The 54,265-nt window shown below is 63.4% G+C and carries 59 protein-coding genes and 1 pseudogene (1 of these 60 cut by a window edge); 36 read left to right on the forward strand and 24 right to left on the reverse strand.

Annotation, left to right across the window (positions count from 1 at the left end):
• Positions 1 to 385, reverse strand: a 385-nt coding sequence (locus tag H8A95_RS01060) for a flagellar biosynthetic protein FliO (protein ID WP_229181404.1), incomplete at its 3' end; no start/stop codon positions are given.
• Positions 386 to 756: 371 nt separating this feature from the next.
• On the opposite strand from H8A95_RS01060, the gene flgB reads away from it, so the two are divergent.
• From flgB to H8A95_RS01105, 9 genes are all read left to right on the forward strand, one after another.
• Positions 757 to 1,164: a flagellar basal body rod protein FlgB gene (flgB, locus tag H8A95_RS01065; protein ID WP_229181405.1), complete on the forward strand. Its 408-nt coding sequence runs from the start codon at positions 757 to 759 to the stop codon at positions 1,162 to 1,164.
• Between the two features lie 27 nt (positions 1,165 to 1,191).
• Positions 1,192 to 1,617, forward strand: coding sequence for a flagellar basal body rod protein FlgC (gene flgC, locus H8A95_RS01070; protein ID WP_021077939.1), 426 nt, complete (start codon positions 1,192 to 1,194; stop codon positions 1,615 to 1,617).
• 26 nt (positions 1,618 to 1,643) lie between these two features.
• Positions 1,644 to 1,955, forward strand: a complete 312-nt coding sequence (fliE, locus tag H8A95_RS01075) for a flagellar hook-basal body complex protein FliE (protein ID WP_163162533.1) — start codon at positions 1,644 to 1,646, stop codon at positions 1,953 to 1,955.
• Between the two features lie 130 nt (positions 1,956 to 2,085).
• Positions 2,086 to 2,349, forward strand: a complete 264-nt coding sequence (fliQ, locus tag H8A95_RS01080) for a flagellar biosynthesis protein FliQ (protein ID WP_050401183.1) — start codon at positions 2,086 to 2,088, stop codon at positions 2,347 to 2,349.
• 18 nt (positions 2,350 to 2,367) lie between these two features.
• The gene (gene fliR, locus H8A95_RS01085; protein ID WP_229181406.1) at positions 2,368 to 3,138 is read left to right on the forward strand and encodes a flagellar biosynthetic protein FliR; all 771 of its coding nucleotides are present in this window, start codon (positions 2,368 to 2,370) and stop codon (positions 3,136 to 3,138) included.
• Between the two features lie 107 nt (positions 3,139 to 3,245).
• The gene (gene flhB / locus H8A95_RS01090; protein WP_229181407.1) at positions 3,246 to 4,319 is read left to right on the forward strand and encodes a flagellar biosynthesis protein FlhB; all 1,074 of its coding nucleotides are present in this window, start codon (positions 3,246 to 3,248) and stop codon (positions 4,317 to 4,319) included.
• Between the two features lie 141 nt (positions 4,320 to 4,460).
• The gene (gene cckA / locus H8A95_RS01095) at positions 4,461 to 7,040 is read left to right on the forward strand and encodes a cell cycle histidine kinase CckA (protein ID WP_229181520.1); all 2,580 of its coding nucleotides are present in this window, start codon (positions 4,461 to 4,463) and stop codon (positions 7,038 to 7,040) included.
• 244 nt (positions 7,041 to 7,284) lie between these two features.
• On the forward strand, positions 7,285 to 8,244 hold the full coding sequence (locus H8A95_RS01100; RefSeq protein ID WP_229181408.1) for a Tim44 domain-containing protein: 960 nt from the start codon (positions 7,285 to 7,287) through the stop codon (positions 8,242 to 8,244).
• Positions 8,245 to 8,447: 203 nt separating this feature from the next.
• The gene (locus H8A95_RS01105; RefSeq protein WP_229181521.1) at positions 8,448 to 9,074 is read left to right on the forward strand and encodes a lectin; all 627 of its coding nucleotides are present in this window, start codon (positions 8,448 to 8,450) and stop codon (positions 9,072 to 9,074) included.
• A 184-nt stretch (positions 9,075 to 9,258) separates the two neighbouring features.
• On the opposite strand, the gene H8A95_RS01110 is transcribed toward H8A95_RS01105, so the two are convergent.
• Entirely contained in the window at positions 9,259 to 9,678 is a 420-nt protein-coding gene (locus H8A95_RS01110) for a DUF3606 domain-containing protein (RefSeq protein WP_229181522.1), read from the reverse strand.
• Positions 9,679 to 9,831: 153 nt separating this feature from the next.
• Between H8A95_RS01110 and H8A95_RS01115 the strand changes: the two genes are divergently transcribed.
• Entirely contained in the window at positions 9,832 to 10,539 is a 708-nt protein-coding gene (locus H8A95_RS01115; protein WP_229181409.1) for a glutathione S-transferase, read from the forward strand.
• A gap of 106 nt (positions 10,540 to 10,645) precedes the next feature.
• Here the strand turns inward: H8A95_RS01115 and H8A95_RS01120 are convergent, their stop codons facing one another.
• Together H8A95_RS01120 and H8A95_RS01125 are read right to left on the reverse strand one after the other, a co-directional pair.
• On the reverse strand, positions 10,646 to 11,005 hold the full coding sequence (locus H8A95_RS01120; protein ID WP_229181410.1) for a GFA family protein: 360 nt from the start codon (positions 11,003 to 11,005) through the stop codon (positions 10,646 to 10,648).
• 9 nt (positions 11,006 to 11,014) lie between these two features.
• Positions 11,015 to 11,689, reverse strand: coding sequence for a methyltransferase family protein (locus H8A95_RS01125; RefSeq protein WP_229181411.1), 675 nt, complete (start codon positions 11,687 to 11,689; stop codon positions 11,015 to 11,017).
• Positions 11,690 to 11,844: 155 nt separating this feature from the next.
• On the opposite strand from H8A95_RS01125, the gene H8A95_RS01130 reads away from it, so the two are divergent.
• The gene (locus H8A95_RS01130) at positions 11,845 to 12,171 is read left to right on the forward strand and encodes an ArsR/SmtB family transcription factor (RefSeq protein ID WP_229181412.1); all 327 of its coding nucleotides are present in this window, start codon (positions 11,845 to 11,847) and stop codon (positions 12,169 to 12,171) included.
• On the forward strand, positions 12,171 to 12,611 hold the full coding sequence (locus H8A95_RS01135; RefSeq protein WP_229181413.1) for an SRPBCC family protein: 441 nt from the start codon (positions 12,171 to 12,173) through the stop codon (positions 12,609 to 12,611). Before H8A95_RS01130 ends, H8A95_RS01135 begins: the two co-directional genes overlap by 1 nt.
• Before the next feature lie 4 nt (positions 12,612 to 12,615).
• Here the strand turns inward: H8A95_RS01135 and H8A95_RS01140 are convergent, their stop codons facing one another.
• Positions 12,616 to 13,071 (reverse strand): hypothetical protein, encoded by a 456-nt coding sequence (locus H8A95_RS01140; RefSeq protein WP_229181523.1) that lies wholly within the window; start codon positions 13,069 to 13,071, stop codon positions 12,616 to 12,618.
• 108 nt (positions 13,072 to 13,179) lie between these two features.
• Positions 13,180 to 13,497, reverse strand: coding sequence for a Kazal-type serine protease inhibitor family protein (locus tag H8A95_RS01145; protein WP_229181414.1), 318 nt, complete (start codon positions 13,495 to 13,497; stop codon positions 13,180 to 13,182).
• Between the two features lie 233 nt (positions 13,498 to 13,730).
• On the opposite strand from H8A95_RS01145, the gene H8A95_RS01150 reads away from it, so the two are divergent.
• Positions 13,731 to 15,386 (forward strand): fumarate hydratase, encoded by a 1,656-nt coding sequence (locus tag H8A95_RS01150; RefSeq protein WP_229181415.1) that lies wholly within the window; start codon positions 13,731 to 13,733, stop codon positions 15,384 to 15,386.
• Positions 15,383 to 16,081: a DUF429 domain-containing protein gene (locus tag H8A95_RS01155; RefSeq protein ID WP_229181416.1), complete on the forward strand. Its 699-nt coding sequence runs from the start codon at positions 15,383 to 15,385 to the stop codon at positions 16,079 to 16,081. Before H8A95_RS01150 ends, H8A95_RS01155 begins: the two co-directional genes overlap by 4 nt.
• A 40-nt stretch (positions 16,082 to 16,121) precedes the next feature.
• Here H8A95_RS01155 and H8A95_RS01160 read toward each other — a convergent pair whose 3' ends face one another.
• From H8A95_RS01160 to H8A95_RS01175, 4 genes are all read right to left on the reverse strand, one after another.
• The gene (locus H8A95_RS01160) at positions 16,122 to 16,421 is read right to left on the reverse strand and encodes a hypothetical protein (protein WP_229181417.1); all 300 of its coding nucleotides are present in this window, start codon (positions 16,419 to 16,421) and stop codon (positions 16,122 to 16,124) included.
• A 76-nt stretch (positions 16,422 to 16,497) separates the two neighbouring features.
• Positions 16,498 to 17,052, reverse strand: a complete 555-nt coding sequence (locus H8A95_RS01165; RefSeq protein ID WP_229181418.1) for an inner membrane-spanning protein YciB — start codon at positions 17,050 to 17,052, stop codon at positions 16,498 to 16,500.
• A gap of 58 nt (positions 17,053 to 17,110) precedes the next feature.
• A complete protein-coding gene (locus H8A95_RS01170; protein WP_229181419.1) occupies positions 17,111 to 17,686 on the reverse strand; it encodes a hypothetical protein in 576 nt (191 codons plus the stop codon).
• 296 nt (positions 17,687 to 17,982) lie between these two features.
• Complete coding sequence (locus tag H8A95_RS01175) at positions 17,983 to 19,386, reverse strand: carotenoid oxygenase family protein (RefSeq protein ID WP_229181420.1); 1,404 nt, start codon at positions 19,384 to 19,386, stop codon at positions 17,983 to 17,985.
• A gap of 113 nt (positions 19,387 to 19,499) precedes the next feature.
• Between H8A95_RS01175 and H8A95_RS01180 the strand changes: the two genes are divergently transcribed.
• The gene (locus tag H8A95_RS01180) at positions 19,500 to 20,225 is read left to right on the forward strand and encodes a TetR/AcrR family transcriptional regulator (protein ID WP_229181524.1); all 726 of its coding nucleotides are present in this window, start codon (positions 19,500 to 19,502) and stop codon (positions 20,223 to 20,225) included.
• 17 nt (positions 20,226 to 20,242) lie between these two features.
• Here H8A95_RS01180 and H8A95_RS01185 read toward each other — a convergent pair whose 3' ends face one another.
• A complete protein-coding gene (locus H8A95_RS01185) occupies positions 20,243 to 20,845 on the reverse strand; it encodes a hypothetical protein (protein ID WP_229181421.1) in 603 nt (200 codons plus the stop codon).
• A 165-nt stretch (positions 20,846 to 21,010) separates the two neighbouring features.
• On the opposite strand from H8A95_RS01185, the gene H8A95_RS01190 reads away from it, so the two are divergent.
• Positions 21,011 to 21,703, forward strand: a complete 693-nt coding sequence (locus tag H8A95_RS01190; protein WP_163160431.1) for an SET domain-containing protein — start codon at positions 21,011 to 21,013, stop codon at positions 21,701 to 21,703.
• A 29-nt stretch (positions 21,704 to 21,732) separates the two neighbouring features.
• On the opposite strand, the gene H8A95_RS01195 is transcribed toward H8A95_RS01190, so the two are convergent.
• Positions 21,733 to 22,167: an RrF2 family transcriptional regulator gene (locus H8A95_RS01195; RefSeq protein WP_229181422.1), complete on the reverse strand. Its 435-nt coding sequence runs from the start codon at positions 22,165 to 22,167 to the stop codon at positions 21,733 to 21,735.
• Positions 22,168 to 22,251: 84 nt separating this feature from the next.
• Here H8A95_RS01195 and H8A95_RS01200 point away from each other — a divergent pair, with 84 nt between their 5' ends.
• Positions 22,252 to 22,713 carry a group III truncated hemoglobin gene (locus tag H8A95_RS01200; protein ID WP_229181423.1) on the forward strand — a complete coding sequence of 154 codons (462 nt, stop codon included), beginning with the start codon at positions 22,252 to 22,254 and terminating at the stop codon, positions 22,711 to 22,713.
• A 109-nt stretch (positions 22,714 to 22,822) separates the two neighbouring features.
• On the opposite strand, the gene H8A95_RS01205 is transcribed toward H8A95_RS01200, so the two are convergent.
• Both H8A95_RS01205 and H8A95_RS01210 read right to left on the reverse strand, forming a co-directional pair.
• Positions 22,823 to 23,221, reverse strand: coding sequence for a hypothetical protein (locus H8A95_RS01205; protein ID WP_229181424.1), 399 nt, complete (start codon positions 23,219 to 23,221; stop codon positions 22,823 to 22,825).
• Positions 23,222 to 23,257: 36 nt separating this feature from the next.
• Positions 23,258 to 23,482, reverse strand: coding sequence for a hypothetical protein (locus H8A95_RS01210; RefSeq protein WP_229181425.1), 225 nt, complete (start codon positions 23,480 to 23,482; stop codon positions 23,258 to 23,260).
• 94 nt (positions 23,483 to 23,576) lie between these two features.
• Here H8A95_RS01210 and H8A95_RS01215 point away from each other — a divergent pair, with 94 nt between their 5' ends.
• From H8A95_RS01215 to H8A95_RS01225, 3 genes are all read left to right on the forward strand, one after another.
• The gene (locus H8A95_RS01215; protein WP_229181426.1) at positions 23,577 to 24,401 is read left to right on the forward strand and encodes a helix-turn-helix domain-containing protein; all 825 of its coding nucleotides are present in this window, start codon (positions 23,577 to 23,579) and stop codon (positions 24,399 to 24,401) included.
• Between the two features lie 63 nt (positions 24,402 to 24,464).
• Positions 24,465 to 25,130, forward strand: coding sequence for a DsbA family oxidoreductase (locus tag H8A95_RS01220; protein ID WP_229181427.1), 666 nt, complete (start codon positions 24,465 to 24,467; stop codon positions 25,128 to 25,130).
• A gap of 86 nt (positions 25,131 to 25,216) precedes the next feature.
• Positions 25,217 to 25,855 carry an NIPSNAP family protein gene (locus H8A95_RS01225; protein ID WP_229181428.1) on the forward strand — a complete coding sequence of 213 codons (639 nt, stop codon included), beginning with the start codon at positions 25,217 to 25,219 and terminating at the stop codon, positions 25,853 to 25,855.
• Between the two features lie 351 nt (positions 25,856 to 26,206).
• Here H8A95_RS01225 and H8A95_RS01230 read toward each other — a convergent pair whose 3' ends face one another.
• From H8A95_RS01230 to H8A95_RS01240, 3 genes are all read right to left on the reverse strand, one after another.
• Positions 26,207 to 26,581, reverse strand: a complete 375-nt coding sequence (locus tag H8A95_RS01230) for a hypothetical protein (RefSeq protein ID WP_229181429.1) — start codon at positions 26,579 to 26,581, stop codon at positions 26,207 to 26,209.
• Between the two features lie 539 nt (positions 26,582 to 27,120).
• Complete coding sequence (locus H8A95_RS01235) at positions 27,121 to 28,305, reverse strand: GNAT family N-acetyltransferase (RefSeq protein ID WP_229181430.1); 1,185 nt, start codon at positions 28,303 to 28,305, stop codon at positions 27,121 to 27,123.
• A 157-nt stretch (positions 28,306 to 28,462) separates the two neighbouring features.
• Positions 28,463 to 29,095 carry a TetR/AcrR family transcriptional regulator gene (locus tag H8A95_RS01240; protein WP_229181431.1) on the reverse strand — a complete coding sequence of 211 codons (633 nt, stop codon included), beginning with the start codon at positions 29,093 to 29,095 and terminating at the stop codon, positions 28,463 to 28,465.
• A gap of 277 nt (positions 29,096 to 29,372) precedes the next feature.
• Between H8A95_RS01240 and H8A95_RS01245 the strand changes: the two genes are divergently transcribed.
• The 5 genes and pseudogenes from H8A95_RS01245 to H8A95_RS01265 all read left to right on the forward strand — a co-directional run bounded on the left by H8A95_RS01245 (position 29,373) and on the right by H8A95_RS01265 (position 34,971).
• The gene (locus H8A95_RS01245; protein ID WP_229181432.1) at positions 29,373 to 29,990 is read left to right on the forward strand and encodes a hypothetical protein; all 618 of its coding nucleotides are present in this window, start codon (positions 29,373 to 29,375) and stop codon (positions 29,988 to 29,990) included.
• Positions 29,991 to 30,202: 212 nt separating this feature from the next.
• Positions 30,203 to 31,471 carry an MFS transporter gene (locus tag H8A95_RS01250; protein WP_229181433.1) on the forward strand — a complete coding sequence of 423 codons (1,269 nt, stop codon included), beginning with the start codon at positions 30,203 to 30,205 and terminating at the stop codon, positions 31,469 to 31,471.
• 160 nt (positions 31,472 to 31,631) lie between these two features.
• A pseudogene (locus H8A95_RS01255) lies at positions 31,632 to 32,372 on the forward strand (DUF1254 domain-containing protein).
• Between the two features lie 36 nt (positions 32,373 to 32,408).
• Positions 32,409 to 32,789 carry a DUF1214 domain-containing protein gene (locus H8A95_RS01260; protein ID WP_229181434.1) on the forward strand — a complete coding sequence of 127 codons (381 nt, stop codon included), beginning with the start codon at positions 32,409 to 32,411 and terminating at the stop codon, positions 32,787 to 32,789.
• Positions 32,790 to 32,847: 58 nt separating this feature from the next.
• Positions 32,848 to 34,971: a hypothetical protein gene (locus H8A95_RS01265; RefSeq protein ID WP_229181435.1), complete on the forward strand. Its 2,124-nt coding sequence runs from the start codon at positions 32,848 to 32,850 to the stop codon at positions 34,969 to 34,971.
• Positions 34,972 to 34,992: 21 nt separating this feature from the next.
• Here H8A95_RS01265 and H8A95_RS01270 read toward each other — a convergent pair whose 3' ends face one another.
• Both H8A95_RS01270 and H8A95_RS01275 read right to left on the reverse strand, forming a co-directional pair.
• A complete protein-coding gene (locus H8A95_RS01270) occupies positions 34,993 to 36,576 on the reverse strand; it encodes an alpha-L-arabinofuranosidase B (protein ID WP_229181436.1) in 1,584 nt (527 codons plus the stop codon).
• 114 nt (positions 36,577 to 36,690) lie between these two features.
• On the reverse strand, positions 36,691 to 37,122 hold the full coding sequence (locus H8A95_RS01275) for a hypothetical protein (RefSeq protein ID WP_229181437.1): 432 nt from the start codon (positions 37,120 to 37,122) through the stop codon (positions 36,691 to 36,693).
• Between the two features lie 181 nt (positions 37,123 to 37,303).
• On the opposite strand from H8A95_RS01275, the gene H8A95_RS01280 reads away from it, so the two are divergent.
• The 5 genes from H8A95_RS01280 to urtA all read left to right on the forward strand — a co-directional run bounded on the left by H8A95_RS01280 (position 37,304) and on the right by urtA (position 45,527).
• A complete protein-coding gene (locus H8A95_RS01280; RefSeq protein ID WP_229181438.1) occupies positions 37,304 to 37,531 on the forward strand; it encodes a hypothetical protein in 228 nt (75 codons plus the stop codon).
• 141 nt (positions 37,532 to 37,672) lie between these two features.
• Entirely contained in the window at positions 37,673 to 39,103 is a 1,431-nt protein-coding gene (locus tag H8A95_RS01285) for a caspase family protein (protein ID WP_229181439.1), read from the forward strand.
• A gap of 72 nt (positions 39,104 to 39,175) precedes the next feature.
• On the forward strand, positions 39,176 to 41,200 hold the full coding sequence (locus tag H8A95_RS01290) for a pyrroloquinoline quinone-dependent dehydrogenase (protein ID WP_229181440.1): 2,025 nt from the start codon (positions 39,176 to 39,178) through the stop codon (positions 41,198 to 41,200).
• A gap of 1,133 nt (positions 41,201 to 42,333) precedes the next feature.
• Complete coding sequence (locus tag H8A95_RS01295) at positions 42,334 to 44,229, forward strand: adenylate/guanylate cyclase domain-containing protein (protein ID WP_229181441.1); 1,896 nt, start codon at positions 42,334 to 42,336, stop codon at positions 44,227 to 44,229.
• A complete protein-coding gene (urtA, locus tag H8A95_RS01300) occupies positions 44,226 to 45,527 on the forward strand; it encodes an urea ABC transporter substrate-binding protein (protein ID WP_229181442.1) in 1,302 nt (433 codons plus the stop codon). Before H8A95_RS01295 ends, urtA begins: the two co-directional genes overlap by 4 nt.
• Positions 45,528 to 45,720: 193 nt before the next feature.
• Here urtA and H8A95_RS01305 read toward each other — a convergent pair whose 3' ends face one another.
• The gene (locus tag H8A95_RS01305; protein WP_229181443.1) at positions 45,721 to 46,155 is read right to left on the reverse strand and encodes a nuclear transport factor 2 family protein; all 435 of its coding nucleotides are present in this window, start codon (positions 46,153 to 46,155) and stop codon (positions 45,721 to 45,723) included.
• A 360-nt stretch (positions 46,156 to 46,515) separates the two neighbouring features.
• On the opposite strand from H8A95_RS01305, the gene H8A95_RS01310 reads away from it, so the two are divergent.
• The 3 genes from H8A95_RS01310 to H8A95_RS01320 all read left to right on the forward strand — a co-directional run bounded on the left by H8A95_RS01310 (position 46,516) and on the right by H8A95_RS01320 (position 48,261).
• Positions 46,516 to 46,992: a lipocalin-like domain-containing protein gene (locus H8A95_RS01310; RefSeq protein WP_229181444.1), complete on the forward strand. Its 477-nt coding sequence runs from the start codon at positions 46,516 to 46,518 to the stop codon at positions 46,990 to 46,992.
• A gap of 202 nt (positions 46,993 to 47,194) precedes the next feature.
• Positions 47,195 to 47,626 carry a hypothetical protein gene (locus H8A95_RS01315; RefSeq protein WP_229181445.1) on the forward strand — a complete coding sequence of 144 codons (432 nt, stop codon included), beginning with the start codon at positions 47,195 to 47,197 and terminating at the stop codon, positions 47,624 to 47,626.
• Between the two features lie 341 nt (positions 47,627 to 47,967).
• Complete coding sequence (locus tag H8A95_RS01320) at positions 47,968 to 48,261, forward strand: HdeA/HdeB family chaperone (RefSeq protein WP_229181446.1); 294 nt, start codon at positions 47,968 to 47,970, stop codon at positions 48,259 to 48,261.
• A gap of 406 nt (positions 48,262 to 48,667) precedes the next feature.
• On the opposite strand, the gene H8A95_RS01325 is transcribed toward H8A95_RS01320, so the two are convergent.
• Genes H8A95_RS01325 through H8A95_RS01335 form a run of 3 tightly spaced genes read right to left on the reverse strand, consistent with a single transcriptional unit; the run spans position 48,668 to position 50,944 of the window.
• On the reverse strand, positions 48,668 to 49,129 hold the full coding sequence (locus H8A95_RS01325) for a PaaI family thioesterase (protein WP_229181447.1): 462 nt from the start codon (positions 49,127 to 49,129) through the stop codon (positions 48,668 to 48,670).
• A 47-nt stretch (positions 49,130 to 49,176) separates the two neighbouring features.
• Positions 49,177 to 50,652, reverse strand: a complete 1,476-nt coding sequence (locus H8A95_RS01330) for an amidase (protein ID WP_229181448.1) — start codon at positions 50,650 to 50,652, stop codon at positions 49,177 to 49,179.
• On the reverse strand, positions 50,612 to 50,944 hold the full coding sequence (locus H8A95_RS01335; RefSeq protein WP_229181449.1) for a hypothetical protein: 333 nt from the start codon (positions 50,942 to 50,944) through the stop codon (positions 50,612 to 50,614). The genes H8A95_RS01330 and H8A95_RS01335 overlap by 41 nt, the downstream gene beginning before the upstream one ends.
• A gap of 118 nt (positions 50,945 to 51,062) precedes the next feature.
• Here H8A95_RS01335 and H8A95_RS01340 point away from each other — a divergent pair, with 118 nt between their 5' ends.
• Positions 51,063 to 51,365: a hypothetical protein gene (locus H8A95_RS01340; protein WP_229181450.1), complete on the forward strand. Its 303-nt coding sequence runs from the start codon at positions 51,063 to 51,065 to the stop codon at positions 51,363 to 51,365.
• Positions 51,366 to 51,453: 88 nt separating this feature from the next.
• Entirely contained in the window at positions 51,454 to 51,684 is a 231-nt protein-coding gene (locus H8A95_RS01345) for a hypothetical protein (protein ID WP_076858713.1), read from the forward strand.
• A gap of 126 nt (positions 51,685 to 51,810) precedes the next feature.
• On the opposite strand, the gene H8A95_RS01350 is transcribed toward H8A95_RS01345, so the two are convergent.
• Entirely contained in the window at positions 51,811 to 52,017 is a 207-nt protein-coding gene (locus H8A95_RS01350; RefSeq protein ID WP_229181451.1) for a hypothetical protein, read from the reverse strand.
• 1,531 nt (positions 52,018 to 53,548) lie between these two features.
• Here H8A95_RS01350 and recA point away from each other — a divergent pair.
• Positions 53,549 to 54,265, forward strand: partial view of a recombinase RecA gene (gene recA / locus H8A95_RS01355; protein WP_229181452.1) — the 5' portion only. 372 nt of this gene lie beyond the right edge of the window; only the first 717 of its 1,089 coding nucleotides appear in the window; the start codon lies at positions 53,549 to 53,551; the stop codon falls past the right edge of the window.

Consider the following 54,265-nt stretch of genomic DNA (forward strand, 5'->3'; position numbering starts at 1 on the left):
CGAAACTGTCGGAGCGGGCGGCTTCGCTCTCGTTCCAGGCGGCATCCGGAAGCGGTGCCACGCGCGGCGGCGCGGCGTCGGTCGCGACCGCGGGACGGGCCGACATCTGATCGCGTCCGGGCATCGCCCGCACGATGTTCGGCTCGACGACGATGTCGGTCGGGCCACCGATCATCAGGAGATGCTCGACGTTGTCGCGGCGGACCAGCACCAGGCGGCGGCGGCCGTCGACGGCAGCTGCGTCGATCACCGCCAGTCGCGGCATGCGTCCGCGGTTGGCGTTGGCCCCGAGGCGGTTCCCAGCGAAGCGGCGGACGAGCCATGCGGTGACGCCGATCAGCGCCAGCACGACGGCGAACGCCAAGACGAATGTAACGACCTGCATATTGGAATCCCCGGCCATCGTGGCCTTCCTCAGCTTCCGCCATCAACGAGCGCGGATTGATAAGTGTGGTTTGCTTTAGCGAATCGCGCCCGAGATTCGCCTTATTTCTTAATTCCCAGCGGCTTGCAGCCGACTGTTCTATTAATAAACCAAGAATCGCTTGTCCCAAAACGACTTCTCAGCGCCCCACGCTGTCTTGGTCTGTGCTGGTTAACGCAGCATTCGTGGCGAAAATGCGCTCGCCGGCCGCAGTTGCGGCGTTCTCCACGGCTCCGTCGGATATTTTAACCACCCGTTAACCATACACCGGGCAAATTCTGCCTACCTCGGAAGGCCCAAGGGGCGTCCAAGAGGTTAACGGAGCCGCGGCGATGTCCATGAACGATCTCCCGATCCTGTCGGCGTTGCGCAGCAAGATGCAATGGCACCAGGAGCGCCAGCGGGTGCTCGCCGAGAACATTTCCAATTCCGACACGCCGAACTTCCGGCCGCGCGACCTGGTCGAGCCGAAGTTCGACCGGGGCGGCGCCACGGTCGGCGGCATCGGGACGCTGCCGATGATGCAGACCAGCGCCACCCACATGGCGGCGTCCGGCGCGCCCGACAACTTTGACAACGATCGTGGCAAGAGCGGGTTCCAGACCCGTCCGGCCGGCAATGCGGTCAATCTCGAGGACCAGATGCTGAAAGTGTCGGCCAACCAGATGGACTTCGCGGCCGTCACCTCGCTCTACAGCAAAAGCCTGCATCTCCTGAAAACCGCGATCGGCAAGGGCTAGGCCGCCTGACGGCGGCAGGAGGATCCCATGGCAGATGGAACAAGCGATTTCGCCCGCTCGATGAGCATCGCGACCTCGGGCCTGCGCGCGCAGGCGGGGCGGATGCGGGTGATCTCGGAGAATATCGCCAACGCCGATTCGACGGCGCAGACCGCCGGCGGCGATCCCTACCGCCGCAAGGTGCCGACGTTTTCCTCGGCGCTCGATCGCTCGCTCGACGCCCAGGTCGTCACGCTCGGCCGGATACGCCCCGATCAGTCGTCGTTCCGCATCAAGCACGAGCCGGGCAATCCGGCGGCCGACGCCTCCGGCAACGTCAAATATCCGAACGTCAATTCGATGGTCGAAATGACCGACATGCGCGACGCCCAGCGCTCCTACGAGGCGAACCTCAACATCATCAGCGCGACGCGGCGGATGATCCAGCGCACGCTCGACATCCTCAAGTCCTGACGCAACAAGTACAGGGAATGTAACTCATGGCTACACCGACAGTCGCAGCCAACGCCTACGCCAATCTTGCCAAGATGATGGAGCGCGGCGGCGCCGAAAAGGCCGGGCAGGCAGTCGCCGGTCCGTCCTTCAGCGCGCTGTTGAAGGACTCCGTCGGCAGCGTGCTGGAGGCGGGCAAGAAATCCGACATGCAGACCATGGCGATGGCCTCGGGCAAGGCGAACGTGATGGACGTGGTGACGGCGGTCGCCGACACCGACGTTGCGGTGTCGACACTGGTCTCGGTCCGCGACCGCGTGATCCAGGCCTATGAAGACATCATGAAGATGCCGATCTGATTGTCATTCCGGGATGCGCCGAAGGCGCAGGCCCGGAATCCATAACCACGATCGGGAGTATGGATTCCGGGCTCTCGCTTCGCGAGCCCCGGAATGACTAGAGCAAACAACCAGCAAGCGAGAATCCAAAATGACCGGTCCTGAAACTCTCGACGTGGCGCGCGATGCGATCTGGACCATTGTGTTGGTGTCGTCGCCCCTGATGGTGGTCGGCCTCGTGGTCGGCGTTGTGGTGTCGCTGTTCCAGGCGCTCACCCAGATCCAGGAACAGACGCTGGTCTTCGTGCCGAAGATTCTCGCGATCTTCGTCACATTGCTGCTGGCGCTGCCGTTCATGGCCGACGCGCTTTCCAGCCACATGATGCGGATTTCGTCGCGAATCATCGGCGGTTGATGCACTAATGCCGCGGTCATGCGCATCGACGTTTCCCTGCTGCCGGCGCTGGCCGCAATCTTCGTGCTGGTCTTTGCGCGCGTGGGCGCGATGGTGATGCTGCTGCCCGGTTTCGGAGAGAGCAACATCCCGGCACGGGTCAAGCTGTCGATCGCGCTGCTGCTGACGCTGATCATCCTCCCCCTGCATCGCAACGCCTATCACGTCGACCTGACGTCGATCTCCGCGCTCGGCGTGCTCATGGTGCATGAGCTCATCATCGGCATCGTGCTCGGTGCGACCGCGCGGGTGACGCTGTCGGCGCTCAATGTCGCGGGCTCGGTGATCGCGCAGCAGCTCGGCCTCGGCTTCGTCACCGCGGTTGATCCGACCCAGGGCCAGCAGGGCCAGATCGTCGGCAACTTCCTCACCATCCTCGGCCTGACGCTGCTGTTTGCGACCGACAGCCACTATCTCGTCATCGCGGCGCTGAGCGAAAGCTACCGGATCTTCTCGCCGGGCGAGATCATGCCGACCGGCGACGTCGCCGCACTGGCGACCTCCGCGTTCTCCGCGGCCTTCAAGATCGGCCTGCAACTGTCCGCACCGTTCCTGGTGTTCGGCCTCGTCTTCAACATCGGGCTCGGCGTGCTGGCGCGGCTGATGCCGCAGATGCAGGTCTACTTCGTCGGCGTGCCGCTCTCGATCATGGTCGGCTTCCTGATCTTCGGCATCGTGCTCGCCGCGATGATGAACACCTATCTCGACTACTTCCTCGGCGTCATGCGCCAACTCGCCCCAATGAACTAGAGCGTTTTCGAGCGAAGTGGGAACCGGTTCGCGTGAAGAAAACGCGTCAAAAATAGGATCTCAGAACATGATGCGATCAAGTCGCATCAAGTTCCAGGGGAGCAGAGATGGCCGACGATACCGAAGACAAAACAGAAGATCCTACGCAAAAACGTCTCGACGATGCCCTTGAGAAAGGCGACGTCGTCAAAAGCCAGGAGGTCAACACCTGGTTCATCATCGCCGGCGCCACGCTGGTGCTGTCGACCTTCTCCGGCTCGATCGGCGGCGGCATCTTGATGCCGTTGCGCAACCTGATCGCCAATTCATGGATGATCCGCACCGACGGCGCCGGCCTGCTGGCGCTGACGCAATCGCTCGGCTACGCCGTGGTTGCCGCGATCGGCGTGCCGTTCCTGATGCTGGCGCTGGCCGCGGTCGCGGGCAACATGATCCAGCATCAGCTGGTGTGGTCGGGCGAGCAGCTCAAGCCGAAATTCTCCAAGATATCGCCGGCTGCCGGCTTCAAGCGGCTGTTCGGCAAGCAGGCGGTGGCGAACTTCCTGAAGGGCCTGTTCAAGCTGATCGCGCTCGGCGCCGTGATGGTGGCGGTGCTGTGGCCCGACCGGATGCGCATGGAATCGTTCCTGCGGGTCGATCCGGCCGAGCTTCTGCCCGCCGTCACCGGCATGACGGTGCATCTGTTGGCGGCGGTGGTTGCCATCCTCGCCGTGGTTGCGATCGCCGACTACTTCTTCCAGTACCGGACCTGGTACGAGCGTCACAAGATGTCGCTGCAAGAGATGAAAGAGGAGTTCAAGCAGTCGGAAGGCGACCCGCACGTCAAGGGCAGGATCAAGCAGTTGCGGGTCCAGCGCGCCAAGAAGCGCATGATGGCCCAGGTTCCGAAGGCCTCGGTGATCATCACCAACCCGACCCACTATTCGGTGGCGCTGGCCTACGACCGCAGCATGTCGGCGCCGGTCTGCGTCGCCAAGGGCGTCGACAACCTCGCCTTCAAGATCAGGGAGGTCGCCAAGGAGCACGACATTCCGATCGTGGAGAACGTGCCGCTGGCCCGGGCGCTCTATGCGACCGTCGAAATCGACAAGGAAATCCCGGTCGAGCACTATCATGCGGTTGCCGAAATCATCGGCTACGTGATGCGGCTGAGGCGCGGCCTGTCCGGCCTGCGCCAGTAAGGGGCGGAAAACCGCTTGAAATGCGTGTAACTTGCGAAATCGCCGCCTGATGGACTTGCGTTTTCGGGTCCGATTCAGGCACTCAGGGGCAAGGTGGCCGGCCGGTCGCCTTCGTGATGCAGACGAGCCATGTCTCTCCAGATGACCGCCGATAGCAACGATCCTCCCGCGACTGAGCCGTTCGTGGCCCGCGGGCCAGCGCGGCGCAGCGGCAGCATCCTGCTGGTGGTCCTGATCGCCATCGGCATCGTCGCTCTGGCAGTCTGGCTGATGGCCATCGGTCGTACCCAGGCGCAGCCCTATATCCTCGGCGTGCTGGCGCTGCTCGCCACCGCCGGCCTGTTCAACCTGTTTGCGCTGGCCGCCGGCATCATCCGCTTCTCCGACCGCACCACCGACGACCCGGTGATGGCACGGATTGCCGACCACGCCCAGGAAGGGCTCGTCGTCACCGACTCCCGCAGCCACGTGGTCTATTCCAACGCCGCCTATCTCGCGCTGACCGGCGCGGCCGGGCCGCAGGACGTCCGGCCGGTCGAACGCGTCTTCATCGGTAACCCCGACGTCTCCGAGGCGGTGTTCCGCCTCCTGAAGGCGGCGCGCGAGGGCAAGCGGCAGCAGGAGGAGGTCCGTGTCGCCGGCCATGAGGCCGGGCCAGGCGGTGCACAAGGCCGTTGGCTGCGCCTGCGGGTCCGCCCGCTCGGCGAGGGCAAGCGCGACGCGAAATACGCGGTGTGGTCGATCGCCGACATCACCCGCGACCGCGAGCGCCAGGAAGACGTGTTCCAGGAGCTGCGGCATGCGATCGAGTATCTCGACCACGCGCCATGCGGCTTCTTCTCGGTCAATCCGGCCGGCGAGATCGCCTATGTCAACGCGACGCTCGCCAACTGGCTGGATTACGATCTGGCCGAGATCGGTTCGGGCGGCCTGAAGCTGACCGACATCGTCTCGGGTGACGGCGCGGCGCTGCTGACCTCGATTGCGGCGGTGCCGGGCGAGGTCAAGACCGAGGTGTTCGATATCGACCTGCGCATGCGCGGCGGCAAGACCGTGCCGGTGCGGCTCTATCACAAGCTTGCCTTCGGCGCCGACGGCGCGGCAGGCGCCTCGCGCACGCTGGTGATCAGCCGTGCCCGCGACGAGCGTTCCGATCCGGAGCGCGCCGCCGAAGTGCGCTTCATGCGCTTCTTCGACCATACGCCGATGGCGATCGCGACCGTCGATCGCGGCGGCAATGTGGTCGGCGCCAATGCGCGCTACGCCAAGCTGGCGCAGGGGCTGAACGGCGACGGCGGCGCCGCCAAGTCGATCTTCCGCGCGGTCAATCCGCGCGACCGCGGCCTCCTGATCGCTGCGATCAACCAGGCTGCGGAAGGACAGGGCGATATCGCGCCGGTCGAGGTGATGCTCGACGGGCCCAAGGAGCGCTTCGCCCAGTTCTTCGTCACGACCGTCGAGAAGGACGAGCGCGACGCCGAGACCGCGATCGTCTACATCCTCGAGATCACCGAGCGGCGCGCGCTGGAAAACCAGATCAACCAGTCGCAGAAGATGGAGATGGTCGGCCAGCTCGCCGGCGGCATCGCGCACGACTTCAACAACGTGCTGTCGGCCATCATGATGGCGAACGACTTCCTGTTGAACGCGCACAAGCCGACCGACCCGTCATTCCAGGACATCATGCAGATCAAGCAGAACGCCACCCGCGCCGCGACGCTGGTGCGGCAGCTGCTTGCGTTCTCGCGCCGCCAGACGCTGCGGCCGCAGGTGCTCGATCTCGGCGATGCGTTGAGCGACCTCACCATGCTGCTGCGCCGGCTGATCGGCGAGAAGGTCAAGCTCGACCTCGTGCATGGCCGCGATCTGTGGCCGGTGAAGGTCGACGTCTCGCAGTTCGAGCAGGTGGTGGTCAATCTCGCGGTCAACGCGCGCGACGCGATGCCCGACGGCGGCAAGCTGATCATCCGCACCGCCAATGTGTCGACCGAGGAAGCCGCCCAGCTCGCCAACAAGGGCATGCCGGCGGCCGACTATGTGAAGATCGAGATTTCGGACACCGGCACCGGCATTCCGCACGAGATCATCGACAAGATCTTCGAGCCGTTCTTCTCGACCAAGGAAGTCGGCAAGGGCACCGGTCTCGGCCTGTCCACGGTCTACGGCATCGTCAAGCAGACCGGCGGCTTCGTCTATGTCGATTCCGTGCCGGGCGGGGGAACCACGTTCCGGATCTATCTGCCGCGGCATCGCCAGGAGCAGGAGGTCGCGCCGGAGGCGCATGCCGGCAACGGCGCGGCAAAGGAGACTGCTACCGCTGAAGCCGCCAAGCCGAAACCGGATCTCACCGGGCAGGGCACCATCCTGCTGGTCGAGGACGAGGATGGCCTGCGCTCACTCAATGCACGCGGTCTGCGTTCGCGCGGTTACAGCGTGATCGAGGCGGCCAACGGCGTCGAGGCGCTGGAGGCGTTCGAGGAGAACAACGGCAAGGTCGATCTCGTCGTGTCCGACGTCGTGATGCCGGAGATGGACGGGCCGACGCTGCTGAAGGAAATGCGCAGCCGCAATGCCGAGCTGAAGATCATCTTCGTCTCCGGCTATGCCGAGGACGCATTCGAGAAGAGCCTGCCGGAGAACCAGCAATTCGCTTTCCTGCCGAAACCGTTCACCTTGACGCAGCTGGTCGCCGCGGTGAAGGAAACCATGACGGCGAACTAGCCCTGCGACGCTGCGATGCGCTCTTGATTTCTCGCAGGTGCGAGGTGAAATTCCGGTGCGGCTGCGGTTGAAACCCGGCCTCATCTCGCGCTAGGACGCAGTGTCGCGCCCACAAGCACCATAGTGTCACATCTCCGCGACCGAGGGCCGCAGCCGCGGTTCCCGTTTCCGGCTTCACTTTTATCAGGCCCTGCCCATGTTAGGGGCGTTTCCCCATGCCGGGGAATCCTTTGAGGAAACCAACATGAATTTCTCGCAACGCACGCGTGGAATTGTTCGGGCGATCGCCGTCACAATGGCGCTGGCGCTGCCCGTCATGATGACCGTTTCGGCAGCCGACGCCCGCGTCGGCGGCGGCGGCTCGCGCGGCTCGCGGACATTCTCCGCGCCGCCCAGCACCAACACTGCGCCGGGCTCGGTTGCGCCGATGAACCGTACCTTCAGCCAGCCCGGCAGCCCGGGCATGAGCTCGCCGGCGGCGGCGAATTCCGGCGGTCTGTTCGGCCGCGGCGGAATGGGTCGAGGCCTGCTCGGCGGCCTCGCCGCGGGGTTCCTTGGCGCCGGCCTGTTCGGCATGCTGTTCGGCGGTGGCCTGTTCTCGGGTCTCGGCGGCCTGTCGTCGATGCTCGGCCTGCTGCTGCAGATCGGTCTGATCGTACTCGTGGTCCGGCTCGCGATGTCGTGGTGGCAGCGCCGCAATGCGCCGGCCGCCGCTTACGCCGGTGGGCCCGACGTCGGTCCTGGCCCGCAGGCGAACGCCCGTTCGGGCTTCGGCTTCGGCATCGGTGGCGGATCGAACGCGCCGGTCGAGATCGCGCCTCGCGACTACGAGACGTTCGAGCGTCTGCTCGGCGACATCCAGACCGCGTGGTCGAACGAGGACATCGCGAAGCTGCACACGCTCGCGACGCCCGAAATGGTGTCGTACTTCTCGAAGGATCTCGAGGAGAACAAGGCACGCAACGTCACCAACAAGGTGACCAATGTGAAGCTGCTGCAGGGCGATCTCGCGGAAGCCTGGCGCGAAGGCGACAGCGAATATGCGACCGTCGCAATGCGCTACTCGCTGGTCGACACTGTGCTCGAGCGCGGCAACGGCCGTCAGGTCAGCGGCGGGCAGCCGGAGGAGGTCACCGAGGTCTGGACCTTCGTCCGCCAGCGCGGCGGCAATTGGGAGCTTTCGGCGATCCAGCAGACCAACTGATCGCTTGCCCGAGACGACAGATAGAAGGCGCCGCGGCTTGGTCCGCGGCGCTTTTGTTTGTGGGCTTCATTCGCGTGTCGCGGTGCCGGAATATCCGGACAGGCCGCGGGTTCATGTCAGCGGACCATAACAACCATCGGGAGGATCATAGGATGAAGATCGTTGCGCAGATCGCGGTTCCGGCCTGTCTTGCGTTCGTCGTCATGTCTGCGCCGCCGGCAGCGGCGCAGACCGCCGACACCAGCTTCTTCGTGACCAGCAACGGCATCGGCAATGGCGGCAATCTCGGCGGCCTCGCGGGCGCCGACAATCACTGCCAGACCCTGGCGCAGGCCGCGGGCTTCGGTGCGCCGAAGACCTGGCGCGCCTATCTTTCGACCCAGGCGGCCGATGGCAAGCCCGCGGTGAATGCGCGCGACCGCATCGGCAAGGGGCCGTGGAAGAATGTGAAGGGCGTCGTGGTCGCCAAGGATGTCGCCGACCTGCACAGCGCCGGCAACAATCTCACCAAGCAGAGCGCCCTGTCCGAGAAGGGGGAAGTCGTCAACGGTGCCGGCGACACGCCGAACCGCCACGACGTGCTGACGGGATCGCAGGCGGACGGCACGGCGTTTGCGGCCGGTGAGGACCGCACCTGCAAGAACTGGACAAGCAGCACGCAAGGCGCTGCCATGGTCGGGCATTTCGACCGCAAGGGCCTGCGCGACGACGAGCCGTCAAAATCCTGGAACATGTCGCATCCCTCGCGCGGTCCGGACGGCGGCTGCTCGCAGGCCGATCTGAAGAGCACTGGCGGCGACGGCCTGCTGTACTGCTTCGCGGCGAATTGAGGGAACGGCGCATGAAAGTTCGTCGTCATTGCGAGGAACTCGCGACAAAATTGCAAGGCAATTTTGCGCTGAAGCGACGAAGCAATCCATCTGTCCGCATATGCGGCGCGATGGATTGCTTCGCTTCGCTCGCAATGACGGTGATAGCACGGCAGGATACTAACAACCGCCGCCGCCCACGCGCTTAGCTCTTCTTGCGCTTGGTGGTCTTCTTTGCGGCTTTCCTGACGGTCTTCTTGGCAGCTTTCTTTTTCTTCGCGGCTTTCTTCTTGGTCGCGAAATAGGCCTCGACCTTCTTCGAGGAATGTCCGACCTCGGCCACCGCGGCCTTGAGCCGGGCAGGGGTCACCTTGAATTTCTTCGACCAGTAGCGGACCTCGTAGGGCTCGCTGATCGCGATCCGTGCGCGGTCCGCGGCCATGTGGCGCTGTTCTTTGAAAAAGGCCTCCACCTTCTTGGCAGAGTGCCCGACCTTCTTGACGGCGGCCTTGAGCTTCGCCGGCGTGACCTTGAACTTCTTGGACCAGTACGCAACTTCGTACGACTCGCTCAGCGCAATCAGCGCGCGATCCTGTGCGCCCCGCTTCTTCTTGTTGTCCGCCATCAGATGATCCTTCATCGAAGATTCCACGTTGGAACCTTAGCAGTCCCCGCGCGGTTCGCACAGGCAGCCTGTGCGCGATGGACGATCTGACCGTATCGCGGCTACGATCTAGACGACGGGCAGCGATGCGGCGAAGTTTTTGGAGATAAGTCCATGCACTATCAGCTCTACTACTGGCCGATGATCCAGGGGCGCGGCGAATATGTCCGCCTCGCGCTCGAGGATGCGGGCGCAGATTATACCGATGTCGCACGCGGCAAGGGCGGCACAGGCGCCATGATGAAGATGATGGACGCGCACAAGGGCACGCCGCCCTTTGCGCCGCCGTTCCTCAAGGCCGGCAGTCTCGTGATCGGGCAGACCGCCAACATTCTGCTCTATCTCGGCGCGCGCCACGGCCTGGCACCGAAGGCGGAGGCGGGAAAGCTCTGGGTGCACCAATTGCAGCTGACCATCGCGGACTTCGTGCTGGAGATCCACGACACCCATCATCCGCTCGGTCCGTCGCTGTACTACGAAGACCAGAAGGCGCCGGCGAAGAAGCGCACGGAAGAGTTCTGGAAATCGCGGGTGCCGAAATATCTCGGCTACTTCGAGGACCTGGTCGCGGCGAACGGCGGTTCGTTCGTCACCGGGCGTCGGCTGACCTACGTCGACCTGTCGCTGTTCCAGATCGTGGAAGGCCTGCGCTACGCATTTCCGAAGCGGATGGCGAGGTACGAGAAGAAGGTGCCGCGGCTGCTCGCGCTGCGCGATCGTGTTGCCGAGCGGCCGAACATCAAGGCGTATCTGGCGAGCGAACGGCGGATTCCGTTCAACGAGGAGGGGATCTTCCGGCGCTACAAGGCGCTGGATTTGTAGGTCTCGTCATTCCGGGGCGGTCCGCAGGACCGAACCCGGAATCTCGAGGTTACGGCGCGAGATTCCGGGTTCACGCTTCGCGTGCCCCGGAATGACTGCTCTGCAGTCACCGGCTCCGTCCATCCACCGGCGTCATCGCGATCTTCGACAGATCGATGCCGTCGATGCAACTGACATTGAGCGCCACGATGTCGGCGCCATCGGGCTTGTTGCCGAGCGCGAACACGTCGACGCCGCAATCGACGCAGAGCTGGTGACGGATCGCATGGCGGTTGAAGAGATATTCCTTCAGGTTCTCGGCGCCGGCGCGGAGCTGGAAGCTCGACGGCGGCATGAACACGAAGTGCAGGCCCTTCTTGGTGCAGATCGAGCAGTTGCAGGCGGTCACCATCGCCATGTCGGTGGTGCATTCGAAGCGCACCTGGCCGCAATGGCAGCCGCCCGTGTAGGTCTTGTTCTCTGCCATGATGGTTCCTCACCACAGTCCGGGCACGAGGCGATAGCGCACCCGTGCCGCATAGTCGGCATAGCCTGACAACCCCGCCACCAGCGTTCGCTCCTCGATCCGGGTGCGGAACGCGAACATCGCGAAGAACACCGGCGCGAAGGCCAGGCCCCACCAGGAGCCGAGCGTCAGCGGCACGCCGATGAAGAACAGCATCACGCTCGCATACATTGGGTGGCGGACCAGCGCGTAGGGCCCGGTTGAGATCACGTGATGGTCGCGCTCGGTCTGCACCTTCACGACCGGCGCGGCGAACGAATTGGTGCGGAACACCCACAGGATCAGCGCGGTCGAGGCCAGATATAGCACCAGGCCGAGCACGATCAGCAGCACGCCGGCATTGGCGCCGCCAAACCGGCGATCGAGCCCCATCGCGACGAACCACAGCACCGCGATGACGAGGAACACCAGCATGAAGCGCTTGTCTTCGGTCGGCTGGCCCTCACGCGCGGTGAGACGCATGCGCTCGGCCAAGAGGCCAGGATCGACCTTGGCAAGCCACAGCCCGCAGGCCGGGCCGATCAGCGCCGAGGCGATCAGATAAGCCCAAGCGCCAGGCCAGTGCAGCGTGCCGGCGAAGGCAAACAGCAGCGCGGCCATGGCGATGACGAAGAAGGCGTTCTGCAGGAGGAGCTTTGCGATCATGGGAGGCTCCGCGATTCCGACAGCGATTATCGCACTGTTTTCCCGGCGAGCATGCGGCCGCGATCATCAACTTTCGGAGCGGGCGAGGTGTTCCTGCGTCGCTGTTGCATTGCCTCGGTATTGACAGTCATATAAGCAATTGCTTATATATCGGCATGACCGCCACCGTGCAGCTGACCAACGTGCTCAAGACCCTCGCGGACCCGACGCGGCGGGCGGTGTTCGAGCGGATCATCCGGGAAGGCGAGATCGCCGCGACCGGGTTGGTGCAGGGCTCAAAGGTGTCGCAGCCGGCGGTGTCGCAACATCTGCGCGCGCTGCGCGACGCCGGGCTCGTCGCCGAGCGGCGTGAGGGCCGGCATATCCATTATCGCGTCGCGCCGAAGGGGCTCGGCCCACTGATCGACTGGCTTGGCCATTACGAGACGTTCTGGGCCGAGCGCTTCGCAAATCTGGAACGGCTGTTGAAGGAGAGTGAGTGATGGGTGAGACGCACGCGATCACGGTGGAGAAGGTGCTGCCTTATGCTGCCGACAGGATCTGGCGGACGCTGACCACGAGCGACTTGCTGATGAAATGGCTGATGCCGAACGATTTTCAGCCGCGCGTCGGTCGCCGCTTCAATTTCCGCACCAAGCCGATCGGCGATTGGGACGGCGTCGTGCATTGCGAAGTGCTGGATTGCGATCCGCCGCGGCTGCTGCGCTATTCCTGGAAGGGCGGCGCCGACACCAATCCGCAATTCGGCTCGAAGCTCGACTCCGTCGTCACCTGGACGCTAACGGCGGTCGAGGGCGGCACGCATGTCCGCATGGTGCATGACGGCTTCGTGTTCCCCGGCAACCGCTACGCGTTCGACATGATGAGCCCGGGCTGGGGCAAGATCGTCGATGCGATCGGGCGGGTCGCCGCGGAAGCCTAATGGATCACTCGTTGTTGCCGCGGCGAACCGTGATCGAGGCGTCGGTCCTGTTGCGCGTGCATTCGAGATTCAGGCGGCGATAGCGCATCGTGATGGTGTTGCCGCGCAGGATGCCCATTCGCTTCAAGCAGCGCGAGGTGCCGGTGGTGGCGTCGTCCTTCGGCACGGTGAAGATCAGCGCGGTGGCCGAGCCGACCAGGTTGAAGAACTCCGGCTTCATCCTGCGATCGGTCTTGGCATAGAGCTCGATCGAATAGTCCTTGCCGCGGCAGCCGAGCGACAATTCCTTGGCAGCCGGGTGTGTGAGGTATGTGATGTTGGCGGCGCTGAAATTGACCTTCAGCCCGTCGATCTGGCCGGCGAGCTGCTTGGCGATGTCCACGCAGGGATCGGCATGCGCGGGCGAGGCGGCGAAGGCGCTCGCCAGCGCGATCAGTGCGGCAGGCAGGGTGGAGCGGATGCTGAAAGAGCGTCGGCGCAACGGTGCTGTCACGAAATACCCCCGCGGTATGGAAATACGCGAAGCTACATGCAGGCTCCCGCGAAGCGCGTCAATATCGCCGCTCCGTCAGGACGGGCACTTTCCGTCCTGCGCCTTGGAGGCCCCGGCGGCCCGACGCTCGCAATCATTGCCATAGGTCTTGCCGTCACAGCCGCACACCGGCTTGAAGATCTTGTTGCAGATCGTCGGCCGGAACGCGCAGGTGCCGGACTGGTCGGCACGGCCGCAGCTACCGGATTTGAACTGGCAGAATTGGCCGCGACTGCTGCATTGGAGGCCGGCGAGGCCGCCGCACGGCCTGCCGAGGCGGGCCGCATCGACGCCGCTCGGGAGCGCGATCAACAAGGCCAGCGCCGCAAACCGGATGAAAAGCGCTGTCTTCATGAAGGCCTCCTGATGGCTTCCCCGGCCGGTTGGCGGTGTGCTGCGCGTTGTGGCAACCCGAGATTACCGCGGCATGAAACCTAGCACGTGGATTGCCGGTCCCGCGCATGGCTGGAAGGCAGCCGGCTTCCCTTTCCTTTGCCCGAAAAAGGCTTAGAACGGCTCTACATTGCCGACGGCCCTGCGGCCGGACCGGCCTTTCGAACCCGACCTGCAAGCCCAAAGAGCAGCTCATGAACGCCCCCTCCGCCTTCCCCGACCAGCAGAAGCCCGTTCCGCCCTACAAGCATACGCCCTTGTTCCCGCTTGGTGCCGACACCACGCCCTACAAGAAGGTGACGAGCGAGGGCGTCCGGGTCGAGAAGGTCTTGGGCAAGGACATGCTGGTGGTGTCGCGGGAGGCGCTGCGGGCGCTCTCCGAGGCCGCCTTCGGCGACATCAACCACTACCTGCGGCCGGGCCATCTGAAGCAGCTGCGCTCGATCCTTGAGGACAAGGAAGCCAGCGACAACGACAAGTTCGTCGCCTTCGACTTCCTGAAGAACGCCAACATTGCGGCCGGCGGCGTGCTGCCGATGTGCCAGGACACCGGCACCGCGATCATCATGGGGAAGAAGGGCTGCAACGTCATCACCGATGGCGAGGACGAGGCCGCGCTGTCCGAAGGCGCGCGCGACGCCTATCTGCGCCGCAACCTGCGCTACTCGCAGGTCGCTCCGCTGTCGATGTACGAGGAGAAGAACACCGCCAACAACATGCCGGCGCAGTGCGAGATCTACGCCGAGGGCGACGACGCCTACAAGTTCATGTTCATGGCCAAAGGCGGCGGAAGCGCCAACAAGAGCTTCCTGTTCCAGGCAACGCCCTCGGTGCTGACCAGGGACCGGCTGCTGGCGTTCCTGAAGGAGAAGGTGCTGACGCTCGGCACCGCGGCGTGCCCGCCGTATCACCTTGCGATCGTGATCGGCGGCACCTCCGCCGAGCTCTGCATGAAGACCGTGAAACTTGCCTCGGCGCGCTATCTCGATGCGCTGCCGACCCACGGTTCGCCTGACGGCAATGCGTTCCGCGATCTCGAGATGGAGCAGGAAATCCTCAAGATGACGCAGTCGCTCGGCGTCGGCGCGCAGTTCGGCGGCAAGTATTTCTGCCACGACGTGCGCGTGATCCGCATGCCGCGCCATGGCGCCTCGCTGCCGATCGGGCTCGGCGTCTCCTGCTCGGCTGACCGCCAGGTACTCGGCAAGATCACCAAGGACGGCGTCTATCTCGAGGAGCTCGAGCACAATCCGGCGCAGTATCTGCCCGCGGTCGAACAGTCGCTCGGCGGCGAGGTCGTCAAGATCGACCTCAACAAGCCGATGAAGGAAATCTTGGCGACGCTGTCGCAATATCCGATCAAGACCCGCGTCTCGATGACCGGCACCATGATCGTGGCGCGCGATTCCGCGCATGCCAAGCTGCGCGAGCGGCTGGAGAAGGGCGAACCGCTGCCGGATTATTTCAAGAACCACCCGGTCTACTACGCCGGTCCCGCCAAGACGCCCGACGGCTACGCCTCCGGCGCATTCGGCCCGACCACCGCGGGACGCATGGATTCCTTCGTCGACCAGTTCCAGGCCGCCGGCGGCTCGATGGTGATGGTCGCCAAGGGCAATCGCGCGGTCGCGGTGCGCGAAGCCTGCAAGAAGCACGGCGGCTTCTATCTCGGCTCGATCGGCGGCGCGGCGGCGAACCTCGCCGAGCACTGCATCAAGAAGGTCGAGGTGGTCGAGTATCCCGAGCTCGGCATGGAAGCGATCTGGCGCATCGAAGTGGTGGACTTTCCGGCCTTCATCATCATCGATGACAAGGGCAACGACTTCTTCAAGGAATTGAATCTGGGTTGAGGGCGACTGGCCTCGACGGATTCTCCAAAGGCTGGGTCGCCGTCACCATCGACGGCGACCAGCGTACGATCTCCTTTCACAGCGATATTGCGGATGCGCTGGCGGGTCCGTTCGACCGCGCCGGGATCGATATCCCGATCGGCATGACCGATGACGGCGAGCGCGGCTGTGACCGTCTCGCCCGTGAGCGCCTGCGCCCGCACACCTCGCGCGTCTTCACCGGCGCGCGGCGCTGGCTGTGGCAGGAGTTTGACGATCCCGATCGGGCGAATGAAGAAGCGCTGCGCCGCGGCCAGACCCGCGTCTCGCGCCAGCTCTGGCATCTCGGGCGGAAGATCATGGAGGTCGACGCGTTCGTGCGTGCGAACACCGCACGCGACATCCGCGAGGTGCATCCCGAACTGGTGTTCCTGCGGCTGAACGGCGCCACGCCATTGCCGCCAAAGAAGTCGGAGGAGGGCGATGCGCTCCGTCGCGGGTTGCTGAAGCGATCAGGCTTTCGCGAGATTGATCGTTGGCTCACCGAGGTGCGGATCGGCACCGGCGCGAAACGCGATGACGTGCTGGACGCCTGCGCGGTGGCACTCGCGGCCCATGAACCAAGCGGCTGCGTTCCCGGAGGACCGCGGCCGCTGGATGCGCATGATCTGCCGATGCAGATCTGGTTCTCGAGCGTTTTCAAGCGAAGCGGATAGCGGTTCGCGCGAAGAAAACGCGTCAAGAGAAGTGGAGGGGTTACGCGCGCGTGCCGGTGAAGGGGAAGCTGCCCATCGGGCCGATGCCCATCTCGCCGGAGATGCTGCCGTCGCCTGCGACCTTGCCGCTGAATTCGAGCGTCAGCGGCATCGGGTTGGTGATGGAAACCTTCCAGGCGACGTCGTCGCCGTTCACGGTGCCGTCGAAGATTTCGGTGGAGTTGCCGTCGGCGCCCTGCGTGCCGGTGAGCGTGCCGCCCGAGCTCGAAAGCGACAGCGTCGCCTGGCGATCGCCCATCGGCGTCGTCATCGTGAGATTCCAGTTTCCGTCCACCGCCATTGATGTCTCCCCTGAAATAAAGCGTGCGCGGGTATAGCCCATCTTGCCGCGCGCGCCTAGTTCGCGGCTGCGGCGATCAGGCGCGGGCGGCGGCGCGCAGCCGGTTTCCGACCAGGAAGCGGAAGGCGGCATACTGGATCGCAAAGGCGGCGATCTTGGCACCGAGCAGAACCACCGACACGTAGAACGCCCACAGCTTCATGTCGCCGGTCGCTGCGACCGCGATGGTGCCGGCGGCGAGGATGAACATCAGCCCGGCCCAGGCATAGCCGGCGAGGGTGGCGTATTCCGGAATGGTCTCGGTCACGATCGGCGGCAGATAGCGCAGCATCCAGCCGCGCTTCAGCATGATGGCGCCGATCGCGATGTGGCCGATCGCGGGCTTCGCCAGCACGAAACGCGGATCGTTGGTGACGAGCGTCGCGCCGCCCAGCACGATCACCAGCCCAAGGCTCGCCCAGGTCATGTAGCCGAGCGCCTGTCCCTTGACGCGGGCATAGGCCACTTGGGCAATGGCGCCCGCGATCGCAACGCCGGTGGCGATCAGCACGTTGTCGGTGGCGAGATAGACCACCAGGAACACGATGGTGGAGAGGAAGTCGCTCGCGAGCCTGGCAAATACACTCTTCATCGTCGTGGTTTCCGTTGCCTCGGGTGCGGTGATCGTTCTTGTATTGTGTCGGCAGCGTTCAGTGCGTGGGCAGCGCGCTCGCCGGCGGCACGCTGTCCTTGGCCATGCGATATTGCGGATACCAGCGGGTGAAGCCCACCGCGGCGTTGCGCGCGGCGAAAGCGATCAGGAGGCCCGTCCACAGCGGCAGGGCCGGCACGTAGAGCACCGCGAGGTTGCCGATCAACATCAATAGCGTCGCGGCGGTCCACGCGCCGGTGATCAAATAGTTGGCGGTGATGAAGCCGGGCAGCTTCGCGGTCTCGGCATCGACCTGTTCGAGCGCATATTGCCGCGCGAACGGTTGGCCGATCAGGATCGAGGTGAGCGATACAAGGAGGATGCCGGCATCGACCGCGATCTTCACCGCGATGCCGCTCGCCGTCGCATCGACGAAGGTGAGATAGAAACCGACCGCGGTAAACACGATCACCGAGCCGACGCCGAGGATCTTGATGCTGCGGCCGCGCGCGATATCGAATGCAATGACGGCGAGGCAGATCAACGTGGCGCAGAGCAGGCTTACGGTAGCCGAGGTCACCAGCATCAGCGTAGCGAAGACACCGTAGGGAGCGAGGATCAGGAAGATCGTCATTGGGAGTCTCATCGGCTGATCTTTACATCGTAAAGATAGCCTAGGGGTGGGCAAGGAAAGCGTCAAGCGAAATCTTTACAGTGTCAAAATCGTGATGTGGTGGAGAAAAATAGAGATGAGGCAATGACATAGAGCGTTAGCGGTACTCGGTATTCACCGTCCCGGACCGTCATGGCCGGGCTTGTCCGACCATCCACGTCTTTCCCGCAAGTGGTGACAAAGACGTGGATGCCCGGGACAAGCCCGGGCATGACGCGTGGAGTGGTTGGTGCCCTGACGCCTCGGACGATCGGCAGCTACTCCGCCCCGACCCAATTGCCGTGGAAGCCATCCGGCACGCGGTGGCCGAGATGGACCAGTGCGGTCGGACCAGCCTCGACATCTTGCGCGTTGAAGACCGCGAGGTCGCTGCGGTTTTCGCGGGCGCGCCAGACCACCGCGACCAGCCAGCCGTCGCCCTCCGCCGCGTCAGCACCGCGTTCGACGAACACGGGCTCGGAGATCGTATCGCCGGCGGGCAAGAGATAATGGCCGAGCCGCTTGCCACGGCCGTCGACATGCACGATGCCCGACAGCGCGCCGAACATCGGCAGATCGGGGTTGGCGCAGGCATACCAGCCGTGATTGCTCGCAAACCCCGCGCGGCGATCGTCGACGCGGGGGAATTCGCCAGTGAGGTCGTCGAGATAGGTTTGCGTGAAGCGGTCGGTGTTGCCGGAGAGGTCGAAAGTCCAGCGGCAATAGCGCGCGCGGTTCTTCTTCGGGTCGGTCTGCGAGCCGTCCGGATGGTTGAACAACGGCGCTTCCTCGAACTGCATCACGTCGGCGATGATGCGGTTGCCTTCTTCCCACGCGTTCATGACATGGAAGACGTAGCAGGTCTCGGCGCGGAACCAGACGATGTCGTTTGACGAACCGCTGCGCTTCATCACGCCGACATAGGCGCCTTTCTCCGGCTCCCAGGCGTAGGGCGCCTGTCCGCGCATCGCGCGCTGCATGCTGCCGGTGATCGGCAGGATCGGAAACAGCACGTGATTCTCGGTAACGATGAAGTCGTGCACCATGCTGGCATACGGCGCCTCGAAGCGTTCGAACCGGCTCACCACGCCGGACGCGCTCACCGCGCCGAACGACAGCGCCGGCGTCAGCGGACCCGCGGCGTTGTAGCCGAAGAACACCATCTCGCCGGTGACCGGATCGATCTTGGGATGCGCGGTGAAGGGACCTGATATCGCGCCCTTGTAGTCGCAATAGCCGAGACGATTGAGCGTGCCGGGCTCGATCTCGGTCGGCAAATGGCCTTCCTCGAGCGCAAGCAGGCGGCCGCCATGGAAGATGATGTTGGTGTTGGCGACGCCGCCGTCGGTGGTTGTCGTTGCCGGCGTATCCGGCATCTTGCGGCCGAAGCCGCCGAACAGCGCGCGGCCGGCGTCGTGCTCGGCCTGCCACTTCGGCGTGCGGACCCAGCGGTTGCGGTAGCTGGCGCGGCCGTTCTCGAGGTGGAAGGCATGCAGCATGCCGTCGCCGACGAACCAGTGCGCGCCCGGCGCCTCGAACTGCGGGTTGGGGCCGTTGCGGTAGAGCGTGCCGTTCAGCTCGCGCGGCAGTTCGCCGGACACCTTCAGGAACGGCGCATCGGCTTCGAACGGGATCGGCGCCAGATTGGTGCGCGCCGCGTTGGATGTGACCTGGTCGAGCATTCCGGATCTCCCTGCATCATAATCTTTACATCGTAAAGATATCAGTAGGGATGACACCGAAGATCGTCAAGCAAAATCTTTACAGTGTAAAAATTGCAACCTATAACGGCCGCATGGCAAGATTATCCAAGGAAAACAAGGCGACTCGCCCCGCACAGGCCCCGAAGCGCCGGGTTACGCGAGCCGCTACCGTTCGCTCGGCACCGCGGCGCCGGACCAACGACACGCCGTATCATCATGGCGATCTGCACGAGGCGCTGTTGAAGGCCGCCGAGCGCGTGCTTGAACGTGATGGATTGGCGGGACTGACGTTGCGTGCGGTGGCGCGCGAGGCCGGCGTCTCGCACGCGGCGCCCACACATCATTTCGGCGATCTGACCGGTTTGCTCAGTGAACTCGCGGCGATTGGTTTCCGGCAATTCGGCCAAGCGATGGCGGCGGCGGACGCTTCCGCGGCGACGCCACCCGAAAAGGGCGTGGCGAGCGCCAAGGCCTATGTCGCTTATGCGCAGGCGCATCCCGGCATGTACGGGCTGATGTTCCGCAGCGAGCGGCTCGATCATGCGCGGCCGTCGCTGCACGAGGCGTCGGAGGCATCGTTCGCGGGGCTGACCCGCGGCGTCGGTGCCAGCCGGCACGAAGAGATTTCCAAGGAGCAGCTTACGCTGGACCAAGCCGCCGCGATCGCGTCCGCCTGGTCGCTGGTGCACGGCTTCACCATGCTCCTGCTCGACGGGCGCCTCAAGACGATCCTGGATCGGGCACCCGAAGGCACGTCCGCGGAAACGGTGTTGACCGCGATGCTGGGGCGGTCGGCGAGCAAACAACCGCGGCCGTAATCGAGGCTGTCGCGCGATCAGCGCTTGGTGAGCGCTGTGGTCCGGCCGCTCTGGCCGACCGTCTTGACCTGGTCTGCGCCGCATTTGAAATCGCGGGCGAAGTTGTCAGCGGCTTGCCGCGCCAACTCGTTGGCGCCGGGATTGGCCGCGGCGTCGATATAGGCGACATGGCAAACCTCGCCCGGCGGCAGCCGCGTCACAGCGAGCATCGCGCGCGAGACCGGGCCGCCGCGGTTGTCCTGCTCGCTGTTGTCGGCGATCTGCCAGCGCTGGATGATCGCGTACGGCTTGCTGCCGGCGGCGCGCCATTCGACCGTGTTGCCGGTCGAGCTGAACGGACCAAACCAGGCCTGCGCCGCCGGTTCCCTGGCTGCTGCTTGGTGGCTTCGGCCGACCGAGACCACTTCACGCAGGTCGCCCTCGTTGATCAGCACCACAAGGCCGGACTTTCCCGGGCAAACCCGCGTCGTGCTGCCGTCCTCCTCGTTGGGCTTGCCGATCATGCGGCAGGCCTTCGGCGCCGTCGATGTGTAGCTGCTGCTGATCGTTTCAGCGCCAGCCTGACCAGCATTTGCGCCGTCGAGCGCCATAATGATTGTTGCAAAAGCAAGGTATTTCATCGGGGGAAACCTCCGATCCGGACGTTACTTTGTGTCTGACATATACAATCTGGGGAAGGTTCAACAGACACGCGGGAAACACCTGACAGGCGCGCGGAATCGTCCTAGAAGGGCGGCTTCGCAACTTCTGTCGCGTGCACCTTGCGTGCCGTAGCCTCGATCGTCATGACCACATCATTATCGCACAAGCCCTATCGCGTCGGCCGTTCCCGCACTGGCCTCGGCCTCTTCGCCACCAAGCCGATCAAGAAAGGCACCAAGATCATCCGCTATTTCGGGCCGCTGCTCGACTCGAAGAAGAAGGATGAGGACGCGATCGAGAACAAGTACCTGTTCGAGCTCACCAACCGCTGGACCATCGACGGCTCGATCCGCGAGAACGTCGCCCGCTACATCAACCACGCCTGCCGGCCGAACGCGGAATCCGACGTCAAGCCGCGCAAGCGCAAGGTGTTCATCCGCGCCATCAAGGACATCGAGCCGGGCGACGAGATCAACTACGACTACGGAACCGACTATTTCAAAGCCTATCTGAAGCCGATCGGCTGCAAGTGCGATGCCTGCGAGAAGAAGCGCAAGAAGCAGCGCGCGGAGGCGCGGGCGGAGCGGGTGCGGCTGAAGGAAAAGGCCGAGCGGAAAGCCAAGCGTGAGGCTGAGAAGCTCGCTGAGAAGCGGTCCAAGGAGCGGAAGGCCAAGGCGAAGAAGGCTGCCAAAGCCAATGGCAAGGTCGCCAACGGCAACGCCCTGAATGGCAAGGCCTTAAACGGGAAGCACCTCAACGGCCACAGCCTGACCGCCGCGGCTGGCAAGCGGGTGGCGCCCTCAAAGCGCGCTGCTGCGCGCGTGCTGCAGGCCTGAGTTACGAAACCGATCCTGTTCGACGATTGTCATGACGCGCGCGCCGGATGGCGCGCTGGACGCGGCAGGTAGGCGCATTCGGCGAGCGTGGTTCCGTCGAGTTCGCGCATGAAGGCTTCGCGGGCCGCCGCGAGCCTGGCTTTCAGCCGGCAGCGCGGCAGCAGCACGCATTCTCCGCCATCATCCCTGAAACATTCGACCAGCGGGCTGCCGCCTTCAAGCGCGCGCACCACCTCGCCAAGCGTGATCGCCTGCGGGGCGCGCGCCAGCGAAAATCCGCCGCCCGCGCCGCGCTGGGTCGCGATGAAGCCGGCCTCGGCGAGGTCGCGCACCACCTTGGCGAGGTGGTTGCGGGAAATGCCGAATTCGGCCGCGATCTCACCGGTGGCAAACGAACGGTCCGGCTCGCCGGCCAGCCGCATCAGGGCGCGCAGCGCAAAATCCGTGAACGATGTGAGGCGCATGGAAGCCCTTCGAAATCAGCACTTGGCGGATCAGCTATAGCAATCTAAATAGGCATTTGAAATACCTATTTATGGAGACCCGCAATGGCGGAGGCAGAGCGCCGCGAGCAGATCACGGCCGGCATCATCGAGCGGACCGGCATCACCGAGGCTCTCATCGAGCAGTTGGTCCATGGCTTCTACGCAAAGGTCCGCAAGGACCCGATGATCGGGCCGGTGTTCGAGGCCAGGATCACCGATTGGGAGCCGCATCTGGCGCGGATGTGCGCGTTCTGGTCGTCGGTCGCGCTGATGACCGGGCGTTATCACGGCACGCCGATGGTCAAGCACATGCCGCTGCCGATTGATGCCGCGCATTTCGACCGCTGGCTCGAGCTGTTCGAGGCGACCGCGCATGAACTTTGCGCACCCGTCGCTGCGGTTCATTTCGTCGAGCGCGCACGCCGCATCGCCTCCAGCCTCGAGATGGGCGTCGCCAGCGGGCAGGGCGTGATGCTGGCGGTCGGCGAACGTTACAGGCGAAGCGAAGCAGGAGCAGCGGGGTAAGGCGGCACTCCGACCCCGTCATTGCGAGGAGCGAAGCGACGAGGCAATCCACGGTTCCGCACATGCGGCTCGATGGATTGCTTCGCTTCGCTCGCAATGACGAACGCTGCTACGCCGCCACCACACCTTCACTTCTGCGCAACCCGACATATTGCAGTTCGGCGAACACGCCGGTGGCGATTGCCTGGGCGAGGATGACGATGGTCCCGAGCAGGTTCGGCGTCACCGCGCCCGAGAGCAGCAGCGCGATGCTGGCCAGCGTCCAGACCGCGTTGCCGACCACCACCAGCATCACCACCGCCTTCGGCGCGGATGTGCGGCTGCCGAGCCAACCGACCAGCGCGGTGTAGGCGACCAGGAACAACCCGGTCTCGCGCAGCAACGCTTCCGGCAGGCCGAGCAGCGATGCCAGCGCGCCGGCGTCGAGCACCATGGCTATGGCGGATACGCCGCTGAAGACGGCGTCGGCGAGCAAGGCGCGGCGCAGCAGCTGGGACGAATGGATCATGGCAGTCTCTCCTCTGGTTGGTTGGGATGGCGTTGGTCAGCGGAACAGGGATTGCAGCTGACGCCACAGCCGGAACGGGCAGAGCGCCTTGCCGACCTTGATCTCGACCGCATAGACCTGCGCGAACACGAACACGCCCGTGTCGTGCACGAGCGGCTGGGGCATGTTGAGCGAACGTGCGACCAGCCAGGTGCCCAGATGGAGCAGCCACGGGATCAGGACGGCGAGGGCGCGGATAAGGGACAGCATCAGCATGGTCATCTCCTGTGCCGTGGAAGATGAGCCGCCCGGCGCGCCAATTCGATTACCTCAGGCGTAATGGAACGGGCGAATTTCGCATGGTAGGTTTTGCAGCATGAACGCACATGCATCCACAGCGCGGGCCGAGCCCGCAAAACCCCTCCTTGTCGGCGAGCACCTGCGCGAGTGGCGGCAGCGCCGGCATCTCAGCCAGCTCGACCTTGCCGTCGACGCCGAAATCTCGGCGCGGCATTTGAGCTTCGTCGAGACCGGCCGCTCGGCGCCGTCGCGCGACATGGTCCTCAAACTGGCGGAGCGCCTCGACGTGCCCCTACGCGAACGCAACGTGCTGCTGGTCGCCGCGGGCTTCGCACCCGCTTTCCCGCAACGCTCGCTGGAGGATCCCGCGCTGAAATCGGCGCGCGAGGCGATCAATCTGGTGCTGAAGGCTCACGAGCCCAATCCGGCGCTGGCCTATGACCGGCACTGGAATCTGGTCTCCGCCAACCGCATGGTGGCGCCGCTGCTCGAGGGCGTGCCGCAGCGGCTGCTCGGCCAGCCCTTCAACATCCTGCGGCTGGCCTTTCACCCGGAGGGCTTGGCGCCGCGCACCGTGAATCTGGCGGAATGGGCCGCGCATCTTTTGGAGCGGCTGCACCGGCAATGCGAGGCGACAGCTGATCCGGAGCTGCTCAAGCTCTATCAAGATCTGAAGTCCTATCCGATCCCGGCGCGGTCGGCCCCAATCACGGCGGACAACAACGTCGCGCTTCCGTTCAAGCTCCGCCTCAACGGCGAGATCCTGAGCTTCATCTCGACGACCATGGTGTTCGGCACGCCGGTCGATATCACGTTGCAGGAACTGGCGCTGGAGACCTTCTTTCCGGCCGACGAGCTGACCGCCGAGCGGACGCGGCAGATGGCAGCCAGTATGAAATAGCGGCTTGTCTCGGGGCGCTTTCGGCTTACCTTCCGGGTTCCATTTCCGCCGGGAGCCCCCGCCATGAGCGATCTGAAGCCGCTTCGCCTCGACATCGTCTCCGACGTCGTTTGTCCCTGGTGCTACATCGGCAAGCATCGCATCGAGGACGCGCTCAAGCTGGTGCCTGACGTGCCGGTCGAGGTGCACTGGCGGCCGTTCTTCCTCAACAATTGGGTGCCGCGCGAGGGCATCAGCCGCGACGAATATCTCACCGCCAAGTTCGGCTCGGTCGAGGCCTACAAGGGTATTGCCAGCCGCGTGGTCGCAGCCGCCAACGAGGAGGGGCTCACCTACCATCCCGAGCTCGTCAAGCGGCAGCCCAACACGATCGACTGCCACCGGCTGATCCACTGGGCCGAGGCCAAGGGCAAGGCGGCCGAGATGAAGCAGCGGCTGATGGAGCTGTATTTCCGCGACGGCGGCGATCTCACCGACACCGACATGCTGGTGCAGGCAGCCGCCGATGTCGGGCTCGATGCCGACGACGTACGCAAGCGCCTTGCCACCGATGAGGATGTCGCGCTGGTCTCGGCGCAGGCCCAGGAGGCCGCCGAGAAGGGCATCTCCGGCGTGCCGACCTTCGTGTTCGCGCAGAAATACGCAGTGTCCGGCGCGCAGCCGGCCGAGCAGCTCGCCCGCGCCATCCGCCAGGTCTCGGCCGAGATCAACGCGCAGGCGGCGGAGTAGTCCGCAATCCCTTTCCAAAGCCCGGCTCACGCCGGGCTTTTTCGTTTGCCCACACCATCCATCGGAAAACAATCTGGGAGACAACCATGATCTACGAGCTGCGCACCTACACGGTACGTCCAGGCACCGTCGGCGAGATGGTGAAGGCCGCGAGCACGATCTCGCGCGACATCCGCGCCGACAATTTCGGCAAGCTGGAAGGTTACTGGATCACCGAGATCGGTCCGCTCAATCAGGTCATGCACATGTGGAGCTACGCCGACCTCAATGAGCGGACCCGACTGCGCGCAGAGCTTTCCAAAAATCCGCGCTGGACCGGCGAGTACATTCCGGCGATCCGTCCGCTCTTGGTGCGCCAGGAGGTCCGGCTGCTCAATGCGATCATTGCGCCGGTGGCCCCGGCCACCAAAGGCAACATCTACGAATTCCGCAACTATCGCGCCAAGCCGCTCGGCGGCGTCAAGCAATGGCTCGATCTGTTCACCGGCGTGATGCCGGAGCGCGAGAAATACTCCAAGATCGTCGGCCTGTGGCAAACCGATGCGGGGCAGCCCAACGAGGTCTGTCACATCTGGGCCTATCCCGATCTCAACGCCCGTGCCGCGGCGCGCGGCGGCGCGATGAAGGATCCGGCCTGGCTGGAATTCCTCGGCAAGGGCACGCAGCTGCTCGAGGAAATGCACTCGACCATCATGCTGCCGGCACCGCATTCGCCGTTGCAGTAGGGACCAAGGTCGCGCCTCGGGGAGCCTTGTTTCTGGTCGAACGAACGCACAGGCGGCCGCCGGCCATGGCCTTGCGGAGCGCGCCTGCAGAAAGCCTCACCCGATGCTTCCATCGGATGAGGCTTTCCAGGCAAGGGCATGCGCCGTCTGAGAAACAACGCGCCGCAACGCTATTGAGCCTAGCTGACACCAACCTGACGGTGGAGGCTGTTTGTTTCTTGATGTGTCTGCATGGCTACGAAAGGGTAAACCGTCGGCCGCGGCGAACTCGGCCGTCTCGAATCCGCTCGGGAGTCCGCGCACGCGGCGCACGTCGCATCCGCTCGGTCGGTTACGAAAGCCAGGGCGGCATCAGGTTGCGCGATGCCGCCGCATCCAGCACGGCAAATTGGTCAGCACGGCAAATTGGTTCGAGCCATTCTCGAACGTCGTGACCAGGTCTGCCAGCCGGTCGAGCTCGGCGAGGACGTCGAGCTTCAACACCTTGCTCGCCGGCGCAGCGTCACGCCAGCTGTCCCAGGCCGATATTTGCCGGTTCGCGAGCGACAGCAGGTCACGGTAGACGTTGACGTGAAGAAACCACAGACCGGCGGTTGCGCCATGCCCGAAGGCTCCGGCAGCTACCGCGTTGCTTCTCGCCAGCCGCCAGGCCTGCGAAGCCGTCAGAAACGCTTCGCGCGGCAGGTTCGCGCTGTCGAACGGGATCCGCAGCTGATCGATCTGCATCGCGTCGAGCTGTGCGTCTGCCTGCAGCCAGCGCTTGTCGCCCGGTGACCAATATTCGCAGATCCAATGGTCGTGATAGATGTCGTCGCCGATGTAGGTAGCGAAGCCGCAGCGGACCCGCGCCGGGATCGATCGTGCTTCGGAGTATGCTGCACAGCAGGAGTGCGTAGTCGCGACACGTGCCGAACGTGCGGCTGCGCGGCGCGCGTGCCGCGGTGAGCGAGCCGGCGAATGCCTCCTGGATCAGCTTCAATCGATCTGCGACCGGTTGGGTTTGCCTGACCATCGGGATATCGGGCGGGATGCCGTAACGCTCCGCCCATGCGACGTGGACGATCAGTCCCGAGACAACCTCGCACAGTCCGGAGACCGTCTCGGGCAAATCATCATATGCACCGGCCAACGCGCCGGGGTCGGTCAACGCGTCCTGCCGGAGGTAGAGTTCCTGGATCGTCATCTTTGCGCCGGGTCACGACATCATCGGCTCGAAGCCGTTAGGCGCAGCCTATCGTTCCGCGCGAGCTCGTGTAAGGGCCGTGTTATCCCCGCTTGCCGCGCCGGCTGCGGATGAAGCCGATGGCGCCGCGGGCACCTTCGTAGGCGAGATTGTTCAGGCTCAGCGCGGCGTGAATGGCAGGGACCAGCGGATCGCGGCGCCGCAGCGGCAGCAGCACGTCGCCGATCGCGAAGCGGCCGCGCCAGATCGGGTCGATCATGGGGTGGCCGGGCGCCGCGGTGGAATCGGCCGAATTGATCGCGGGATCGGCACAGAGGTGGCGCGTCAGCTCCAGCGTTAATTGCGCGCCGGGCGAATGCTTCGCAAAGCGCTCGTCGATGCCGATCTTGAAGAAGAACGCACGGTCCTGATGGCGCACCACGATGCCGCCTGCGACGGGCGTGCTGCCCGCATGCAGTGTGACGATCTCGCAGCGCCCGGCTTCGGCCAGGGCCGATGTCGCGCGTCGGATGAAGGTTTGGTCGCCGGCATGCTGGCTGAGCGCCGTGCCGCGCTGGCGCTTCCAGCCGGCGGCTTCCAGGGCAAGGAAAGTCTCGAGCGCTGCGGCAACCGCGCGCGGCGTGCGCGCAACATCGAAGCGCACCGCACCATGGTCGGACAGGCGATGGCGCTGCCGACGCAGCTCCTTCAGCTTCTTGGGCCCGAGTGCGTCGCGCAGCAATTCATCGGCGTCGTGCGTCGCATCGAGCTGAGCGCGCTGATAGGCACTCAGCACCCGCGGCTGCAAACCGTCTTGCGCCAGCACCGCGCGGATCGCCGCCATCGCCGGGCCATTGAGCGAGATGGTGCGCAGTATCAGCGCATGCGCGCCCGCATCGCGCGCCTGCTGCAACATCTTCCCGGCCGCTTGCTCGGCGGCATCGCGGTCGAGCAGCGGCGTGCACAGCGTGCCATAGGGTTCGGCGCCGACCAGCGCGGGCAGGGGGATGCGATAGATCCGCCGCAGCGGAACCACCGGCAACAGCCCGATCAATTGCCCGGCATCGCCGGTGGCGCTGAGCAGCGCCGCGCCGGTGCGGTCGCGCGCGGAGGCATCGACCGCCAATTCCCATTCGGGCTGATAATAGCCATTAGCCTCGATCGCGCGCTCGGCAAGCGCACGCCACGCGCCGACCGGCGCGGCTGACAGCGGCGGCAACACGCGATCGTCCGTGGCATCGTTGCGCGATGCACGGCGGATCATTGCCTGGTCAGCAATATCGGCCACGTCCCTGTTTCCCCGGTCCGCGAGGCAAATCAGCCTGCGCTCGTCAGGGGCGACGCTAGCGGAGAGAGATGGAAAATGCCGTTGAGGCCATCAAGCAATTTGAGCGGTAATGTTAACGGGCCGTTCAGCATATGGCCGCGCCAATCAGCGGCGCCGCCTATGACCGCTCCGCAGCCATCTGCCGCAACGCAGCCTGCAGCAGGAGCGTGAGACAATCCTTCGCCTCGGGAATGCTTCGGCTCGGATAGGTGCTAAGCGACTGCCACATCTCCCAATCGAGCAGGGTCGCAAGGGCAACCAGCCATTTCTGCCGCGCCTCAGCGGAGACCTGGTCGAGTTCAGCGGCGAACCAGAGAGCGACCGTCTCGCGAAACACCTTGCGTACCCGCAGGCGGTGCTTTTGCAGCAGCGTCGAGGTCTCGATCATCGCATTGGAGGCGCGACGATGAGGGGTCATCGTCTCGAGCGTTTGGGCTCTCATCTCGATGAACTTTGCGATGCGGACGTCGACGCCTGCATCCGGACCCGGCGCCGGGGGCCGCGGCTCGATCTCGTCTGGCGTCAGTTTGTCGAGCACCGCCTGTGTCAGTTGCTCCTTTTCCGGAAAGTGCAGGAAGAACGTCCGCATCGAGACGCCGGCCCGCTCGGCGACCTGTTGTATCGAGGGGCGCACCAGGCCTTCGTTCTGAAGCGCGATGCAGGCCGCGACGATATTGCGCCGGGTGATCTGGGCCCGTTGCCGACGGCCATCGGCCGTCTCAGCGAGTGAATTGGGCGAGCGTGGAGCCATGCAATCGCGACCTTTCAGTATTCGATGCTCTCTTAGCAAAAATCGGCAGGAGGAAAATGTCCGCAGCCTTCCTGCCGATTTCCAGCAGTTGCGACAGGAGTTGTCCACCCCCAAAGGCGACCTCGGCCGTGATGGCACGCGCGGTCTCCGCCGGACGGCTTGACAGTAGCAAATGTAATTGCATAAAGATATGCATAAATATCCCGCCCGATGACGCGGGCAAGCCGCCCTTGTGCGACGCCTTGCGTCGCAGAGGCAATGAATGAGGGAGGCGCGATTGCCAGGTTCGAATTATCGCACGCTGCGATTCGACGAGCTCACGGTTCAGCGCAATTGCGGCGAGGATGTCGCAAGGACGATCAGAGCCGAAGGCGCTCCGCCTGATGCGCAGATGCTCGGGGTCTTCGTGCCGCTGATCGGCGTTTCGAGCAATGTCCTCACCGTTGCAACCAAGTGGACCGGCGAGCCGGCGGCCGCGGCCTATCGACATGCGCAGGTCGTCGGCGTCCGCAGCCGGTTGTTCGACATGCTTGCGCGCGGACAGGAGCCGTGCTCCGCCGACGGCATTTACACCCATCGCTGGTTTGTCGTTGCGCAGGATCAGGTCCAGGCGCTGACCGAAATGAGCGTCGAGGCGTGGAAATCATCGGAAGCCGATACCGGGATGCGTATCTCAGGCTTCTGGCGCTGCCGCGAGCCGAACGCCAATGGCGAGGCGGTGGTGTTGATGATCGTGAATTATCCCGGTCTCGCCGCATGGGACGAGAGCCGCTACTGGAAGCCGAAACCCGCGCACCAGGCCCAACCGAACCGCAACGTCTGGGGCGGACTGTTCGCGCGGCGCCGCGAGATACTGCTCGACTCCTGGGTCACGGTGCATCGGTTGGTCACGTAACGCCTGAAGCGCCGCTGCGGCTTGACATCGCTCAAACCGCAAAATTATAAATGCATAAAAATATGCAAAAATATCTTGGGAGGCTGACGTGTCGTTGAGCGACAATACGAAGGCTCGGATCGATCGCCGTGCGGCAATTCTCTATCGCGCCTGCTGCATGCGCGCGCCGATTCCGCAACCCGTGCACATCGCCTGGATCTGAAGGGGACGTCATGGCGCGGCAGATCTTGGATCCCGGCTGGAAGGTCGTCATCGGTTCGGGAGTAGGCATTTCGTTCGGCGCTGCGCCGATCTTTACGGCGGGCTTCGCGCATCTGACCGGCGCAATGGCGCAGGACTATGGCTGGAGCCAGGTCGAGGTGGCCCGCGCGGCGACCATCGTGCTGTCGTCGACGATGATCGCCTATTTGTTCTGTGCGTGGCCGCTCGATCGTCTGGGGTCGCGAAGGTTCGCGCTGATCAGCATTGCCCTGTTCGCCGTGTCGCTTGCCGTTCTGAGCCAGGTCGGCAACGCGTTGTGGCAGTTCTATCTCGCGGCCGCATTGTTCGGCTTTGTCGGCGCGGGCACCAATGTGGTGTCCTATGCCAAGGCAATCTCGCGCTGGTTCGACGAGCGGCGCGGTCTCGCTTTGGGGCTTGCCGCGAGCGCACAGGCGGGCGGCAGCTTCGTCGTGCCGCTGGCCGCGCACTGGATCATCGCAAGCTATGGCTGGTCGGCCTGCCTGCTGGCGTTCGCCGCCTTCGAGGTGGTGGTCTGCCTGCCGCTCGTGGCGTGGCTGGTGGCGGACGGTCCGCCTGCCGGCGATCCGGCGTCGAAAAACGATGAGCCGCGGCGATCGATTGAGGCCCAGGCGCCGGAGGCCGGCATCAGCGCCGCGGACATCATCGGCACTCCGACGTTCTGGAAGCTCGCGCTGTGCTTCGCCGTCATCGGAATGTCGTTCTATGCGATTGCCCCGAACGTCATGTACATCCTCAAGCGCCGCGCGGAAGTGAGTGCCGCCGATGTCGCCTGGATCCAGGCGGCCGGCGCCGTCGCTGCGCTGTTCGGCCGAATTGTTGTCGGATATTTGCTCGACCGCTTGCACGCCCGCGTCGTCGGCATCCTGACCGTTCTGCTGATGGCGCTCTCGGCGCTGCTCAATGCGACCGCAAACGCGGTTGCACCGATGGTGGTGGCCTCGATCCTGATGGGGTTCGCGATCAGCGGTGAGGCGGACCTGATGCCGTATCTGGCCGGGCGCTATTTCGGCACGCGATCGGTCTCGAAGGTATTCAGCTGGCTGCTGTTTGCGTTCTGCATCGGCGCTGCGATCGGCCCGGTGGCGTTCGTCTGGCTCTCGACATTGAGCGATAGCGTGGTGTTGCCATTGCTGTTGCTGTCGGCTGTGCAGATCGTCCCCGTGATGCTGTTCCTGTCGCTTGGCCGCTATCGAACGCCGCCCGAGCGCATCCAGAGCGTTGCCGTTGCGCTGACGTGACTTGTATCGACAGCCTGCCTGGAGAAGCAATATGACGCTGAAGGATTTGCCGCAGACATCCGCCTCCGCCGGCGCACCGACACCCCAGCCGATCGCGCGGGAGGCGAGCCTCGCTGCGGCCGCAGGCGAGGCCTTTGTCTTTGCGTTGCCCATGATCGAGATGGCCGCGGTGCGCCGCAATACGCTTGGCCGCACCGGGCCGCAGAACTCGCTGTCGCATCAGCGCGGCCTGATCGATCACAGAGCGCGATGGGTCACGACGCCGAACAACGACACCCTGTATTCGATCGCATGGCTCGATCTGACGTAGGGCGCCGTCCCGCTGACGATCCCGTCGACCGGAGACCGCTATTTCTCGGTCGCGCTGATGGACATGTTCACCAACAACAATGCGGTTCTCGGCACCCGGACGATCGGCAATGCCGGCGGCACGTTCACGATCATCGGACCGGGCCAGACCGGCTCGGGCCCGGAAGTAGTCCGCGTCGCGACCCCGCATGCATGGCTTCTGATCAGGACATTGGTCGACGGCACCGCGGATCTCGCTGCCGCACGCCAAATTCAGGACGGTTTCAAACTCGAGGGCCCGTCCGGCAGTCCGCCCAACGACCACGCGGCGCGCAACGACGCTGCGCCGGCGCTGTTCGCCAGCATTCAGAGCTTGATGGCATCAGATCCGCCGCCGGCGACGGATACCGCGGTTCTGCGCCGGATCGCCGCCGCGCTCGAGCTGGCGACGCCGGCGGCAGCGGAGGCGATCGGCGAGGGCGTCGCCGCGGCGCGGTCGGCGTTGATGTCCGGCGGCCGACGGCTGGAATTCATCGAGGGCTGGAGCTATCCGCGCGCGAACCTCGGCAATTTCGATCAGGATTATCGCTATCGCGCCGCCGTCGCGTTGTAGGGCATCGGAGCGCTACCGGTTGCAGAAGCGATGTACATGCGCGCCGCGGGAAATCTGGAGAACGGCTTCTTCGACGGCACAGCCGACTATCAGCTTCACTTGCCCGCCAGACTGCCGCTGAACGGCTTCTGGTCGCTGACGATGTACGAAGTCGCCGACGACAATCAGTTGTTTCTCACCGAGAGCCCGCTGGGGCGCTACGCGATCGGCGACCGCATGGACGGGCTGCGGCGCAATGCGGACGGGTCGGTCACCCTGTGGATCAGCCGCGGCGATCCGGGCGGCGATCGAACCGCCAACTGGCTGCCGGCGCCAAAGCGCGGACCGTTCAGCCTGATCATGCGCTGCTACCTCCCGCGTCAGGAGATGCTGGCGGGACGCTGGCGCTTGCCTCCGGTCCGGGAGGCCGGGGCTTAGGGCAGTCCACGATACGAAACGGATCGACGGGGCAAGTTAGTTCACGACGGGGGCAATGATGACGCGGATGGGCGTATTCGCCGGCGCAATCGCCGGGCTGTTCTGCATGCAAGCTGCGGCGCAGGCCGCCGATCAAACGGCCGACGCGGCGCGCGAGATGCCGAAGAAGGCCGTGAAGCTCAAGGCGCCGCCACCAGCCGAAAAGCCGTTCTTCCTGGTCAACGACAACCGCGTCACGGTCTCGCAGTTTTCAGGAGGCGTTCCCGGCTATGCCAAGAGCTCGCAGAGCACGACGCTTGCTTATACCCACTATGACGTCTGGGCCTATGGCAGCAACAGCTTCTCGCTGTTGACGTCGAAATACGATCACGGAGCGGCCACCGCACCGTGCCTCGGATCGGTGCTTGCGCGCACCGGACGATGCGCCGGCGGTGTGGCGGCTTCGACGTCGATCCGCAGTACATTCGGCTGGAACGAACTGTTCGGCACCAATGCATTCTCGGTCGGCCCGCTGACCAATATCTCGTTCCTCGTCGGGGCAGACGCCGCGATCTCGAACATCTTCACGGCGTCGAGCAACTATGATGTCCTTGCCGGCTTGCAGTTCGGTTTCAGCCTGCCTTACCGGGGTTATTTCAATATCAGTCCGATGTACTTCCAGCGGATGCAGCATGGCGCTCAGCTCATGCCGCCGGGTTTCGGCGGCCCCGTGTCGATGCCGCCGCCTTATCCCGGACTTCCCGACGGGGTGATGCATTTCTCTCCAACATGGGGTCTCGACTTCAACTACTACATGGACCTCGGCTTCCTGCCCGAGACCCTGCAATATTTCTCGATCAGCGGTCGCGCTGCGATCCGCGGTGCTGACGGCAATGGCGGCTACGGCATCTATCCGAGAAGCCAGCTCAGCAACCGGACCACCGCCTACGCGCTCGAGCCGGTCCGCCTGACGCTCGATGCGGGCAAGCTGTTCTGGGGTGCAAGCTATGCCCACCTCGTCGACGTCTGGGCGGCCTGGCGATATGAAAAGAACATCAGCGGCTATGCCGAGGCCTATGACACGTCCTGCATCACGAAGGGCGTCTATAACGGCAGCTGCTCGAGCAATGGCATCTATTACGGCATGACCGTGAAGCTGGGCGCTCCGCTGCCGGGAACGCCGGCCCTGTCACCGTTCGGCACGCCATTCTTCACCAGCGTCGACAACAGCTTCACCTATGGTGTGCTGCCGAGCGCGACCTCTCCCGGCGAAACCGCAAAGACCGTTAAGCAGGTCTACGCCTTCACCCACACCGATAGCTGGGCCTACGGCACCAACCGTCTCTACGCCGAACTGTTGAAGTCCGATCATCGGGATCCGGCCTCGCCCTGTTCGGCGGTCTACAGCCATCCGGCCTTTGGCGTCACCGCGCCGTGTTCGGGAAACATGGAGATCAACGCCTCGCTGCGCAGCACGGTCGGGTTCAACGAAGTCTTCAACACCACGGCGTTCAGGGCAGGGCCGCTGCGCAACGTCTCCTTCGAAATCGGCGCCGACGGACGGACCACGCTGGGCTACGAGGCGCCGGCCAAGGAGGCCATCGTTGCCGGTCTGCAATTCGCGTTCGACCTGCCGTTCAAGAGCTACCTGACCATCGCTCCGCTCTACTATCAGGAGTGGAATCATTCGGCCTATGCGGTTCCGAACAACGCAGGCAACAGTCCGTATGGCATCGGACTCTACGGCGTTCCGCCCTACAAGGGCCTGATGCCGGCCGGTTTCACCGGAACGGTCGACGGCAATCTGCACTACGATCCGACCTGGGCGCTCGAGATCGACTACGGCAGCGCGCTCGATTTCCTGCCGGAGAACCTACGCTACTTCTCCTTGAGCGGACATGTCGGCATCTACGGGCCCAAGGGCAACGGCGCCTATGGCGGCTATACGCTTCCGTCGAACTGGAACACCAGGACGGAGATCAATGCCGAGCCGGTCCGCGTGAGCTTTGACGCCAGCAAGGCGCTGTGGGGCGAAAAATACGCGCACTTCGTGGAGGCGTTCGTGGCGTACCGCTACTGGCACAACAAGTTCGGCCTCGATGGCAGCAATAGCGCCAACGGCATCTGCTTGTTTGCCAACGGCACCAGCAACAAGAGCTGCACCGAACAGACGGTCTACACCGGGGTGACGATGAAGTTCTGATGAGCTCGTCTGCGCGTCCGCCTATGGCCACCAGGGCGGACCGACGCTGAAGCTGACGTCGTCGGTCCAGAGCGTCTTGGTGTCCCAGGGATTCCCGCCGTCGCCGTCGCCCGCGACATAGAGCTTGCCGTAGAAGTGGCGGATGTATTTCGCCGGATAGTTCAGCGCGTGGAGTGAATTTCCTTTGCCGTTCTTCCCCGGCTGCGCACAAAATGTTGCGTCGGACCGATTGAGCGCAGTGCCGTCGAACGGCTGGGCATGCAGCGCGGAGTTCTGGTGCCGCAGGAAGTCGCCCGGATTGGCCTTCGATTCGAAGGAGACGCAGGAGCTGCCGGCAAGCCCCCGCCGAACGATCCACGTCGCGTCGCGCCGGTCCTGGGCGGCGCTGCGCGATGTGATCGGCGCGATGCCAACGGCGCCGTTCTGGTTGCGGATATAATCTGCCGTGCAGCATGCCGTGGTCGCCTGCAGCGAGATCTCTGATCCCGGCGCCAGCGTTCCGGACAGGCCCGTCGGCGCGCCATAGCCCGCGGCGACGATGTTGGACTGGACCGCGTTATCGGCGCTGTCGGTTGGAAATCCCGATGTCATCACGCCTTCGAAGAACGAACCTGCGGAGGCATGGCTGTTGTCGCCTCCGATGCCGAGGATGATCGCGCCTTCCTGGCGCATCGGGGCGTATCCGTGCGGCAGGGCGCCGGCATGGATCGTGGCGAGCCCGCCCGATTGGGCGTCGCCCCACTTCAGCGCAAACTGCGTCTGGCCGTTGTTCTTCAACCAGGCTGAGATGAACGGACGTGGTTCGCCGCTGATGATTGCAGCAGGATTGCAGCTTCGCTTGTCCCAGTGAAATAGTCCGTTCTCCAGGTCCGCGTGCACCCCAGGCCTTGGGGGGTCGTTGCGGCAGTTCGGCCATTCCAGGTCCCGGCTGACGTTGAGCGTATCCATGTGACCGGCGCCGGTGTCGTTGCCGCTCACCTCGGCATTGCCATAGTCGAAGCAGCACCCCGAATTGAAATGGGTGCCGGAGGAAACCATGTACATTCCTTCCGGCTCGCCCTTCACCGCAACGCCCGTCGTCCTGTTGTTGCGATAACCCATTCCCGGCGAAATCGAGACGCCATAGACCTGATGACCGCCGGCCGTGACCGGGAGCGCGTCTGCTGCAGCGCCGAGGTCGGAGCCGCCGGGGCCCGGGCCCTTGTAATGACCACCGCTGGCGATGGTGAGGTCGTTATGCCGTGGCGACTGATCGTAGATCTTGGTGATGATGCAACTGGTGTTGACGCAGAATGCATCCTGCGCGGCAGCATTGGCGTAGCCGTCCGGAAGCAGGCCGATATTCTCAGCCGCATTGTCCGAACTTCTCGTCACCTGATAGAGGGCGCCGGCATATTTGGCGTAGAGCGCTCTCACCGTGCTGTGCGCGGCAACGCATGGCGTATTCGCGGCTGCGTAGATGTCGCAGGGCCTCTGCTTGATCGCCTCGCCATGCGCGGTGCCGGGGCCGATCAGTCCGCCGGCTATCAGCCCGATGATGACCGCCAAAGCAGCGCGGACTCGCCGTGGGCTCAATGAGGATAGCAACACGTTCATGACCGTCATGATCCTCTCATCGCCACGACAAGGTAGCTGCGGAGATCGCGAGGGCTCATAACAAATCGGTGACGGTGCTGCGGTCCGCGTTGCCGACGCCGGCCCGGGACGGCGCTTCGAACGCTAAGGTTTGGCGCTTCGCTGCGCTTCGATTTGAATAGCGCCTTCGACCGGCTCGTAAGTTTCGGTCACGCAATTGTCGTCGGTCTCCACCTGCCGGCGATCGAAGATCGCGCCTTCATGGATGAAGATGCGATAGGTCTGCGTCCCGAGCGGCTTGCCGATGACCGATGTCAGTTCGGCGCGCACACAGGCCGTCCAGCCGGTGCCGCGTGGGTCGTGCAGCGGGGTGGACACCCGAACATGGGCCGGCTGCGAGCCGGCGGTGAACACCGAGTCCAATTTGCTCGCGACCAGCCGTTTGACATCCGGAGGCGTCTCGAGCGGCGCCGGCTCGGTGGCCTTGACCTTCAACGCCTCCGGCCATACCGCGTGGCTGTCCGCCAGCCCGCAGCCACTCAACACGAAGGCGGCGCCGGCCAGCAGCGCCGCCACTTGTACTTGTCCCTGTCCCATTCAGCGCATTTAATGTGCCGCCGCCAAGATTGCGCCCCCCTCGTAGGGCTGAATTTGCGTCACGCGCCGCTTTGTCGATCAACAAATGTCGAGCGACAAGTTATCTATGGGGTAGAGGTATTGCAGGATGTTTCCACGGCTGCGGGGGAGAAAGACTGACATGAAAAGCTTCACGGTTGCTGCCGTCATCATGGCGCTGATCGCGACACCGACCCTGGCCCAGGGCCGGCGAGGGGGCGGCGGGGGCGATACGAAGACGGAGCAGAAGCCCAAGGTCGACGAAAAGGCCTACAAGGCCGCGCTCGATCGTATCCCCGAGCCCAAGGAGAAATACGATCCCTGGGGCGTCACCAAGCCGGCCGCCGATCCGGCCAAAAAACCGAAATAGTAGCTGAAATAGTCCGGCTCAGCGGACCTCTGCGACAATTCGACAGCAGAACCGGCGTCGGTCGGCCGCAGATTGCCGCTCGGCATGAACCTTCGCCTGACGGCCTCCGACCCATCTCCGATGCCATTGTCGGAGGCCGCCATGCTTCGCCGTTCGCTCCTCAGCCTGATCGTTCCGGTTGCGATCCTGTTCGGTGTCGCGCCGGCATTGGCGGAAAACCGCCTGGCGCTGGTGATCGGCCAATCGGCCTACAAATCGGTGCCGGCGCTGCCCAATCCGGCCAACGATGCCAAGGCGATGTCACAAATGCTGACCGATGCCGGATTTGCGGTGACGTCGGCATCGGATCTGTCCCAGGATGAGATGCGGGCAGGGATCAGTGAGTTCGCGGGGCAGGTGGCGGCCAAGGGCGCCGACACCGTCGCGCTGGTGTTCTATGCCGGCCACGGCCTGCAGATCGACGGCGAGAACTATCTGGTGCCGGTCGATGTCGATCCGAAGCGTGAGGCCGATATCCCGATCCAGGCGGTTCGGCTCAACGACATCCTGAACACGCTGACCTCGGTGCCGAGCCGGATGCGCATCGTGCTGCTCGACGCCTGCCGCAACAATCCTTTCCCGGAGCTCAGGAAGACCGCCGGGCACGGGCTTGCCATCATCGATGCCAAGGTCGGCGCGCCCGGCACCTTTGTGTCGTTCTCGACTTCACCGGGCGCGGAGGCCGAGGACGGCAGCGGCGCCAACAGCCCTTATACGACCGCGTTGCTGGCATCGGCCAGGGAGCCTGGAATCCCGATCGAGGACACCTTCAAGCGCGTTCGCCTCGCCGTGAACAAGGCGACCGAGGGCCGCCAGACGCCGTGGGACTCCTCGTCGCTCACCGACGATTTCCGCTTCATGGCGGGTGCGGCGGCCTCGCCCGAGGCGACGCCGAAGCCGGCGGCGGCCAAGCGCACCGTCGATGAATGGAAGCGCGAATTGCAGGGGAAGCCGATCGAGGCGGCCAACGAGTTGATCGTGGTCGACGGCACCGACGAAGCCTATGAAGCCTTCGCCGCGGTCTTCGCCGGCACGCCGCGCGGCCTGCAGGCGCGCGACTGGCTCGACCGTCATCGCCGCATGGTGGCGTGGAGCGACGCCATCCTCGTCAACACGGCGGCGGCCTATCGCAGCTTCCTCGTGCAACATCCCGACAGCGACCTGACGGCGACCGCGCGCAAGATGATCGAGCGGCTGCGCTACCGCCCCGATCTGACGCCGGCCGCCGCGCTCAGCGTGCCCGCGACCAACGTCGCGCTGGCGGCACCGACCTGTCCCTGCAACGCGGCGCCGCCGGCGCAGCAGAAGGCCGCAGCGCCCGTGAAGAAACGTGCCGATCCCGATCCGCCGCGGCGCGCCGGCAAGCGCCCGCCGCGCGTCGTGGTCGAGGACGACGTGGTGGTGGTGCGTCGTCCGCCTCCGGCCGTGGTCTACGAGCCTGTCGGACCGCCGATCGGAATCGGGATTGGCATCGGCGGCGGCGGTGGTTATCGCGGCCATTATGGCGGCGGTTATCGCAGGGGTGGATACTGACGCGCCAATCGCGTAAAGGGTTTCCCCGCATGAGATGCGGCGCTTGATGATCGCATCTCGCGGGAGGACGCAATGCGGTCGCTGTTTCGCCTGCTTGCCGCGCTGGTGCTGTGCGTACAGCCGGCGCTCGCCTGGGAGTATTGGGGCGGCGACCGCGGCGGCACACGCTTCTCACCATTGACGCAGATCACATCGGACAATGTCGCCACGCTGGTGCGCGGCTGGGAATTCCGCACCGGCGATCTCGACGCCCGTCCGCCCGAGGTCATGAAGCGCACCAAGTTCGAGGTGACGCCGCTGTTCGTCGAGGACAGCCTGATCTTCTGCACGCCGTTCAACGAGGTGATCGCGCTCGATCCCGGCACCGGCGCGCAGAAATGGCGGTTCGATCCGAAGATCAGCATGGCGCAGCGGCCGGCCAATCGCTTTGTCTGCCGCGGCGTCGCGCACTGGACCGATGATCGTGCGGCCGAAGGCGCGGCCTGCAAGTCGCGCATCTTCACCGGCACCAATGACACGCGCCTGATCGCGCTCGACGCCAGGACCGGCAAGCCCTGCGCCGATTTCGGCAATGGCGGCGAGATCAAGATCGATGCCGGAATGAAGCTGGAATGGCCGGGCGAGTTTCAGATCACGTCGGCGCCGGTGACCGGACGCGGCGTGGTCGTGGTCGGATCGGCGATCGGCGACAACCGGCGGGTCGATGCGCCGCTCGGCGCGGTGCGCGCCTTCGATGCCCGGACCGGCCAGCCGCGCTGGACTTTCGATCCGCTCGTGCATGACGCTGTCGAGGCCGGCCACAGCAACGTCTGGGCGCCGATGTCGGTGGACGAGGAGCGGGGCCTGGTGTTCCTGCCGACGACATCGCCCAGTCCCGACTTCTGGGGCGGCAAGCGTCCCGGCAATGACGAGCACGCCAATTCCGTCGTCGCGCTGCGCATCGAGACCGGCGAGCTCGGATGGGCCTTCCAGACCGTGCATCACGACGTCTGGGATTACGATCTGCCGGCGCAGCCGACGCTGGCACGGATCGACACCGGTAATGGCCTGCGCGATGTCGTGATCCAGCCGACCAAGCAGGGCTTTGTGTTCGTGCTCGATCGCGATACCGGCAAGCCGGTGTGGCCGGTCGAGGAACGCGCGGTGCCGCAGAATGGCGCCGAGGGCGAGAAGCTGTCGCCGACCCAGCCGTTTCCCACCCACGTGCCGCCGTTGCTGACGCAGCGCATGACGGCCGATGATGTCGGCAGCATGCTGCCGGGCGTCGGGAGCTCGGCTTGCGAGAAGCTGCTCGCGCAATCCCGCAACGAGGGCCTCTACACGCCGCCGTCGACGCAGGGCACGATCGTCTATCCGATGACCGGCGGCGGCGTGAACTGGGGCAGCGCGGCGTTCGATCCGGTCAACCAGATACTGTTCGCCAATGTCAGCCATGCCGCGCATGTCATCACGCTGATTCCGCGCGACCAGGCCAAGGGCTTCAACCCACCGCCCGGCCATGAATTCGGCCAGCAGGCAGGGGCGCCGTTCGCGATGTCGCGAGCGCTGGCGAACTCGGAGGTGGGATCGCCCTGCAACAAGCCGCCATGGGGCGAGACGGTGGCGGTCGACCTGAAGGCCGGCAAGATCCTCTGGCATTCGACGGTCGGCACCAGCGAGGATGTCGCGCCGCTCGGCATCGCGCTCAACACCGGCACGCCGCTGCTCAGCGGCGTTGCGATCACCGCGGGAGGGCTGGTGTTCACCGGTGCGATGGACGCCTATCTGCGCGCGTTCGATGTCAAGTCGGGACAACAATTGTGGCTCGGCCGGCTTCCGGTGCCGGGCGTCGCCAATCCGATGACTTATCTCTGGAAGGGCGAGCAGTATGTCGTGATCGGCGCCGGTGGCCATTCCGAGGCCGGGACAACGATCGGGGACAGCGTGGTGGCGTTTCGCCTGCCGCGTCAGGGCGAGAGCGTTTCGCTTCTCGCGCGCCTGATCGATCGTCCCGGCGGACGGTTGACCGTCAAGGCGGTCGCTGGCGGTCTCATGCTCGTCGCCCTCGTTGCGTTGTTGTGGCGCTGGCGGCGAAGCCGCCGCTCGCGATCCGCTTAGGTGCTCCCTGCCGCAGGTGCGCGCCGCCAAAATATCGAAAACAACCCCATGCAAAGTAGCCGGCGGCTGCCGGCGTTCGAAAGGCAACTTGACACGTCGGGCAAATCAGGGGCATATTTCCATTATTCCGAAATTGTGCAAGCGTCGGCCTCGCTCCGCTAAAGAGCGATGAAGTCAGGTTGAATCGGCCTGGCGGCATTCGATGCATCCTTCCGCACTCGGGGCAATCGCATATGGACCTTCAGCGGCCGCGCAGGCACTCGGCCTCGTGGTTCGAGACGCGCCGCAAGCGGCGCTCCTCACCATGAGGGTCTACTATTGTGACGCAAAACAAGACGTCATCCCCGCGCAAAGGCTTTGCCTTTGTCGCTGGAGGAGCCCGCCAAAGGCGGGCATCTCGAAGGATGGCCGCGAGGACGGTGCCCGCCAAATCTTTCCGAATGCGATTGCCCTGCCCCGCAACCGGAGAGGGAGCGCAGGTTTTTCGCGGATGCAATTAACCTGGGGCGTGGACTCATAAATCTGGGATATCGCTTCCGAGAGGAAATGCGGACACGCGGCGCAGACCGCGGGGATGTCACCTTGTGGACCAACTTCGCCGCTTCCGACTGGTCCGGTATTGGGTGCAGTCCGGACTTCTCATCAACGATCCTCGACCGTGGCATTTGACCCGAATCGGACATCCTTTGATCTAGATCAACCCGAAATTGAGCCCTCCCGTTTCTGTATGCCTCACCATTCGTCAAGGGACCCCACTATCGAAAACGCATTCGAGCGAAACAGCTCTTCGAGCAGTGTCACGAACGAAGCAACGCACGCCGCTGTTGCACCGACCTGGAGGTTTGGTCTTCGTATTCTGCCGCAATTCGAGCCCAATGCGAAGGCGAGGCTACGGCTGCTGGAGACGCCAGCTATGTTGATCTGCTGACGTGTCTTCAGATGACGGATGGTACAAATCCGAATTCTAGTACCAGTCTTAAGGGCGCTAGCAGAAGGAAATCTCCGAAGTGATTGAAACGCGCATTTAGCAAAGCTTTCACTCCAAGGCGCAGCCTGTGGTGAGTTGATCTAAGCGGAGTGCGATTCGCTGTTTTCCCTTGAGTATGACAGGACGTCCTGAAAGGCGCGGCAAGATGTTCACATTCCGAACATCGATAACCTTCGCTGTGATGGCATTCGTTGCCGCGCTGGCTGGACTCTTGATCTTCATTCAGTTCTGGACCCTACGTCTGGCCGCCGAGGAGGCGGCGTCCGCCCGCATGGATGCGGCCAGCGCAGAGACGCTGGGGCGCCTTCAGAATGAAATCTCCAAAATCACGTCACTTGTTCACGTGCTGTCGAGCAGTTCAAGCGTCGCCGATTCAGAGGAAAGATCGGAAGTCGGCCCCGCAATTCCACTGTTCAAGACCGCTCTCCTCGAAGTGCCCAAAATGGACTCAATCTATGTCGGCTACGACAATGGAGCCTGGTTGCAGGTGCGGCCTTTGGACCAACTGAATGAGGAGGAACAGGCGAAGCTAAGGGCGCCGCTGGGCGCTTCCGTTAGCGTCAGCTTGATCCGTCCTACCCCATCCGGCGCCTTGCCCATGCGACGGATCTTCGAAGACCCGCAAGGCAACCAGCTCGAGCAGCTCGATCTGTGGAAATACGGTTACGACCCACGTAAGCGGTTCTGGTATATTGACGCGATCAAGGCCGACCGGGTCGTCATATCGTCGCCCTACGTTGCATTCAGCATCGGCGCACCCGTGATCACCGTGAGCGCGCCGTTGCGGGGGAAAGTGCGCGGCGTCATCGCGGCCGATCTCAAGCTCGACGATTTCAGCGATTTCGTCTATGCGCAGCGGCCAGGGGAGCACGGAACAGCCCTGATTTTCGATCAGGCCGGGATGCTTGTTGCCCACCCGGATTTTGCGCAATTCGTCGCAAATGCGATGACGCATCCCTCGCACCCGCAGCATTTCAACCTCAAGGAAATGGGCGGCGGACTGGCCGCGTCGATCCTGAAAGCGTGGAATGGTGGCGGCCAGTACGATGGAAGTATTCGCGAGCGAGGGCTAGATTTTCTTTTCCGGCTGAGGAAATTCAAACTGGGTGAGCAGTTTAGCCTCAACGTTCTGATGATCGCGCAGCAAGATGATTTCGTAAAGGATATCCAGAAGCTGCAGCGCGTCGGGCTAATCATCGCGGTGACTGCTTGCGCTGCCTTTGTGCCAGCTGTTTGGCTTTTCGGGAGCAAGATATCACGTTCTTTGAAAACCATAACGGTCCAAGCCGGCAAGCTCCAGACGCTGCGTGCCCCCGACAGCTCACCGGTCGGTTCATACATCAAGGAGGTTCAAGAGCTCGGCCTCACCGTGAGCCTCGCGCAGCGCGCAATCTGGTCGTTCTCGCGATTTGTCCCCAAGGAGCTCGTCAGGCGAGTCGTCGACAATTCAATCTCCAGTGAACTTGGCGGCGTCAGGCAAGAAATCACCGCCCTCTTCACCGACGTTCGCGGCTTCACGACCATTGCTGAATCATCGGACCCCGATGCTCTCATGCACCAGACATCCCGCTATTTCACTGTGTTAACGGAGGCCTTTCTCGCCGAGGCCGGGACGGTTGACAAGTTCATCGGCGATGCGGTGATGGTTTTCTGGAACGCCCCAAATTCACAGCCCGATCACGTCGAGCGCGCTTGTCGGGCAGCTCTTGCAGGCAAGATTGCCAGCGAACAGCTTAACGCCCAATTCGAATCCGAAGGCCTACAGCCGTTTTTCACGCGGTTCGGCATTCATGTCGGCGAGGCCGTGGTCGGCAACCTCGGTTCGGCCGAACGGATGAACTACACGGCCCTTGGAAGCACAGTGAATCTGGCCGCCCGCCTCGAAGGCCTGAACAAGGAACATGGAACCGCTATCCTCGCCAGTGAGGACGTTTACTCTCGAGCCCGGCATTGCTTCCGGTTCAAGGAGATCGGTTCGGTCATTGCCAAAGGCATGACCAAGGCAACCCTCATTTTCGAACTCATTGAGGCAGGGGGATGAAGACCTCGTCGTCGACAGCGCCCCGTCGCCGGTTCGGATGGGGATTGCTTCTGTTGCACCTGCTGTTTGCCGCTCCTGTAGCTGGCGCAGACGACAACACCATTCGGGTCGGCATTCTTCATTCGCTTACCGGCACCATGGCCATCAGCGAGTCGGTGCTCAAGGACACGGTACTCATGCTGATTGACGACCAGAACCGGAAGGGTGGTCTGCTCGGGCGGAAACTCGTGCCGATTGTTGTCGATCCCGCCTCCGACTGGGATCTCTTCGCCGAAAAGGCCCGGGATCTGCTCACGAAAGAAAAGGTCGCAGTCGTGTTCGGCTGTTGGACCTCGGTATCACGCAAGTCCGTCCTTCCGGTCTTCGAGCAAATGAACGGCCTGCTCTATTATCCCGTCCAGTACGAGGGTGAGGAAAGCTCCCGCAACATCTTCTACACGGGAGCTGCGCCCAATCAGCAAGCGATCCCGGCCGCTCGATACCTGATGAGCAGGGAGGGCGGCGAGGTTCGCAGGTGGGTTCTTCTCGGCACCGACTATGTCTATCCGCGCACGACCAACCGGATATTAGAAGCCTATCTCGCCTCAGAGGGCGTTTCGCAGGAAGACATCATGACGATCTACACGCCATTCGGCTACGCCGACTGGCGTGAGATCATCGAGCGCATCAAGAAGTTCGGAACCGAGGGGAAAAAGATCGCGGTCATTTCAACCATCAATGGCGATGCCAACACATATTTCTACAAGGAGCTCGCAGCGCAAAAGGTGGACGCCAATTCCATTCCGGTCATGGCATTCTCTGTCGGCGAGCGCGAGCTACTGGGCATGGACGCGAAGTCTTTGGCCGGCCACCTGGCGGCCTGGAATTACTTCCATTCAGTCAAGTCACCCGAAAATGACGCATTCATCAAAATGTGGAAGGAGTTCACCGGAGGCAAGGATGAAACCACCAATGACCCGATGGAGGCCACCTTCGTCGGCTTCAGGATGTGGGCGCAGGCTGTGGCGCAAGCGGGCGCGACAGAGGTCGATTCGGTTCGTCAGGCCATGTACGGGCAAAGGGTAAAGGCGCCAAGCGGCTTTGAAGAGGTTATGAACGCCAACCACCACCTTTCGAAACCGATCATGATTGGCAAGATCGACGCCGCCGGGAAGTTTGAGGTCATTTGGCGATCGATCAATCCGATCAGGGCCGACGCCTGGAGCAAGCACATTCCCGACAGCGCCAAGCGTACCGCCGATTGGACTTTTCCTTGGGTGTGCGGAGGGTGCATCGAACCGACCTTCAAAGAGTGGTGAGGGTTCGTTGCTCCGGTCGATTGATCGGACTGTATGCGAGCGCTACCCACAACCGATGTCTCCAGTTGGCCCGTTTGCGACATGCCGATAGGCGCCGACCAGTCTGCTCGTTGGGCAAGATCGGAAGTCGCGGTCGCGGTGTCAGAACGACGCGATTGACCCACAGCGGCCATTTGCTTGCGCGCAGCGCATCCTACGGAACCAAAATAGGGAAGATGCTGGCCAATCTCCAACCAGCGTCTGTCTTTACGTAGATATGGCTCAGCAGAAATAGGCTTGGTTGAGCGGCTTGTCCGGCAGGCGCAATGCTGATCAATGTGGGCGCAACCAACTGTGCGACGCCCGGCGACAACTCGGTGATCTTAATCTCGTCGGGCTTTGGCTCAAGCTTCCAAGTGCCTTGGTAATATTGTTCGAAACGCTTTAGCGCTGCGTCATGGCCCCAAAACGGCGAAGGCCGTCCGCTTTGCGGGTCCCGCGTAATCCAAAGAAACTGCGGTGAATCTAGAAGGATTTCACCGACTGCTTTCAGATCGTGGGCATTCTGGGCGGTAACGAATTTGCTGAATAGCACCTTCACTTCGTCTATCGTTCCTGCCCTCGCCCAGCCGGAAACAGTGAGCATCATCAATGAAGCAAGCGCTAGGCCACTAAGGATTCTTCTGGTCGGAGTCCTCCTTGACATACTTCCCTCCATCGTTGGCTCAATCAACGCCATTACGTCCGGTGCCATCGCCGGGCCCGCTCGCTTGAATGCTACTGCAGAGTCCACGGATCCGGAATGGAAACTGGGGCCGCAATTGGCCCGAACGCGAAAATGCCAACGGCACTAAGCATGTCGGGTCATCGGGGAGAACCGGAAATGACGGACCGACTGTCCAACCGACGCTCATGACCCGAAGCGGAATTCGATGCCAACGGCGCCAATTCCATTTTCTGGGCGTCACCCATAAGATGCGCAAGCTTCTGAGTGAAAGGATCGGCTCGAATGGTCAGCAGGGTTGTCGCGTTGCTGTCTGCCTTCGCCATTGTCATCGGTGCTGCTCAAGCTGGGAATGACGACTTGAAGCCATTGGAGAAGATTGTTGGAACTTGGCGGCTAGTCGCCGCATCGCCAACCAGCCCGCTCCAAGCAGGTTTTATCACGTACACCGGCGACGGCAGGATGTCGGCAATTCTAAGACACGGCGGTCGGAAGCCGCTTACAACTGGTGACCGGATATCAGCCTCGGTTGAAGAGCGTGCCGAAGCGTTCGCCACCCTCTTCGCGTACGCCGGCAGCTATGATGTTGTGGGTGACAAGATCGTGCACCATGTGGAAATCGCCTCCGTCGAGAACTGGGTCAATACAGACTTGATCCGTCTCGTTCGATTTGACGGCGATAGAATTACCCTTACGACGCCACCGCTTTCTGTCGGAGGAAAGATTCAAACCACCGAATTGGTGTGGGAACGCGTTCGGTAAGCGTCTGCTCATGACGCCTTTGAGACCCGCCGACCATCAGCTGTCCGTTAGGGTAGACCAGAAGTGAAAGCCGGGCAGCCAAATCGACGCGAAAGACCCGGAGCGGACCCGAGCAAGCGTGTGGACCAGATGATTGCGGCGTATTGGAAACAGTGGTTTCATCGCGCTGGCCACAGCCAAACGTTCAGCACGGAGGCATGTCGTGCCAAAATATAATTGGAGCGTCTCTCTCGCAATTTTGCTGTTTGCCTCAACTTCTCTTTCTGCTCAGTCGGAGGAGCGATGCTCCGTAGGCGCCCTGAAGGGCAGCTACATCTTTGTCGGAAGGGGTTTTATTGAAGCCATCGAGCCGACCATACAGCGCGTTCACTACGGGATTTTCGTCTTCGACGGTGCCGGGAAGCTGTCTGGCAAACAATCATCGAGCCGTGGTGGCAAGATAGGCCGCGAAAAACTGGAGGGGACATACACGTTGGATGCGGATTGCACCGGCACGCTCGCACTCGCCACAGTCGGTTATGGCAAGCCCGGCTTCGAGACCCACTGGGACCTCTATGTTGCTGAGGACCATAAGCGCGGGCACATCGTTCGGATGGACGAGGGCAATATGGCCGTCCGCAGCTTTGAGAAATAGCCGCAACGGCGCTGGGCCGAGGCCGAGTTGATGGCAGCTTTTGGCCCTGGCGGACATTCACCAAAGCATCGCCGATGTCGGCTTTTGAGAGCGACACGGACCTCGCGATCCGCTCGCACACACTGGATTTTGGTACACGCCCTGGTCTCATCACGTTTGAGCGCGGCGCCGTCACAAATCAGAAACACGAATTCTCAATGCGTGCACCGAAACGACGTGCAGACACACGCGCGCGATGTCATGCTTGCGTTCGCCGCGACGCTTCGCTTACGAGGTCGCGAGCGGACTCGCTGGGCTCCCAGCGAGCTGTTCATTTCAGATCATTGCCCATGGAGATTTCGATGAAGATCACTGCCTCGATCCTGCTTGCCGCCGCGGTCGCATTGTCGTCCGCGCCGGCCAACGCCACCGTCCTCGATCTCTCGACCATGACCTGCAAGCAGTTCGTCGAAGGCGGCGACGACACCATCAAGATGGTGCTGGTCTGGATGGATGGCTGGTACAAGGGCGATTCCGACGAGGCCATCATCGACACCGACGTGTTCGCCGAGAACGCCAGGAAGTTCGGCACCTATTGCGGAAAGAATCCGACCATCAGCATCGTCAACGCCGCAGAGGCCGTGCTTGGCAAGTAAACTTGCTACGCAAACTCCTCGTGGAGCGTGAGCCTCGAAGGATCGACGGCCACCAGCCGGGCCGATTCATCCTTCGAGATGCGCGCGAGAGCGCGCTCCTCCAGCGACAAAGGCTTCGCCTTTGCGCGGGGATGACGGGTCTGAAGGCGGGACAACATTTTCCGACGTCGTCCCTGCCTAGTGCGCAATTGCGCACGGGAGCAGGGACCCATAACCACAGGGTCTTATTGTTGAGGAAGGCTGTGGCCCCAGCCCTGCGCAACGATGGCCTTCGGTGGTTATGGGTCCCGGCTCCGTGCGCAACCGCGCACTCGGCCGGGACGACACTGATGTTTGGTGCAGCTCCTACGCCATACATTCACATCCTCCCTGGATGAGGAGATAAGCCGGCTATGATGCAAGGGGCCTATCCCGGCAGCATCGCGAACGCGCTCGACACCATCGCCACCGGCTTGTTGTCGGTGGCGGAGGATAGCGTGACGCGGCCGAAGCTCATGGTGCGGCCGAGCCGGACCACGCGGGCGTCGGCCAGCACATCGGAGGCGGTCACCGCGCGCATGAAGTGCGTGGTCTGGTCGACCGTCGTCATCGGCCGATAGCCCTTGTTGGCCGCGAGATTGGCCAGCACCATCGCGGTGTCGGCGAACGCCATCAGCGCCTGGCCGCAGACGATGCCGCCATTGCGGCACAGCCGCTCGGAAAACGGCATGCGCAGGATCGCGCCGGGTTGCCAGTCGGGATCGCCGCCGGCGGGGGCTGCGATGTCGAACTGCTCGACCGACAGATTGAGGTCCTGCACCCATGGCGCAAAGACGTCGCCGAGCACGCGTTTCGCATCGTCGATCCCGAATTCACCGGCCTGCTGCATGACGTTCCGTTCCCTCCGCTGATGTTCTTGCTTGGGTTACCTATCGCTTATTTGGCCGTGACATGCACGCCGGGCCTCTTGCCGTCATTCCACTTGCCGTCGATGGCGCGTTCGATCTGGGCGGCGAGTTGCAGCAACAGCCCGTCATCGGCCTGTTTGCCGATCGCCTGAATGCCGAGCGGCAGGCCGTGCTCATTGGTCGCCAGCGGCAGCGAGATGGCCGGGATGCCGCAGAGATTGGCGAGCGGCGTGAAGGCGAAGTTGCGCCAGAGATTGCCGAACCAGTCCAGCACCAACGGATTGTCGCTGATGGTGAGATATTCCGTGGTGCCGACCTTCGGCGTCGGCAGCGCCGTGATCGGCGTTAGGATGATGTCCCAATCCTCGAAGAAGGAGCCGAAGCCGCGAGACGTCGTGTTGAAGACAGCCTGCATGCGCGCGCGATCGGCGAAGCTGGTGTCGCGGCCATGCTCCCAGATGCGGATATTGATCGGTTCGATCAGATCCGCCGGCGGTCGCTCCAGTCCGCGTGCTGCGAGCATGTTGCCGATCACGACGGCGAAATTGCTGATGTAGCAGGTGGTCTGTGCCGCGAAGGCGTCCGCGTAGTCGATCGCCGGCAATGCGTAATCGACCTGATGGCCGAGGCCTTCAAGGAAGCGTCCGACCCGCTCGAGCTCGGCTGTGATATGCGGCGTCGCGCGATAGTCGCCCCAGCTGTGCGACAGCGCGATTCTGAGCCGGCCGGGGTCGCGCGCGACCATCGCGGTATATGGCTCAGCCGGAGTCCAGAACGGCATGAATTCGCCGGGCGCGGGGCCGCGGCAAGTGTCGACGAAGGCGGCGGTGTCGCGCACCGTGCGCGACTGGCAGCCCTGGATCGAGACCAGCCCGGAGAGATCCGACAGATGCGGCGCGAGCGAGAACACGCCGCGTGACACTTTCAGTCCGATATTGCCGTTGACGCCGGCGGGAATCCGGATCGAGCCGCCGCCGTCGGTCGCATGCGCGATCGGCACCGCGCCGGCGGCGACCATCGCCGCGCTGCCGGCCGACGAGCCGCAGGTGGTGTAATCGGTGTTCCAGGGATTGCGCGTGACATAGACCGCGGGGTTCTCGGCCGAGCTGCACACCCCGAACTCCGGCGTGGTGGTGCGGCCGATCAAATTGAGACCGGCCTTGCGCAGCTTCGTGGTCAGGAAGGTGTCGTCCGCGGCGCGATTGCCGCGCATCATCAGCGAGCCCATTTCCTGCAACCGGCCCTTCAGCGTCGGGCCGAGATCCTTCATCAGGAAGGGCAGGCCGGCGAACGGGCCGTTGAGATCGGCGCCGTCGCGCGCGGGATCGGCGATCACGTCGTCGAACAGCTCGACCACGCCGGAGAGCGCGGGATCGACCTTGGCGACCGCGGCGGCGGCCTGGGACGCAAGCTCCCGCGGCGTCAGCTCGCCGCTCCGGACGCGCTCGGCGAGCGCCGTTCCGTCATGCTGCGTCCACTCGTCCCAGCTCATCGCCAAAGTCATTTGATCGATTCCTTTTCTGCTTTGTTGCGCACTGTAATTTGCGCCGCCGCCCGGTCAAATCGTCGCGCGGACGCTGCGCTCCGGCGCGCCGGCGCGACGTTGCAAGGGCCGTGCCCGGCTTGAAAATGCCCCAGTTTTGGCGCCCAATCGCCCGTTCGTCATGTGGGGGCGCGTACATGTTCCGCAGGTTGATGTTGCTGGGCGGCGTGATTGCGATCGGGCTGGTGCTCAGTGGTTGCACGCGATGCGGTCCGATCTGGGACGACTGGGTCCAGTCGCCGAAATCCTGCAAGTCAGACCACCTCTAGGGCAGGGACCGGCACGCTTGGCCGGATGCGCTTGGCCAGACACGCTTGGCGGCGGCTTTCTTGCGGTGATATACCGCGGACGAAAATGCAAGGAGCGTTCTCATGAGAGTTTTGTGCGCAATCGCGGTCGCGGTGCTGCTGTCGGCGCCGGCCTATGCGCAAATGCCGAACATCAACCTGATGCCTGACGTCAAGACCAAGACCCAGGAGGAGAAGGATCAGGACGCGGTCAATCAGAGGGCCTACAAGGACTCGCTCAGCAAGATTCCCGATGCCAAGGGATCGTCCGATCCCTGGGGCGTGGTTCGCAGCGACCCGCCGAAGGCGGCAGCCCATCCGGCCAAGCCGAAGACCAGGACCGGCAGCTCCACGCAACCCGGCAGCTCGACGCAGCGCAGCCAGTAAGGGCCGTTCGCCCGGCTCCTGCAGACTCGGATTCTCCCGGCGCCGCCCCTATATTGAGGGCGTCGTCAGTTGGTCCGGAGTTGCGGCAATGGTGTTTCGTCCGCGCGATCTCGCCAGCCGGATGGCCGAGCGGCGGAAGCCGGATGACGGCTATCTGCGCGAGACCTTCAGCCTGCCACGAGATCAAGCCCGCTTGCGGGCGCGTGACTTTCTCGAGCGCTACCCGAAGGCCGCTTATATGAGCGCCGTCGAGAGCTGGCGCGAGCTTCCCGGCGGCGACATCGAGTTCACGATGCGGCGGCTGGCCAGCGCCGACTGAAGCGTTTTCCCGCAGCGGATGCCGGCGCGCGTGGAGCTCTTCATGACAGGGGTCCCGAGCGTCGGCGCTGATTCAATCCGGAGACCGGGCTGTCATCCCGGCGGAGCGAGCCGGACGCACTGCGCCTCATTCCCCATCGCCGCGGTCACGGGTCTGTCCCCGCCCGAGATTGTTCAACTCACGGTCGATCCGCAGCTGCACGCGGCGGATCGCCAGGAGATCGAGCTTCGCCTCGGTCTTGCCTGTGAAGACCCGATCGCCGATCTGGAAACGCCATTTCCAGACGCCGGCCACGAGCTGCGTGACGCTGAATTCGACGCCCTTGTGAATCATCTGGAATGGTTCCGCGAATGAATGGCGGTCGTCGACAATTAAACTAAAGGTTGCAACAATAGACAACACTCGCAAAGCGCTAGAGTAAAGGCTGCGCCCGTTCGGGCGTCGTTGGGGGACTCCCGGACGGGATCCATTGGCCAGCGGCACCGCTCGTCACGCGAGGCGCAATTCGTATGGATTGGGCCGGGCCAAAGCTATGAACACTGCTGGAATCCGAGTCTTCCCTTGAACGCTACGGAGTTTTCTTAGGCGTCAGGAGGGGTACCAAGGTAGTATGCAGATTGTGCCAGCCGCTATCGGGACGTCGCCAATCCTGCGGATAACCTTTTGATTGTCCGAGCAGTTTCCGATGGCGGTTGCACCTCGTGCTTCCGGAACTTTGTTCTTGCCCGGAGAACTACGGTCCGGGGCCGGCGATCGCCGGAAGCAGATGTTTGAGCGCGGTGTCCGGTGGCTTGCTCGATTCGGAGCGCAACTCGGGGCGCAGGGTGGCGATGCTCGTCGGCATGATCGGGATACCGCTTATGCCTCCCGCAGGTTTTGATCACCCTATAATGGCCGACGAACCCAAGGGGCTTCATTGCCAATCCGTTCGCGGAGAACATCGTGCGAGCGAACTCGGTAGTCCTACTGAGAACGCACTAAGGCACGGTTACGACTAGCTTAATTTGATTACACGCGGGTTGGAATTCGGCTTCCGGCGTCGCCGCTTACGCGGCCTCTATCGTGAACAAGTTTATACCTGCTGGTACTTGCCGAAATAGGCCACTCGCCAGAACAAAACAGGCCACTGATCCCTTCCGTAGTTTTACGAGCTGGAAGATGACGACGAGGAAGAGGCCGCCAACTGAGGCGGCCTCTGTTTAAGCGGCCCCAGCAACCTTGGGGGGCCTGTGATGGCTTTGGGATGCTGGGACCATCTACCAGCCCCTTGCGAGTGGGAGGGGCGGGTCCCTCAATTCATTCCAAACACAGCAAGTGCTGCGATGGCGATGGGGCAAAGCCCCAATACGACGATGCCTGCGCGGAAAATGTTTTCAGCCATGGCACGATGTCCTCTGATCGAGGAAGCGCCCCTAGTGTACGCCCGTAACTTTTCCCGTTCAAAGTGCAGTTAGTGCCAATCATTCGCCACCCGTAATCCTACGGGCACTGCGAAATCAGGAACTCCGTTCACCCACGGAGAACCCCGGTAACACTTCTCCTCTGTGGATGGAGGACAGTTGGCGCACCATCACTATTGCTATGGGCAGAACATCCGATGGGCGACTCAGTAGTCCTACCGAGAACACCGGCTAACCCTTGGTTGCTGCTTCGTTAAAACCAAAACAGGCCACTCGAAATTTCAAAGCAGGCCACTGAGGATGGAAACAAGCCAGTACCTACCTTCTCGAAAGAACATATTGCGAACATAGAACAAACGTGGTACGAGGTTCCTATCAACAACGCATTCCACCTGATCACCGCCTGATCTCTCATCGCCCGTTTGTCCCGCTAGCGAATCCCCGCCATAAGGAGCACATCCCAAATGTCCGCTACTGCACTGCGTATCGTCGAAGGATCCTCCATGGACAAGTCCAAGGCCCTCTCAGCCGCGCTCTCCCAGATCGAGCGCCAGTTCGGCAAGGGCTCGGTGATGAAGCTCGGCAAGAACGACCGCTCGATGGATGTCGAGACGGTGTCGTCGGGATCGCTCGGGCTCGATATCGCGCTCGGCGTCGGCGGCCTGCCGAAAGGACGCGTCGTCGAGATCTACGGGCCGGAATCCTCGGGCAAGACCACACTGGCGCTGCACACCGTGGCGGAAGGCCAGAAGAAGGGTGGTATCTGCGCCTTCATCGATGCCGAACACGCGCTCGATCCGGTCTATGCGCGCAAGCTCGGCGTCAACATCGACGAGCTCCTGATCTCGCAGCCGGACACCGGCGAGCAGGCGCTGGAGATCTGCGACACGCTGGTGCGCTCCGGCGCGGTCGACGTGCTGGTGGTCGACTCGGTTGCGGCGCTGGTGCCGAAGGCCGAACTCGAAGGTGAGATGGGCGATGCGCTGCCCGGTCTGCAGGCGCGCCTGATGAGCCAGGCGCTGCGCAAGCTCACCGCTTCGATCAACAAGTCCCATACCATGGTGATCTTCATCAACCAGATCCGCATGAAGATCGGCGTGATGTATGGCTCGCCGGAGACCACCACCGGCGGTAACGCGCTGAAGTTCTATGCCTCCGTCCGTCTCGACATCCGCCGCATC

This window comes from Bradyrhizobium oropedii (assembly GCF_020889685.1).
GTDB lineage: Bacteria > Pseudomonadota > Alphaproteobacteria > Rhizobiales > Xanthobacteraceae > Bradyrhizobium > Bradyrhizobium oropedii.

What these genes read in the sequence shown, in the direction of transcription:
- flgB (WP_229181405.1), top strand. Translation starts at nt 757, where the DNA reads ATGTCCATGAACGATCTCCCGATCCTGTCGGCGTTGCGCAGCAAGATG.
- flgC (WP_021077939.1), top strand. Translation starts at nt 1,192, where the DNA reads ATGGCAGATGGAACAAGCGATTTCGCCCGCTCGATGAGCATCGCGACC.
- fliE (WP_163162533.1), top strand. Translation starts at nt 1,644, where the DNA reads ATGGCTACACCGACAGTCGCAGCCAACGCCTACGCCAATCTTGCCAAG.
- fliQ (WP_050401183.1), top strand. Translation starts at nt 2,086, where the DNA reads ATGACCGGTCCTGAAACTCTCGACGTGGCGCGCGATGCGATCTGGACC.
- fliR (WP_229181406.1), top strand. Translation starts at nt 2,368, where the DNA reads ATGCGCATCGACGTTTCCCTGCTGCCGGCGCTGGCCGCAATCTTCGTG.
- flhB (WP_229181407.1), top strand. Translation starts at nt 3,246, where the DNA reads ATGGCCGACGATACCGAAGACAAAACAGAAGATCCTACGCAAAAACGT.
- cckA (WP_229181520.1), top strand. Translation starts at nt 4,461, where the DNA reads ATGACCGCCGATAGCAACGATCCTCCCGCGACTGAGCCGTTCGTGGCC.
- H8A95_RS01100 (WP_229181408.1), top strand. Translation starts at nt 7,285, where the DNA reads ATGAATTTCTCGCAACGCACGCGTGGAATTGTTCGGGCGATCGCCGTC.
- H8A95_RS01105 (WP_229181521.1), top strand. Translation starts at nt 8,448, where the DNA reads ATGTCTGCGCCGCCGGCAGCGGCGCAGACCGCCGACACCAGCTTCTTC.
- H8A95_RS01110 (WP_229181522.1), bottom strand. Translation starts at nt 9,678, where the DNA reads ATGGCGGACAACAAGAAGAAGCGGGGCGCACAGGATCGCGCGCTGATT.
- H8A95_RS01115 (WP_229181409.1), top strand. Translation starts at nt 9,832, where the DNA reads ATGCACTATCAGCTCTACTACTGGCCGATGATCCAGGGGCGCGGCGAA.
- H8A95_RS01120 (WP_229181410.1), bottom strand. Translation starts at nt 11,005, where the DNA reads ATGGCAGAGAACAAGACCTACACGGGCGGCTGCCATTGCGGCCAGGTG.
- H8A95_RS01125 (WP_229181411.1), bottom strand. Translation starts at nt 11,689, where the DNA reads ATGATCGCAAAGCTCCTCCTGCAGAACGCCTTCTTCGTCATCGCCATG.
- H8A95_RS01130 (WP_229181412.1), top strand. Translation starts at nt 11,845, where the DNA reads ATGACCGCCACCGTGCAGCTGACCAACGTGCTCAAGACCCTCGCGGAC.
- H8A95_RS01135 (WP_229181413.1), top strand. Translation starts at nt 12,171, where the DNA reads ATGGGTGAGACGCACGCGATCACGGTGGAGAAGGTGCTGCCTTATGCT.
- H8A95_RS01145 (WP_229181414.1), bottom strand. Translation starts at nt 13,497, where the DNA reads ATGAAGACAGCGCTTTTCATCCGGTTTGCGGCGCTGGCCTTGTTGATC.
- H8A95_RS01150 (WP_229181415.1), top strand. Translation starts at nt 13,731, where the DNA reads ATGAACGCCCCCTCCGCCTTCCCCGACCAGCAGAAGCCCGTTCCGCCC.
- H8A95_RS01160 (WP_229181417.1), bottom strand. Translation starts at nt 16,421, where the DNA reads ATGGCGGTGGACGGAAACTGGAATCTCACGATGACGACGCCGATGGGC.
- H8A95_RS01165 (WP_229181418.1), bottom strand. Translation starts at nt 17,052, where the DNA reads ATGAAGAGTGTATTTGCCAGGCTCGCGAGCGACTTCCTCTCCACCATC.
- H8A95_RS01170 (WP_229181419.1), bottom strand. Translation starts at nt 17,686, where the DNA reads ATGACGATCTTCCTGATCCTCGCTCCCTACGGTGTCTTCGCTACGCTG.
- H8A95_RS01175 (WP_229181420.1), bottom strand. Translation starts at nt 19,386, where the DNA reads ATGCTCGACCAGGTCACATCCAACGCGGCGCGCACCAATCTGGCGCCG.
- H8A95_RS01180 (WP_229181524.1), top strand. Translation starts at nt 19,500, where the DNA reads ATGGCAAGATTATCCAAGGAAAACAAGGCGACTCGCCCCGCACAGGCC.
- H8A95_RS01185 (WP_229181421.1), bottom strand. Translation starts at nt 20,845, where the DNA reads ATGAAATACCTTGCTTTTGCAACAATCATTATGGCGCTCGACGGCGCA.
- H8A95_RS01190 (WP_163160431.1), top strand. Translation starts at nt 21,011, where the DNA reads ATGACCACATCATTATCGCACAAGCCCTATCGCGTCGGCCGTTCCCGC.
- H8A95_RS01195 (WP_229181422.1), bottom strand. Translation starts at nt 22,167, where the DNA reads ATGCGCCTCACATCGTTCACGGATTTTGCGCTGCGCGCCCTGATGCGG.
- H8A95_RS01200 (WP_229181423.1), top strand. Translation starts at nt 22,252, where the DNA reads ATGGCGGAGGCAGAGCGCCGCGAGCAGATCACGGCCGGCATCATCGAG.
- H8A95_RS01205 (WP_229181424.1), bottom strand. Translation starts at nt 23,221, where the DNA reads ATGATCCATTCGTCCCAGCTGCTGCGCCGCGCCTTGCTCGCCGACGCC.
- H8A95_RS01210 (WP_229181425.1), bottom strand. Translation starts at nt 23,482, where the DNA reads ATGACCATGCTGATGCTGTCCCTTATCCGCGCCCTCGCCGTCCTGATC.
- H8A95_RS01215 (WP_229181426.1), top strand. Translation starts at nt 23,577, where the DNA reads ATGAACGCACATGCATCCACAGCGCGGGCCGAGCCCGCAAAACCCCTC.
- H8A95_RS01220 (WP_229181427.1), top strand. Translation starts at nt 24,465, where the DNA reads ATGAGCGATCTGAAGCCGCTTCGCCTCGACATCGTCTCCGACGTCGTT.
- H8A95_RS01225 (WP_229181428.1), top strand. Translation starts at nt 25,217, where the DNA reads ATGATCTACGAGCTGCGCACCTACACGGTACGTCCAGGCACCGTCGGC.
- H8A95_RS01230 (WP_229181429.1), bottom strand. Translation starts at nt 26,581, where the DNA reads ATGCAGATCGATCAGCTGCGGATCCCGTTCGACAGCGCGAACCTGCCG.
- H8A95_RS01240 (WP_229181431.1), bottom strand. Translation starts at nt 29,095, where the DNA reads ATGGCTCCACGCTCGCCCAATTCACTCGCTGAGACGGCCGATGGCCGT.
- H8A95_RS01250 (WP_229181433.1), top strand. Translation starts at nt 30,203, where the DNA reads ATGGCGCGGCAGATCTTGGATCCCGGCTGGAAGGTCGTCATCGGTTCG.
- H8A95_RS01260 (WP_229181434.1), top strand. Translation starts at nt 32,409, where the DNA reads ATGCGCGCCGCGGGAAATCTGGAGAACGGCTTCTTCGACGGCACAGCC.
- H8A95_RS01265 (WP_229181435.1), top strand. Translation starts at nt 32,848, where the DNA reads ATGACGCGGATGGGCGTATTCGCCGGCGCAATCGCCGGGCTGTTCTGC.
- H8A95_RS01270 (WP_229181436.1), bottom strand. Translation starts at nt 36,576, where the DNA reads ATGACGGTCATGAACGTGTTGCTATCCTCATTGAGCCCACGGCGAGTC.
- H8A95_RS01280 (WP_229181438.1), top strand. Translation starts at nt 37,304, where the DNA reads ATGAAAAGCTTCACGGTTGCTGCCGTCATCATGGCGCTGATCGCGACA.
- H8A95_RS01285 (WP_229181439.1), top strand. Translation starts at nt 37,673, where the DNA reads ATGCTTCGCCGTTCGCTCCTCAGCCTGATCGTTCCGGTTGCGATCCTG.
- H8A95_RS01290 (WP_229181440.1), top strand. Translation starts at nt 39,176, where the DNA reads ATGCGGTCGCTGTTTCGCCTGCTTGCCGCGCTGGTGCTGTGCGTACAG.
- H8A95_RS01295 (WP_229181441.1), top strand. Translation starts at nt 42,334, where the DNA reads ATGTTCACATTCCGAACATCGATAACCTTCGCTGTGATGGCATTCGTT.
- urtA (WP_229181442.1), top strand. Translation starts at nt 44,226, where the DNA reads ATGAAGACCTCGTCGTCGACAGCGCCCCGTCGCCGGTTCGGATGGGGA.
- H8A95_RS01305 (WP_229181443.1), bottom strand. Translation starts at nt 46,155, where the DNA reads ATGATGCTCACTGTTTCCGGCTGGGCGAGGGCAGGAACGATAGACGAA.
- H8A95_RS01310 (WP_229181444.1), top strand. Translation starts at nt 46,516, where the DNA reads ATGGTCAGCAGGGTTGTCGCGTTGCTGTCTGCCTTCGCCATTGTCATC.
- H8A95_RS01320 (WP_229181446.1), top strand. Translation starts at nt 47,968, where the DNA reads ATGAAGATCACTGCCTCGATCCTGCTTGCCGCCGCGGTCGCATTGTCG.
- H8A95_RS01325 (WP_229181447.1), bottom strand. Translation starts at nt 49,129, where the DNA reads ATGCAGCAGGCCGGTGAATTCGGGATCGACGATGCGAAACGCGTGCTC.
- H8A95_RS01330 (WP_229181448.1), bottom strand. Translation starts at nt 50,652, where the DNA reads ATGACTTTGGCGATGAGCTGGGACGAGTGGACGCAGCATGACGGAACG.
- H8A95_RS01340 (WP_229181450.1), top strand. Translation starts at nt 51,063, where the DNA reads ATGAGAGTTTTGTGCGCAATCGCGGTCGCGGTGCTGCTGTCGGCGCCG.
- H8A95_RS01345 (WP_076858713.1), top strand. Translation starts at nt 51,454, where the DNA reads ATGGTGTTTCGTCCGCGCGATCTCGCCAGCCGGATGGCCGAGCGGCGG.
- H8A95_RS01350 (WP_229181451.1), bottom strand. Translation starts at nt 52,017, where the DNA reads ATGATTCACAAGGGCGTCGAATTCAGCGTCACGCAGCTCGTGGCCGGC.